This window comes from Luteimicrobium album, from assembly GCF_030161555.1.
Classification (GTDB): Bacteria; Actinomycetota; Actinomycetes; order Actinomycetales; family Cellulomonadaceae; genus Luteimicrobium; species Luteimicrobium album.
In genome coordinates this window covers 2,838,329-2,895,999 of record NZ_BSUK01000001.1, presented here as the reverse complement: position 1 = coordinate 2,895,999, position 57,671 = coordinate 2,838,329, and the positions used below count along the sequence as shown (strand labels likewise).

The following is a 57,671-nucleotide window of genomic DNA, read 5'->3' as shown; positions in this document are numbered from 1 at the left end:
GGCACGCCCGCCAGCGTCGCCGGGGCCGGCGCACCGGTCAGGGCCACGACGTGGTCGGAGGTGAGACGGACCCGGAGCCCACCCAGCGTCACCTCGATCCCCGCGGCACCCGGAGGGTTGCCGAGCAGCAGGTTCGCGCGCACGAGGGCTCCTCGGTCGGCGGCGCCGGACCGTCCGACGCCGAGGCCTGCGCACCCGGGACGGCCGAGGTCCTCGACGAACGCCGCCGGACCGGGTGCGAGGACCTCGATCATCCGGCGCGCTCCGGGACGAACCGCACGCGGGCACCCGGCACGAGGAGGCCCGGTGGGGTGCGGGCCACGTCGAACATGCGGGCCCGTGTGCGACCGAGGAGCCGCCAGCCCCCGGGGCTCGGCGAGGGATAGACCGCCGTGAACTCACCCGCCACGGCCACCCCACCGGCGTCGACACGCGGGCGCGGGGTCGCGAGCCGCGGTACCCGGAGCGACGGGTCGAGCCCCACGAGGTAGGCGAAGCCCGGCGCGAAGCCCACGAACGCGGCTGTGTAGAGCGCGGACGCGTGGCGCTCGACCACCTCCGCCGTCGTGAGCCCTGCGAGCTCCGCGACGTCGTCCAGGTCCGGCCCGTCGTAGACCACCGGGATCTCGACCACGGCCCCGGCCTCGTCGGGCGGTGCGACCCCGGCCAGGTGCGGCGCCAGGGAACGCACCGCCTCGACGAGGCGCGCCTGCGCGCCCGGGTGCGCTGCGCCGTCGGGCGTCTCGCGGAGGACGACGAGGACGGAGCGAGCCGCCGGGACCAGGTCCGCGACGTCGGGGTCGGCGAGGGCGCGCAGGGCGCGCGTGAGCGCGACCACGAGCGGGAGCGGGTCGTCGGCACCCACGTCGACCATGACCGCGGCCGACCCGTAGGGGCGGGCGAGGATGCGGCACACGTCGGCCGGCATCTCAGACCGCCGGGACGACCGCGACGCCCGCGGCGTCGAGGGCCGAACGGACCGCGGCGACGACCTCGGGCGCGCCCGGCGTGTCGGAGTGCACGCACACGCTCCGGGCCGGCGACGCCACGACCGTGCCGTCCACGGCGAGGACCGTGCCCTCGCGCGCGAGGCGGACCACGCGCGCCGCGACCTCGTCCGGATCGGTCACGAGGGCGCCGGGCTCACGCCGCGGGACGAGCGTGCCGTCCGCGCGGTAGCCGCGGTCGGCGAAGGCCTCCGGAATCGTCGGGACGCCCGCCTCGGCCGCGAGCGCCAGCACCACCGAGCCCGGGAGCCCGACGAGCGCCAGCCCCGCCTCGGCGACGGCGTCGACGACGGCGCGGGCCTGCTCCTCGTGGTGGACGATCGCGTTGTAGAGCGCGCCGTGCGGCTTGACGTAGGAGACCTGGGTGCCGGCGGCCCGCGCGAAGGCGTCGAGCGCGCCGACCTGGTAGAGCACGTCGTCGCGGAGCTCGGCGTACGTCGCGTCGACGAACCGGCGCCCGAAGCCCGCCAGGTCGCGGTAGGCGACGTGGGCCCCGACACGGACTCCGCGCCCCGCCGCAGCCTCGCAGGTGCGCCGCATGATCGAGGGGTCGCCCGCATGGAACCCGCACGCCACGTTGGCGCTGCTCACGAGGTCGAGGAGGGCGGCGTCGTCGGTGAGGCTCCACCGACCGAAGCCCTCACCGAGGTCGACGTTGAGGTCGATCGTCGTCGCGCTGTCCGTCACTCGTCCATCATCGCCGACCCGGTAGTTTCGGGGGATGCCCGACGACCTCACCGTGAGACTCGCCCGCCCCGACGACGTCCGGGCGCTCGTCGCGCTCGCCGCCGAGACCTTCCCCGACGCGTGCCCGCCCGGGCTGTCGGCCGAGGCGATCGCGGAGCACGTGGCGCGCGAGCTCGACGACGCGCACTTCGCGTCGTGGGTCGCCGGGCGCTACGGCGAGCCGGCGGCCCCCGCGGTCGTCCTCGTCGCGGAGGCCGGCGACCGGCTCGTCGGGTACGCGCTCCTGGTCCGCGCGCGGCCCGCCGATCCGGCGCAGCTCGACGGGCTCCTCGGGTCGGGGTACCCGCACGCCGCGTCCGTCGAGCTGTCGAAGATCTACGCGCTCGCCTCGGCGCGCGGCACGGGTGCGACGGCGACGCTCATGACGGCGGCGCTCGAGGCGGCCGCGGAGCTGCTCGACGGGCAGGCCGTCTGGCTCGGGACCAACGGCCAGAACGTGCGCGCGCAGACCTTCTACCGCAAGCACGGGTTCGCCGAGGTCGGGCGGCGACGGTACGTCGTCGGCGGGGAGCCGCAGGACGACGTCGTGATGGCCCGGGCGGTCGGGGCCCGGCAGGCGTAGCCCGCCGAGCCCGGTGCCGAGGGTTCAGGAGCGCGTCGAGAACGCGGCGTCGAACGCGGCGTCGGGGGCGTCGAACGCGAGCGACCGCACGAACGCCAGCGCCTCCGGCGCGCCGAGCAGCCGATCCATCCCCGCATCCTCCCACTCGACCGAGATCGGACCGTCGTAGCCGATCTGGTTGAGCATCCGGAACGCCGACTCCCAGGGCACGTCCCCGTGGCCCGTCGAGATGAAGTCCCAGCCGCGGCGGCCGTCGGCCCACGGCAGGTGGGACGACAGCCGCCCGTTGCGCCCGTTCGTCATGCGCAGCTTGGTGTCCTTGCAGTCCACGTGGAAGATCCGGTCCCGGAAGTCCCACAGGAAGGCCGCCGGGTCGAGGCCCTGCCAGACCATGTGGCTCGGGTCCCAGTTGAGCCCGAAGGCGTCGCGGTGGCCGATCGCCTCGAGCGTGCGCACCGTCGTCCAGTAGTCGTAGGCGATCTCGCTCGGGTGCACCTCGTGCGCGAACCGGACGCCGACCTCGTCGAAGACGTCGAGGATCGGGTCCCAGCGGGCGGCGAAGTCGTCGTAGCCCGCCTCGACCATCGCCTCGGACGCCGGCGGGAACATGGCGACGTACTTCCAGATCGACGAGCCCGTGAACCCGATCACGGTCTTCACGCCCAGCCGCGCGGCGAGCCGCGCCGTGTTCTTCATCTCCTCGGCGGCGCGCTGCCGCACCCTCGGGGTCGCCGTCGCCCCACACGACGTCCGGCAGGATGTCGCGGTGCCGCTGGTCGATCGGGTCGTCGCAGACGGCCTGACCCTTGAGGTGGTTCGAGATCGCGAAGACCTGGAGGTCGTACTTCGCGAGCAGGTCGAGGCGGCCCTGGACATAGGCGTCGTCGTCCCAGCGCCAGGGGTCGAGGTGGTCGCCCCAGCACGCGAGCTCGAGGCCGTCGTAGCCCCAGCCCGACGCGAGGCGCGCGACCTCCTCGAGCGGCAGGTCGGCCCACTGGCCGGTGAACAGGGTGATCGGTCGGGTCATGGTCGCCTCCTGGGCGTCTCGTCGATGGTCAGGACTGCGTGGCCGCGGTCGCCGGCCCGGGGACGGACGTCCAGACGCTGGCCGCCGCCGCGCTCCGCTCGACCGCGTCGAGCACCCGCTGAACGCCCAGGCCGTCGGCGAACGACGGCGTCGGCTGCTCGCCCGCCGTGAGCGCCTCGACGAGGTCCACGACCTGGTGCGTGAACGCGTGCTCGTACCCCAGCCCGTGGCCGGCGGGCCACCAGTGGCCGCCGTACGGGTGCTCGGGCTCGGTGACGACGATCCGCCGGAACCCCGCCGTGCGCGGGTCGTCGGTCGCGTCGTAGAAGTGGAGGAGGTTCATGTCCTCGAAGTCGAAGGCCAGCGAGCCCCTCGAGCCGTTGACCTCGAGCCGGATCGCGTTCTTGCGGCCCCAGGCGAAGCGCGTCGCCTCGAAGACCCCCATCCCGCCGCCGGACAGCCGCGCGAGGAAGGCCGCGGCGTCGTCGACGGTGACCGGGCCGCGCTCGTCGCCGCCCCGACCCCCGAGGGCCGAGGACGCCACGGCCACCGGCCGCTCGTGCACGAACGTCTCGAGGAGCCCCGAGACGCCGGTGATCCGCTCGCCCGTGACGAACTGGGCCATGTCGATCACGTGGGCGGCGATGTCGCCGAGGGCGCCCGAGCCGGCTCGCTCGCGGTCGAGCCGCCAGCTCAGGGGCGCCTCGGGGTCGGCGATCCAGTCCTGCAGGTACTGGGCGCGGACGTGCCGGATCTCCCCAGCCGGCCCTCGGCGACGAGCTCGCGAGCCAGCCGGATCGCCGGGACGCGGCGGTAGGTGAAGCCGACGGTCGCCGTCGCGCCGGACGACGCCGCGCGCCGGGCCGCCTCGACCATCCGCTCGGCCTCCGCGACCGAGTTCGCGAGCGGCTTCTCGCACAGGACGTGCTTGCCCGCCTCGAGGGCCGCGATCGCGATCTCGGCGTGGGTGTCGCCCGGGGTGCACACGTCGACCAGGTCGACGTCGTCGCGGCCGACGAGGGCCCGCCAGTCCGTCTCGGTGTGCTCCCAGCCCAGCCGCTCCCCCGCCGCGCGCACGGCGGCGGGGTCGCGGCCCGCGAGCGCCACCATCCGGGGACGCAGGGGCAGGTCGAAGAAGCGGGGTGCGGTACGCCACGCCTGGGAGTGCGCGGCCCCCATGAACGCGTACCCCACCATGCCCACGCCCAGCGCGGGTCGGTCGTCGGCCATCGGGTCTCCTCGAGGTCTCGGCCGGCCCGCTGCCGGGCCGGGGTCGGCAGGTCGCCGGTTCCGGTCAGGACTCGAACGCGGTCGACATGTATTGGTCGACGTTGTCCTTGGTCACCACGGGTGCGTAGAGCTGCACCTTGCGGGGCACCTCCACCTCGACCAGGTCGCTCAGCGCCTTGCCCTGGACGAGCATGCGGGCCAGCGCGACGCCGTCGGCGGCCTGCGTCGACGGGTAGACGACCGTCGCCTTGAGGACGGTGTCGTCCTTCTTGATGTCGCGCATGACGTTCGCCGAGCCCGCGCCGCCGACCATGAAGAACTCGTCGCGGCCCGCGTCCTTGATCGCGGCCATGACGCCGACGCCCTGGTCGTCGTCGTGGTTCCAGATCGCGTCGATGTGCGGCGCCGCCTGCAGCAGGTTCGCGGCCGCCTGCTCGCCGCCCTGCACCGTGAAGTCGGCGGCGACGCGGTTGCTCACCTCGAGCCCGCACTTCGCGAGCGCGTCGGAGAAGCCCTTGCTGCGGTCCTGGGTGAGCGGGAGGGAGTCGATGCCCGCGATCTCCGCGACGACGGCGTCCTTCTTGCCGTCGAGCTTGCCGCAGATGTACGCACCCGCGCTGACGCCCATGCCGTAGTTGTCGCCGAGGACGGTGACGCGGGCGGCGTTCGGGTCGGAGAACTCGCGGTCCACGTTGATCACCGGGATGCCGGCGTCCATCGCCTTGCGCGCGACGCCGGTGAGGGCGGCGCCGTCGAACGGCAGGACGACGATCGCGTCGACCTTGTCGTTGATGAAGCCCTCGATCTGGCTGATCTGCAGGTTGACGTCGTTCGTGCCCTCGGCCTGCACGAGCTTCACGTCGGGATGCTTCTTGGCCTCGGCGACGGCCGCCTTGGTGATCGCGCCCATCCAGCCGTGGTCGGCCGCGGGCGCGGAGAACCCGATGGTGACGGTCTTGCCGGTGGCGTCGTTGTCGGACGTCGCGGCGGGGCCGGCTGCGGGCGAGTCGTCGTCGGACGGGGTGTTGGACGTGCACGCGGACAGGGCGAGCGTCGCGGCGGCGGCGACTCCCAGCAGGGCGACCCTGCGGCGTCGGAGCGGTGCGGACATGGCGATCCTCCTTGATCGTGGTGCTGCTGTGGTGCCCGGGGCTGGGACGCGGCGCTACGCGCTGCCGGTGCTGCGCGACCGGTCGGCGAAACGCTGCTGGAGGAGCACGGCGAGGACGATGATGACGCCCTTGGCGACGGCCTGCGCCGAGCTCGAGAGGTTGTTCTGGGTGAAGACGTTGCTCAGGGTCGAGAAGATGAGGACCCCGAGGACGGTGCCGACGATCGTGCCGCGGCCGCCGACGAGCAGCGTGCCGCCCACGACGACCGCCGCGATGGCGTCGAGCTCGTAGTACTGGCCGTTGGTGGACGAGCCCGCCGTCGTGCGGGCCAGCATCATGAGGCCGCCGATCCCCGCGGCGAGGCCCGACAGCGCGTAGAGGTACAGGGTGTGGCGGCGGACCTTGATGCCCGCGAGGCGCGCGGCCTCCGGGTTGCCGCCGACGGCGACCGTCCGCCGGCCGAAGGTGGTCCGGTTGAGCAGGAACCAGCCCGCGACGGCGACGACCGCGAAGATCCAGACGAGCAGCGAGATGCCGAGGGGCTCGGACTGGAAGACGTCGAGGAAGCTCTGGACGCGCACGATCTGGGTCTGCCGGTTGGCGATGATCTCCGCGAGCCCGCGTGCGGACACCATCATGGCGAGCGTCGCGATGAACGCGACGACCCGCCCGTAGGCGACGAGGACGCCGTTGAGCACGCCCGCGCCGAGACCGACGGCGAGCGCGCAGCCGACCATGACGAGCCAGCTTGTGTCCTCGGCGAGGGTCTGCGTTGCGAGCGTCGTCGCCCACACGGACGAGAGTCCGATCACGGAGCCGACCGACAGGTCGATGCCGCCAGCCGTGACGACGAACGTCATGCCGATGCTGATGACTCCGAGCACCGCGGCGAGCCGCAGGATCGTCATCGCGTTGTCGACGCTCGCGAACCGGTCGCCCGCGGTCGCCACCCCGACCACGCAGAGCGCGACGAGCGCGATCACGAGCCCGAGGTTGCGGCCCGCGGAGCCGCGCAGGAACGAACGGGGTCTGCGCTCCGCGACGGTACGGGCAGCGTCGTCGGGCGCGGGGGCCGGGGCCTGGGTGCCGCCGGCCGGGGCGGTGGTGACGTCGTGGTCGCTCATGCGGCACTTCCTTCCATGACGAGGTCGAGCACCTGGTGCTCGTCGATCCGGTCGGCGGGCGCCTCGTGGACGACCCGCCCCTCCGACACCACGAGGACGCGGTCGGCGAGGCCGATCACCTCGCCGATCTCGCTCGACACGACGACGACGGCCGTCCCCTGCGCGGCCAGGCGCCCCACGAGGGCGTAGATCTCGGACCGGGCGCCGACGTCCACGCCGCGGGTCGGCTCGTCGAGGAGCAGGACCCGGCAGCCGTGGACGAGCCAGCGCGCGAGGACGAGCTTCTGCTGGTTGCCGCCCGAGAGCGTGCGGGCCGGGCGGTCGGGGTCGGACGGGCGCAGGTCCAGCGCCTCGATCTGCCCGCGCGCGACCTCGCGCTCGGCGTGCTCGTCGAGCAGGCCCCCACGCGCCGTCCGGCTGAACGTCGAGAGCGTGATGTTGCGGTACACCGGCTGATCGAGGATCAGGCCCTGGCTCTTGCGCTCCTCGGGGCACAGCCCGACGCCCGCGGCGACCGCACCGGCCACCGAGCCGGGGCGCAGCGCGCGGCCGCCCACGCGAACCGTCCCGGCCGTCGGGCGCCGGGCGCCGAACACGGACTCGAGGATCTCCGAGCGTCCGGAGCCGACCAGGCCCGCGAGGCCCACGACCTCCCCGCCCGCACCGTGAAGGAAACGTCGCGGAACGAGCCCGCGAGCTCGAGCCCCTCGACGTCGAGCACGACGGGAGCGGCGGCGGCGGGCGCCGGGCGGCGCGGGATCGCGTACTCGACGGCGCGGCCCGTCATCAGCCGGATGAGCTCGGCGCGCTCGGTCGACGCGACCGGCAGCCCGGTGGCGACGGTGCGGCCGTCCTTGAGGACCGTGAGCCGGTCGCCGACACGCCGGATCTCCTCGAGGCGGTGCGAGATGTACACGACGGCGATGCCGGCGGCCGTGAGCTCCGCGACCACGCGGAACAGGTTCTCGACCTCCTCGGAGTCGAGCACCGCGGTCGGCTCGTCCATGACGATCACCCGGGCGTCGTGGGACAGCGCGCGCGCCATCGAGACGATCTGCTTGCCCGCGGCCGACAGCGCGCCGACCTCGGTGCGCGGCCTGATCTCGGGGTGGCCCAGCCGCGCCATGAGCTCGCGCGTGCGTCGGGCCGCGACCCGCCGCTGCGTGAAGCCCGCGGTCGCGAGCTCGTGCCCGAGGTAGACGTTCTCGGCGACCGTCAGGCCGTCGACGACGTCGAGCTCCTGGTACATCGTCGCGATGCCGTGCCGGAGCGCGTCCGTGGGTCGCGCCAGCACGACGGGCTCGCCGTCGACGAGGACGGTCCCCTCGTCCGGCTGGTGCGCGCCCGCGAGCACCTTGATGAGGGTCGACTTGCCGGCGCCGTTCTGCCCGAGCAGGCAGTGCACCTCGCCGCAGCGGACCTCGAGGTCGACGCCGTCGAGGGCTCGGGCGCCGGGGAACGTCTTCACGATGCCGCGCACCTCGAGGACCGGAGCGGGGCCCGGGCCGTCGGTGGGGATGCCGGCGGGATGACCGCCGGGGGGACGCCGTCGTTGGCGTGAGGGTCGTCACTGACCATGCGACGAAAGTAGCCAGACTTCTATCGACTGTCAATCAAAAGTTGAGAACCTCGTGTACCGTTACCGTCTTGTGACAGATGGAAGCCCGGACCACGCGTCGGGTGACCCGTGGTTCACTGTCCGCATGGAGGAGCTGCTCAAGTTCGCACCCCGGCCGACGGGCGCCGGCGAGATGTTCCAGCTCCTCCGCGACGGACGTCCGCGGACGCGCGCCGAGCTCGCGACCGTGACCGGCCAGGCGCGCTCGACGATCGCCGCCCGCATCGACTCCCTGCTCGCCCTCGGGCTGGTCACGCCGTCGGGCGAGGCCAGCTCCACGGGCGGACGGCCGCCGTCGACGTTCGCCTTCAACCCCGCCGCTCGCGTCGTCCTCGCGGTCGACCTCGGCGCCACGCACGCCCGGCTCGCCGTGACCGACCTCGCGTCGCGCGTCCTCGTCGAGCACGAGGAGCCGCTCGCGATCGCCGCCGGACCCACGCAGGTCCTCGCGCGCGTCGCCGCGCTCGGCACCGAGCTCGTCGACAAGGCCGGCGCCTCGCACCGTGACCTCGCGGGCGTCGGGGTCGGGCTCCCGGACCCGTCGACCACGCCACGGGACGGCCGATGAACCCACCGATCATGCCCGGCTGGGACGGCGCCGACGTGCCCGGCACCCTGCGGCGCGCGCTCGGCACGACCGTCCTCGTCGACAACGACGTCAACGTCATGGCGCTCGGCGAGCACCGCACCGCGTGGCGCGAGGCCACCGACCTCGTCTTCGTCAAGGTCGCGACGGGCATCGGCGCCGGGATCATCATGGACGGCAACCTGCGCCGCGGAGCTCAGGGCGCCGCGGGCGACCTCGGCCACATCCGGGTCCCCGGCGCGGGCGACGTCCCCTGCCGGTGCGGGAACGTCGGCTGCCTCGAGGCCGTCGCCAGCGGTCAGGCCGTCGCGAACGCGCTGCGCGCCGCCGGCGCTCCCGTGACCTCGAGCGCCGACGTCGTCGCGCTCGTCCGGGCCGGCGACCTCGACGCGAGCCACGCCGTCCGCCAGGCCGGGCGCGACATCGGGGCCGTCCTCGCCGCGACCGTCAGCCTGCTCAACCCGTCCGTCGTCGTCGTCGGCGGCATCCTGGCCGACGCCGGCGAGAACCTCCTCGCCGGGATCCGCGAGGTCGTGTACCAGCGCTCCCTGCCCCTCGCGACCCAGCACCTGCGCATCGCCACCGCGCACACCCGCGCCGAGGCGGGCGTCCTCGGCGCGAGCGCGATGGCCGTCGACGCCGTGCTGTCCGCCCCTGCCGTGGAGGCCCTCGTCTCATGACCACCCCACGCGTCGAGGAGGACGTATGACTGCCAAGGACCGCCGAGCGCTCGTCGTGCGCGGCGGCTGGCCCGGGCACGCGCCGGTCGAGGCCAGCGACCTCTTCCTGCCCTTCCTCGAGGACCACGGCTTCACCGTGGACGTCGACGACAGCCTCGAGGTCTACGCCGAGGTCGACTACATGGCCACCGTGGACCTCGTCGTCCAGTGCTGGACCATGGGCGAGATCCTGCCCGACGAGATGCGCGGGCTGCGCCGGGCCGTCGCGTCGGGGACCGGCTTCGCCGGGTGGCACGGCGGCGTCATCGACTCGTTCCGGATGGCGACCGACTACCTGCAGATGGTCGGCGGCCAGTTCGCCGCGCACCCGCGCGACATCGTGCGACACACCGTCCGCGTCGTACCCGAGCGGGCGGACCACCCCGTGGTCGCCGGGATCGACGAGTTCTCTCTCACCTCCGAGCAGTACTGGATGCTCACCGACGCGCTCAGCGACGTGCTCGCCACCACGACCATCGCCCCCGGCCCGGACGTCGAGTGGCGCGAGCCCGTCGTCTCCCCCGCCGTCTGGACCCGACAGTGGGGCGACGGCCGCGTCTTCGTGTCGACACCCGGGCACCACCTCGCCGACCTCGAGCACCCGTCGCTGCGCGCGATCATCGAGCGCGGGCTGCTCTGGGCGGCCCGCGCGTGACGACCCGCGCGCCCCGCCGGGCCGTGCCCGGCGACCCCTTCACCGGGCTCCTCGCCTATCCGATCACCCCGCTCGACGACGACGGCACGCCTGCGCTCGCCGTGCTGGGCGAGCTCGTCGGGGCGGCGGTCGGCGCCGGCGTCGACGGCGTCGTCGTGCTCGCGTCGAGCGGAGACGGGCGGGCCTTCGACGCCTCCGAGCGGGACCGCGTCGTGCGCGCCGCACGGGAGGCCGCCGGCTCGGTGCCCCTGCACGTCGCGGTCAGCGCCCCCGCGACGTCGCAGGTGGTCGAGCACGCGCGGGCTGCCGAGCGCGCGGGCGCCGACGGGCTGCTCCTCGCCCCCTTCTCCTACGCCCCGCTCGTGGACGCGGAGGTCGCCGCGCTCGTGCGGGCCGTCGGCGCGGCGAGCGCGCTGCCGCTGTGCTTCTACAACAAGCCCGTGCAGACCGGATACGACCTCACGCCCGGGCTGCTCGCCGAGCTCGCCGCCACGACCACGCTCCGGGGCGTCAAGGACCCGGCGACACTCCCGACGCGGAGCGGCACGCGCGTCGAGGCGCTGCAGGACGTGCTCGGCTCCGACCGTGCCGGAGTCGCCACGAGCGTCGCGGTCGGGCTCAGCGGCGACGTCGCCCTCACCTCCGACGCTTCGGTCTCCGACGCGTGGCACACCGGGCTCGCCGCGCTCGCGCCCGCGGAGTACGTCACGCTCCGGCGTTCACGGGTGGACGGCGACGTCGGCCCGACGCCGCAGGGCACCTGGCTGCACGACCTCGCGGTGGCGCTCGGGACCGTGCGGCCCGTAGCCGGGCTGCACGCGCTCGCAACCCTGCTCGGAGTGCCGACCGGCCCTCCGCGCGGACCCTGGCTGCCCGTCCCGCCCGACGGCGTCTCGCGGCTCAGGGACGTCGTCGCGCGGCGACCCTAGCGCGCGCAGGGCGGCGTCACTCCTCGTCGGCCTCGAGCTCGAGGCCGGGCGCGGCATCGTCGCGCAGAGCGTCGTCGGGAGCTGCGTCGTCGCGAGCTGCGTCGTCGTCCGGGGTGGCCACTGTGACCGCGTCGGGGCCGCCCTCGAGCAGGGCGACGAAGCCCGCCTCGTCGAGGATCGGGCGACCGAGCTCGCGGGCCCTGGTCTCCTTGCTCCCGGCGTTCGGACCGACGACCACGAAGTCGGTCTTCTTGGAAACCGACCCCGACGCCTTGCCGCCCCGCGCGAGGATCGCCTCCTTGGCGCCGTCGCGCGTGAAGCCCTCGAGCGACCCCGTCACGACGACCGTGAGGCCTTCGAGCGTCCGTGCGACGGACTCGTCGCGCTCGTCCGCGGTGCGCACGCCGGCCGCACGCCAGCGGTCGACGATCTCGCGGCGCCAGTTGTCGGGGTCGTCCGCATCGCCGAACCAGTCGCGGACCGCGACCGCGATGGTGGGGCCGACACCCTCGACCGCCGCGAGCTCGGCCGGCGGCTTCGCTGCGTCCTCCTGGGCGTCCGCGGGCTCGCGCGTCGCGGCCTCCTCGATCGCGTCGAGCGAGCCGAAGTGCTGCGCGAGGGCGCGGGCCGCCGTCGGGCCGACGTGGCGGATCGAGAGGGCGACGAGGACCCGCCACAGCGGCTGCGTCTTCGCCTTGTCGAGCTCGGCGAACAGGCGGGTCGTGTTGGCGTGCGGCGCGGACGGCTTGGTGGCCGTGGCCTTGGTCCAGAAGTAGAGCCGGTCCTCCCACAGCCCGGTGCCGACGCCCTTCTTCTTGATCTCGCGCCAGACGCGGACCTCGCGCAGGTCCTCGGGCGTGAGGTCGAACAGCCCGGCCTCGGTCGCGAGGACAGGGCGCTGGACGGGTGGGAGCTCGCCGGACGCGCACAGGGCCGGGTCGGTCGGACGGTCGAGCTCCGGGTCCGTCAGCGCGATCGCGGCCTCCCAGCCGAGCGCCTCGATGTCGAACGCGCCGCGGCCCGCGGCGTGGAAGAGACGTTCGCGCAGCTGGGACGGACACGAGCGCTGGTTGGGGCAGCGGATGTCGACGTCGCCCTCCTTGGCGGGCGCGAGCGGCGTCCCGCACGAGGGGCAGGCGGTGGGCATCTCGAACGCCCGCTCGGTGCCGTCGCGCAGCGCGACGACCGGACCCACGATCTCCGGGATCACGTCACCCGCCTTGCGCAGCACGACCGTGTCGCCGATGAGCACGCCCTTGCGCTCGACCTCGCTCGCGTTGTGGAGCGTCGCCATCTCGACCGTCGAGCCCGCGACCTTGACCGGCTCCATCACGCCGTAGGGCGTGACGCGGCCCGTCCGGCCCACGTTGACGCGGATGTCGAGGAGCTTGGTGTTGACCTCCTCGGGCGGGTACTTGTACGCGATCGCCCAGCGAGGCGCGCGGCTCGTCGCGCCGAGCCGGCGCTGCAGCGCGAGCTCGTCGACCTTGGCCACGAGCCCGTCGAGCTCGTGCTCGATGTCGTGCCGGTGCTCGCCGTAGTAGTCGATCATCTCGAGGACGGCCGGGATCCCCGTCACCACCCTGTTGTGGCTCGAGACCGGCACGCCCCACGACTCGAAGAGCTCGTAGGCCTGCGACTGACGCTCGAGCTGCGCGTGCTCCCCTCCTCCCACTGCAGCGCGCCCACGCCGTGCGCGTACATGCGCAGCGGGCGCGACGCCGTCACGCGCGGGTCCTTCTGGCGCAGCGAACCGGCCGCCGCGTTGCGGGGGTTCGCGAACGGCGCCTTGCCGGCCTCGACCTGCGCGGCGTTGAGGGTCTCGAAGTCCGCGACCGGGAAGAACACCTCGCCGCGGATCTCGATCCGGTGAGGGTGCGTGGCGGGATCGCCGCCGAGCGTCTGCGGGATGGTCGTGATGGTGCGGACGTTCAGGGTGACGTCCTCGCCCGTCCGTCCGTCGCCGCGCGTCGCGGCCCGCACGAGACGCCCGCCCTCGTACAGGAGCGCGATCGCGAGGCCGTCGATCTTGACCTCGCACAGGTAGTGCACGTCCCGTGCCGCATCCTCGCCGAGCTCCTTGGCGACGCGGTCGGCCCATGCCCGCATGTCCTCCGCGTTGAACGCGTTGTCGAGGCTGAGCATCCGCTCGACGTGCTCGACGGCCGCGAACTCGGTCGAGAACGTGCCGCCCACGCGCTGCGTCGGGGAGTCGGGGCTCCGCAGCTCCGGGAACGCGTCCTCGAGGGCCTGCAGCTCGCGCAGGCGTGCGTCGTAGTCCGCGTCCGAGCTGATCGGCGCGTCCTTGATGTAGTAGGCGAACTGGTCGGCCTCGATGCTCTCCGCGAGCTCCGCCCAACGGCGGTGCGCGTCGGCGAGGTCGGGGCTCGCCTCGGTGGCGGCGGTCGGCGCGGACGCGCTCGACGACGGCGGGGGCGTCCAGAGGCTCGTGGGTCAGCTCGTCGCTCACGCGCCCATCATGCCGTGCGGGTCCGACACCGGCCGGTCCACGACGCCCGCGGGCGCGACGCCCGACGACGACACGCTCGTCAGCCCGTGCCCGGCGACCGCGCGTCCGACCCAGGACCCGACCAGGACGAGCGCGAGCACGAGCGCGACGAGAGCGAGCACCGCCATCGCGGCCGCGACCACGCCGTCGAGCAGGTCGCGGGCCCCGGTGCCGCGGCGTCGGGAGCGTCCGGCCCCGCCACGAGCGGGCGACCGGTGGAACGGGTGCAGATGCGTTGCTGCCATGCCTCGAGCCTCCGCCGAGGCGGTCCCTCGCCGCGTCGGGCCCCGGTCGCGACCTCGCCCGACGTCCGTACGCCCGTGGGTGGTCCCGCCGTCGGCCCGGGTCCCCCACGAGGTTGACCCGTGGCCGGGCCGGGACGCCCGCGCCGCTCTAGGGTTCTTGCCATGACGTCGCTCTCCGACCCCGCCTCCGCGCCGGACGACCCGTACCTGTGGCTCGAGGACGTGGAGGGCGAGCGCGCGCTCGACTGGGTCCGTGCCCGCAACGCCGACGCCGAGGAGCGGCTCCGTGCCGCGCCCACGACGACGGGCGGCGCCCCGGTGCCCGCTCTCGCCGACCTCGAGGCGGAGATCCTCGAGGTGCTCGACAGCCACGACAAGATCCCCGACGTGTCGCAGCTCGGCGACCGGCTCTACAACTTCTGGCGCGACGACGTCCACGTGCGCGGCGTGTGGCGGCGCACCACGCTCGACTCCTACCGCACGGACAGCCCGGAGTGGGAGACCGTGCTCGACCTCGACGCGCTCGCCGAGGCCGAGGGCGAGTCCTGGGTCTGGCACGGCGCGAGCGTCCTGCGGCCGACCGACCCCGACGAGCCTTGGCGTCGCGCGATCGTGGACCTGTCGCGCGGCGGCTCCGACGCCGACGTGAGCCGCGAGGTGGACCTCGTGGCGAAGCGGATCGTGCCGCCGGCCGAGGGCGGGTTCCACCGCGACGAGGCCAAGGGCGGCCTCGCGTGGGTCGACGACGACACCGTGTTCGTCTTCACCGACTTCGGCCCCGGGCCCGACGGCGCGCCGACCACGACGACGTCCGGCTACCCGCGCGTCGTCAAGCGGTGGCGCCGCGGGACGCCCCTCGAGTCGGCGGAGACCGTCTACGCGGGCGAGCGCGACGACCTGTACATCTCGGCGCACCGTGCACGCGACGCCGGGTACGAGCGCGACCTCGTGAGCCGAGCGATCGCGTTCTACGAGGCCGAGCTGTACTGGCTCGACCCCGCGGGCCGGCTCCGGCTCGTCGACGTGCCGCGCTCGGCGGAGGCGGCCCCACGGCGCGAGTGGCTCCTCGTGGAGCTGCGCGACCCGTGGACGGTCGAGGGCGCCACGGGCGCCGTGACCTACCCGGCCGGCGCGCTGCTCGCGGTGCGGTTCGGCGACTTCATGGCCGGCTCGCGCGAGCTCACCGTGCTGTTCGAGCCCACGCCGACGACGTCGCTCGCCGGCGCCACCTGGACCGAGCACCACCTCGTCGTCAACGTGCTCGACGACGTCAAGAACCGGCTCCACGTCCTGACCCCGCCGGGCTCCGGCGCCGCTCCCGGCACGCCCTGGGCGCGCAGCCCGCTGCCGGGCGCGCCGGCGTTCGGCACCACCGGGGTCCGGGCCGTCGACTCGCACACGAACGACGACGTCTGGCTCGTGACCACCGACTACCTGACGCCGACGACGCTCTCGCTCGCGCGCGTCGTGGGGCCGGGCGACGAGGCGGACGGCGAGCGGCTGATCCCTGAGCCCCTCAAATCGATGCCCGCGTTCTTCGACGCGGCAGGGCTGGCCGTCTCGCAGCACTTCGCGACGTCCGACGACGGCACGCGCGTCCCGTACTTCCAGATCGGCCCCGCGGAGCCGTCCGCGGGCGCCCGACCCACGCTCCTGTACGGCTACGGCGGGTTCGAGATCTCCCTCACGCCGTCGTACTCGGGCGGCCTGGGGAGGGCCTGGCTCACGCGTGGCGGGACCTACGTCGTCGCGAACATCCGCGGCGGCGGCGAGTACGGGCCGGCCTGGCACCAGACGGCCCTCAAGGAGCACCGCCACCGCGCGTACGAGGACTTCGCGGCCGTCGCCCGCGACCTCGTCGCCCGCGGCGTCACGACGCCCGGGCACCTCGGTGCCCAGGGCGGGAGCAACGGCGGCCTGCTGATGGGCAACATGCTCACGCAGTACCCGGAGCTGTTCGGGGCGATCGTGTGCCAGGTGCCGCTGCTCGACATGCGCCGGTACACGAAGCTGCTCGCCGGAGCGTCGTGGGCGGCCGAGTACGGCGACCCCGACGACCCCGCGCAGTGGGAGTTCGTCCGCACCTTCTCGCCGTACCACCTCGTGGACCCGGAGCGGGCGTACCCGCCCGTCCTGTTCACGACGTCGACCCGCGACGACCGTGTGCACCCCGGGCACGCGCGCAAGATGGCGGCGCTCCTGCTCGACGGCGGCCGCGACGTCACGTACTGGGAGAACGTCGAGGGCGGGCACGGCGGCGCCGCCGACAACAAGCAGGCCGCGCACATGGCGGCGATCGCGTACCGGTTCCTGTGGGGGCGGCTGGGATGAGCAGCGACGACGAGCAGGCGGGCGACGGCGAGCAGGACGAGCCGACGAGCGCGAACACGGACGCCGCGACCCCGGACGGGCCGGCGGCCGAGCGGCGCTCCAGGGCCCCGTGGCTCGTCGCGGGCGCCTTCGTGGCGGCCGCCGCCCTCGGGTTCGCGGGCGGCGTGTGGGGCGGGCACGTGGCCTCGTCGACGGGCGGCGCGTGCGACGCCGTCCACGTCGCGTCCGGGACCCTGCCCACGATCGTGACGATCGCCGCGCACGGCTCCAGCGGCAGCGGCACGGGCAGCGGTGAGATCGTCCGGTCCGACGGCGTCGTCGTGACCAACGACCACGTCATCACGCCCGCCGTGAAGGGCGGGAAGATCGAGGTGCTGCTGTCCGACGGCCGCTCCTACGACGCCGAGCTGGTGGGCCGCGACCCGCAGACCGACCTCGCGGTGCTCCGCATCGACGCGGGCGACAGCCTGCCCACGATCCCGTTCTCGCACTCCGACGCCGTCGACGTCGGCGAGCCCGTGGTGGCGCTCGGCGCGCCGCTCGGGCTGTCGGGGAGCGTCACGGCCGGGATCGTGAGCGCGCTCGGCCGCGAGGTCACCGTGCCGACCGGCACGGGCGGGACGACGGTCCTGACCGGCGTCGTGCAGACGGACGCGTCGATCAACCCGGGCAACTCCGGTGGGGCGCTCGTGGACTGCGACGGGCGGCTCGTCGGCGTGAACACCGCGATCGCGACGGTCCCGAACGCGAACGGCGAGGCCGGAGGCGGCTCCGTCGGGATCGGGTTCGCGGTGCCCGTCGACACGGTGCGCGCGATCACCGACGAGCTCCTCGAGCGCGGCAAGGTCTCCCACCCGAGCTTCGGGCTCGCCGCGTCCACCGTGACGCAGGAGACCGCGGCGGCGTTCGACGTCGAGCCGGGGCTCTTCGTCGAGTCCGTCGTGAGCGGCGGCGCGGCCGACAAGGCCGGCCTGCGGCCGGGCGACCTCGTCACGCGGCTCGGCGACGTGACCGCGCCGACGACCGCCACCCTGGCGCGACTGACCGTGACCTCGCAGAACGGGGACAAGGTCGACGCCGTGTACGTGCGCGAAGGCAAGGAGCACCAGACGACGATCACGCTCGCGCCGCTGCCCACCTCCGCCAGGTGACCTCGTCCGGGGACGTCGGAGGGGCTCAGCGCCAGGGGTTCAGCGGCCTCGGGGGCGGCGCGAGCACGCGCAGCGGGACCGCGAGCCATGCCGCGAGCACGAAGCACAGGGGCAGGTCGAGCGTCACCACCGAGAGCAGCAGCGCCACGAAGCCGTACGTGAACGGCGAGCCGACCCCGTGCACGAACCCGTCGCCGAACGCCATGAGCAGCACGACCGCCGCGACGAGGACCGTGACCGCGAGCGCCAGCGCCCACCGGTTGCGCTGCGGCACGACGACGACCCAGCCGGCGATCAGCGTGGCCGCGACGAACGGCAGCACGTAGGACGACGCGATGAACCAGTCGTTCGCGAACTCGAGCCAGCGGTCCGCGTCGACGCCGGCGAACGAGCCGCCGCCGAGCGGGAAGCCCTTCTGGGCGCGCGCGATCACCGCCCACAGCCCGCCGAGGGCCCACGGGACGAACGAGCACAGCACGGCGTACAGGACCACCCGCCACAGCCGCGGACCGCGCGCGGCGGGCGCCCCCGAGCGAGCCGGCGCGCTCGTGCCCATGCGAACAGGGTGACCCGGGCGAGCGTCCGGCGCGCGTCGAGGCGGCCGGGCGAGGCTCACGCGTCGGACCGCTCGGCGACGACCTCGGCCACCCGGACGAGCGTGCCGAGCAGGTCGCGGCCCTCCTGGTCGGAGCCCGGGAGCGGTGCGGCCGGGGTCGTCACGACGACGTCGCGCAGACCGGCGAGCGGCAGGCCCACGCGCTTCCACGGCACGGTGAGGGCGTCGGCGACGGTCCCGAGCTCGGGGCCGGCGCACTGGGACACCTTGGCCCGTGGCAGGCCCGCCCAGAAGGTGACGCCCCGCTCGACGGCGCGCGCCACGGTCTCCCAGGTCCTCTCGTCCCACGACCCGACGTCGAGCCCGACGCCCTGTGCGCCGGCGAGCACCACGGGGGCGACGCCGACCCAGGCCGGGCCGACGTGCACGACGCTCGACGACCCGGCCGCATGGACGGCGTCGAGCACGGGCTGGAGGCCCTCGACGAGCTCGGGGCCTGCGACGGCGGGGATGCGCGAGTAGCCCGAGAACGTGGGCAGGACACCCGCGGCGACCTGGGCGAGCAGCGGCTCGTCGAGCTGCACGACGACGTCGCCCAGCCCGGGCACCTGGGCGCGGACGTCGGCGAGGTGCTGCACCAGGCCGGACGCGAGCGACGCGGCCACGTCCCGCACCGCTCCCGCGTCGGTGAGCACGCGGTCGCCGCGCGCCAGGTAGAGCTGCGCCGCCAGCGACCAGGGCCCGAGGACGCTCAGCGTGAGGCGACCGGTGTAGCCGTGCGCCGCGACCGCGAGCGCCGTCAGGTCGTTGCGCAGCGCCGAGGCGGCGTGGCGCTGGTCCGTGCCGGGACGGTCGGCGAGCTTCCAGCCGTGCGGGCCGAGCTCGGTCGCGAGCTCGTCGAGCAGGGTGGCGGTGCGGCCCACGGGGTCGCTGCCGGGGCCGCGCTGCGGGAGCTGGACGAGGAACGGCAGGCCGTCGGCGCCGTACGGCACGTCGACGAGGTGGTCGAGGACGGCCTGCTGGGCGTCGAGCGGCTCCACGCCCGGGAACGGCCCGGGGCCCGAGACGACGGTCATGCGAGGGCCGTCGCGGCGTGCGACGCGCCGGACCGCGAGGCGGCGGACACGGTCGCCTGGCCGAGGACACGCGTCCCGTCGTAGACGACGAGCGACTGGCCGGGCGCGACGCCGCGCAGGCGGTCGCCGGTCAGGCGGGCCTCGACGCCTCCCTCCACCGCTCGGACCCTCGCGGGCACCGGCTCGCCGTGCGCGCGGACCTGGACCTCGGCGTCGAACCAGGCGCCCGAGGTGTCGGTGCCGTCGAACCAGACGGGAGCACCGCCCGTGATCGTGTCGACCGTCAGGAGCTCCGCCGGCCCGACGACGACCCGGTTCTGCGCCGGCTGCACGTCGAGCACGTAGCGGGGGCGGCCGTCGTCGGCGGGGCGGTCGATCCGCAGGCCCTTGCGCTGGCCGACGGTGAACGCGTACGCGCCGTCGTGCTCGCCGAGCACCGTGCCCTCGGCGTCGACGATCTCGCCGGGGCGCGAGCCGAGCCGGTCGCGCAGGAACCCGCGGGTGTCGCCGTCGGCGACGAAGCAGATGTCGTAGGAGTCGGGCTTGGCGCTCACCGACAGGCCGCGGCGCTCGGCCTCGGCCCGGACCTCGCCCTTCGAGGCGTAGTCGCCGAGCGGGAAGATGGCCCGCTCGAGCCGCTCGGGCCCCATCACCGCGAGGACGTACGACTGGTCCTTCTCCGTGTTCGGGGAGCGGTGCAGCTCACGGCGGCCGTCGTGGTCGACGACGCGGGCGTAGTGGCCGGTCGCGACCGCGTCGAAGCCGAGCGCCGTGGCCCGGTCGAGCAGCGCCTCGAACTTGATGTGCTCGTTGCAGCGCACGCACGGGTTGGGCGTGCGGCCGGCCTCGTACTCGGCGAGGAAGTCCGCGACGACCGTCTCCTCGAAGCGCTCCGACAGGTCCCACACGTAGTACGGGATGCCGATGACGTCGGCCGCGCGGCGGGCGTCGCCGGCGTCCTCGATCGAGCAGCAGCCGCGCGAGCCCGTGCGGAACTGGTCTCGGGTGCGCGACAGCGCCATGTGCACTCCGACCACGTCGTGGCCGGCCTCGACCGCGAGCGCCGCCGCCACCGCGGAGTCCACGCCGCCCGACATCGCCGCCAGCACCCTCATCGCGCACCCCCGCGCCGAGCGACACGAGCCCCGCGGCCCGCGCGCGGTCCACCACGCCTGGCAGGACCTCGAGCACGAGGTCGACGTCGGCGTCGGTGCTCGTCGCGCCCAGCGAGAAGCGCAGCGCCCCACGGGCCTCGACCTCGGGGACGCCCATGGCGAGCAGGACGTGCGACGGGCGCGGGACGCCGGCCTGGCACGCCGACCCCGTCGAGACCTCGACGCCCGCCGAGTCCAGAAGGTACAGCAGCGAGTCGCCCTCGCAGCCCGGGAACGTCAGGTGCGCGTTGGCGGGCAGGCGCGCGGCCCGCCCGTCGGGCGGCAGGGACAGGTCCGCGGGGCCGCGCAGGACGGCGTCGGGCACACGCTCGACGACGCCCGCGACGAGCCGGTCGCGCAGCGCGGCGAGGCGCGCAGCCCGCTCGGGCAGCGCACCCACGGCCTCGGTCGCGGCCACGGCGAACGAGCGGATCCCGGCGACGTCGAGCGTGCCCGACCGGACGCCGCGCTCCTGGCCGCCGCCGTGGAGGACGGGCGTCATCGGGAGGTCCTTGCGCGCGACGAGCGCGCCCGTGCCCACCGGGCCGCCGAGCTTGTGCGCGGTGACCGTCATGGCGTCGAGGCCGCTCGCGGCGAAGCTCACCGGGACCTGCCCGAGCGCCTGGACCGCGTCGCTGTGCACCGGGACGCCGTGCTGGTGGGCGAGCTGGACGATCTCGCGGACGGGCTGCACGGTGCCGACCTCGTTGTTCGCCCACATGACCGAGACGAGCGCCGTCTGCGCGGCGTTCGCGGCGAGCTCCTCGCGCAGCGCAGCGAGGTCGACCCGGCCCTCGGCGTCGACCGGGAGCAGAACGATCTCGGCACCCGAGTGCTCGGCCATCCAGAACGCCGGGTCGAGGACCGCGTGGTGCTCGACGGCCGAGACGAGGATGCGGCGGCGCTCCGGGTGCCCGGTGCGACGGCCCCAGAAGATCCCCTTGACCGCGAGGTTGTCGGCCTCCGTGCCGCCACCCGTGAAGAGCACCTCGCTGGGACGCGCACCGACCGCGGCCGCGAGCGCCTCGCGCGACTCCTCGACCGTCCGGCGAGCCGCCCGGCCCGCCGTGTGCAGCGACGAGGGGTTGCCCGTCCGGGCGAGCTCCGCCGTCATCGCCTCGAGCGCCGTCGACGACATGGGGGTCGTCGCGGCGTGGTCGAGGTAGGCGCGGGTCACCGGTCAAGTCTACGGAGGCGACGGTCGTGGACGCGCCGGAGACCGTACGCCGTGGGTGCCCGGTGGCGAGAATGGGGCATGACCACTCTCGGCGCCGTGTTCCCGCCCAGCCTCCCGCCCGAGGCCCTCGTCCCCGCCGCCCGCGTCGCCGACGAAGCCGGCATCGACGAGCTCTGGCTCTGGGAGGACTGCTTCCGCGAGAGCGGCATCGCCACGGCGGCCATCGCGCTGACGGCCACGTCGCGGATCCGCGTCGGGATCGGCGTCATGCCCACGCCCCTGCGCAACGTCGCGCTCACGGCCATGGAGGTCGCCACCCTCGAGCGCGCGTTCCCGGGTCGGTTCCTGCCCGGGATCGGGCACGGCGTCCAGGAGTGGATGGAGCAGGTCGGCAACCGCGCGTCGTCGCCCCTCACGCTGCTGCGCGAGTACGCGACCGCGCTGCGCGCCCTGCTCGCCGGGGAGCGCGTCACCACCCAGGGCCGCTACGTGCAGCTCCGGGACGTCGCGCTCGACTGGCCCCCGCTCACCGCTCCCCCGGTGCTGTCCGCCGCGACGGGCCCCCGCACCGTCCGGCTGACCGGCGAGGTCGCCGACGGCACGATCCTCACCGCCGAGAGCGCGGCCGACGACGTCCGGGCCGCGCGCGCGGTCGTCGACGAGGCGCGCGTCACGTCCGGGCGTGCCGACGGTCACCTGGTCGTCGTGAACCTCGCCACCACCGACGACCCGCAGCGCGACGCCGACGCCGTCCACGCGATGGCCGAGGCCGGCGCCGACACGGTCGTCCTGCAGCCGGGGGCGTACGACGCGCCCGTCGACGGCGCCGCGTTCATGACGTACGTCGGGACGCAGGTGCGGCCGCTGCTCTGAGCGTGTCTCCCGCAGCACCGGAAAGGGCTTGTCCCGGCGACGGGTCCTCGCGTAGCGTGCGGCGATGACCTCGGAGCCGCACGTGGTGCCCCATCCGTCGGGAGGCCGGCGCCTGCGCTGGCCCGACCTTCCGGCGGCCGGCCGCGCCGCCGTCGAGCAGCGGCTGGGCGGACGCGTGGTGGACGAGCGCAGCGCGGAGACGGGCTTCAGCCCGGGGCTCGCGTCGGTGCTCACCACCGCATCCGGGGCGCGGGCGTTCGTCAAGGCCGCTCGCGAGGCCGACGAGCCGGACAGTGCCCGGCTGCACCGTGCCGAGGCGCGGGTGACCGCGACGCTTCCCGCGGCCGTCCCCCGTCCCCGACTGCTCTGGGTCCACGACGACGGCGACTGGGTGGTCGCGGCCTACGAGGTCGTCGACGGACGGACGCCCGCCATCCCGTGGGATCCCGACGAGCTGGACGCCGTCCTCGACGCCGTCGCCCGGGTCGGCGCCACGAGCGCCGTTGGGCTCGACCTGCCCGACGCCGCGACCGACGCCGCCGGGCTCTTCACCGGCTGGGAGCGCCTGCGCGACGACCCCGACCCGGCCCTCGCGGACATCGCGCCCTGGGCGCCGGTCCGCCTCGACGAGCTCGTCGACCTCGCCGGGCAGGGGGCCGCGGCGTGCGCCGGCGACGCGCTCGTGCACGGCGACCTGCGCGCCGACAACCTGCTCGTCTCGGGCGGTCGCGTGGTCGTCGTGGACTGGCCGTGGGCCATGCGCGGGGCGGCGTTCTTCGACCTCGTCGGGTTCCTGCCGAGCGTCGGGATGCAGGGGATCCGGGGCCGCACCGACCCGCTGGCCGGACCGGCCGACGTCGAGCACCGGCGCGCGGTGGGGACGGAGCTCGACGCGCTCTTCCGGTCCGGTCCGTCCGCCGCGGGCATCGACGACGCCCAGGTCTTGGCCGTCGTCGCGGGGATCACCGCGTACTTCCTCGACTCCGGACGGCGCCCGCCGGTCCCGTCGATCCCCCGGCTGCGCGCGTTCCAGCGTGCGCAGGGCTGCCGCCGCGGCGTGGCTGGAGGTGCTGCTCGACGGCGCACGGTGAGCGCGCGCCGTCGAGCAGCCGGGATCAGGCGAGCGCCGGCTCGGGCTCGGCCGCCCGACGCTCGGGGACCGCGAGCCCCAGGTTGTCGCGCAGCGTCGTGCCCGTGTACTCGGTGCGCAGCGACCCGCGCTCCTGCAGCAGCGGGACCACGCGGTCGACGAACTCGTCGAGCCCGGTCGGCACGAGGTGCGAGCCGACGATGAACCCGTCGGAGCCGTCCTGCTGGACGAAGTCGTCGATCCGGTCCGCGACCTGCTGCGGCGTCCCGACGAACTCAGCGCGCGACAACTGGTCGATCACGGTCTCGCGGAGCGTGAAGCCGTGCTCCTCGGCGCGCGCCCGCAGCCGGTTCGCCCAGCCGACGCGGTCGGCGTCGAGCAGGGCTCGGCCCTGGATGAACGGCGGCGCGGCGACGTCGGGCTCGACGTCGGGCAGCGGGCCGTCGGGGTCGTAGGACGACGGGTCCCGGTTCCAGATCTGCTCGAGGAGGATGAGCGCCGTCTTGCCCGTGACCTGCTGGTCCCGGACCCAGCGTGCCTTCTCCTCCGCCTCGGCCTGCGTGTCGCCGAGGACGAACGAGCCGCTCGGCAGGATCTTCACCGAGCCCGGCGCCCGGCCGAGCCGGGCCGCCCGCTCCTGAATGTCGCGGTAGTAGGCCTGCGCCTCGTCGAGCCGGGTGAACGGCGAGAAGATCGCGTCCGAGCTCGCGGCCGCGAAGTCCCGGCCCTGCGGCGAGACGCCCGCCTGGAGCACGACAGGGTGGCCCTGCGGCGAGCGCGGCACCGTGAACCGGCCGCGCACGTCGAACTGGTTCCCGTGGTGCTCGAACTGCCCCGGCAACCGGCCGGCGTCGTCGGGACCGCGGAGGAACCGGCCGCTCGCCTGGTCGGCCACGATCGCGTCGTCGGCCCACGAGTCCCACAGGGCACGGACCAGCGCGACCGCCTCGCCCGCCCGCTCGTAGCGCTGCGAGCGGTCGAGGAAGCCGCCGCGCCGGAAGTTCTGGCCCGTGAACGCGTCGAAGCTCGTGACGACGTTCCAGGCCGCCCGACCGCCCGAGAGGTGGTCGAGGGTCGCGAGCTGACGCGCCAGCTCGTACGGCTCGTTGAACGTCGCGTTGATCGTCGCCGCCAGCCCGAGGTGCTCGGTGACCGCCGCGAGGGACGCGAGCACCGTGAACGTGTCGGGTCGGCCGATGACGTCCTGGTCGAAGACCTGGCCGTCGCGCTCGCGCAGCGCGAGGCCCTCGGCCAGGAAGAAGAAGTCGAAGCGGCCGCGCTCGGCGGTGCGGGCCGTGTGCTCGAACGACGAGAAGTCGATCTGGCTGCCGGCCTCGGGCAGCTGCCACAGGGTGTGGTGGTTCACGCCCCCGAGGTAGGCGCCGAGGATGATCTGCTTGCGGGGCTTGCCGGTCTCGCTCATGGCGTTCCTCCGGTCTGGGTCGGGTGGTCGGTGGGTGCGGTCCGGCGCGTGCGGGTCCGGCGCGTCACGCGGCCGCGTAGCGGCTCGGCACGTCCGTCGGCAGGCCGAGCAGCCCGCGCAGCGTCGCACGGTCGTAGGCGCCGCGGGCGAGCCCCCGCCGCCGGAGCTCGGGCGCCAGGTCGCGCGCGATCGCGGTCAGGTCGCCGGGGAGCGTCGCGGGGCGCAGGCGCACGCCCGCGTAGCCGAGGTCGCGCCACGACTCGACGCGGTCCGCGATCGCGGCCGCCGAGCCCGCGTCGATGCCGGTGTCCGTGGTCCAGACCGTGCCCGCGGTCTCGTCGAGGCGCGCCCGCCGGGCCTGCCCGGTCTCGCCGTCCGCGTCGAGCACGACGACGACGTCCGCCCACACCTGCAGCGGCTCGCCCTCCCGCCCGACCCGGGTCTCGGCGTCGTGGACCTCTCCGAGGATCCGGCGCGCGTCGTCGTCGTCGAACGGCGTGACGAAGATCAGGTCGGCCGAGCGCGCCGCCAGCTCGTACGGCACCCGGCTGTGCGCGAGCGACGTGACGACCGGCTGTCCCTGCGGCGAGCGCGGCGTGATCGACGGGCCACGCACCGAGAAGAAGCGCGACTCGAAGTCGACCCGGTGCACCTTGTTCCGGTCGATGAAGCGCTGGGTCGCGACGTCGCGGATCTCCGCGTCGTCCTCCCACGAGTCCCACAGCCGTCGGACCACCTCGACGACGTCCGCGGCCTCCTCGAACGTGTCGGAGACGTGGGCCGCGACGGCCGGGTCCTCGATGTCGAACGGGGCGACGAACTCGAGGAAGTCACGTCGGCCGAAGAGCTCCGCCTGAGAGGACCCGGCGCTGACCCGGACCTGCCAGCCCGCCCGCCCGCGGCTCGTCCAGTCGAGCGTCGCGAGCGCCTTCGCGACGTGGAACGGCTCCGTGTGCGTCACCGTCACGGTCGGGACGAGGCCGATGCCCTCGGTCACCGGGGCCAGCCGGGCGGCGATCAGCTCCGCGTCGAGGCGTCCGCGGACCTGGTCGAGGCGGTCGTCGGGCGCGAAGTGGTCGGTCGACTGGATCGCGAACGAGTCCTCGAACGTCACGAGGTCGGCGATCGCCTCCTGCGCGACGCGGACCTGGTCGAGCCAGTAGCCCGCGCTCAGCAGATCGCGGGGTCGAGCGTCCGGCTCGCGCCAGGCCGCAGGGTGCCAGCCCGCGCCGTCGAGCGCGATACCGAGGTGGAACGTGGACATGACGGTGGCCGCCTCTCCCGGGCCGAGGCCCGCTCCGTGGTGGCCGGACCGTAGCAACGGGGACCGGTGACCGGCGCTGCTCGACGGCTGCCTCTCGCGACCCGGGACGACGTGACGTCACGTGACGGCGGTGGGAGACGAGACGCCAGGACGACGGGCGTCCGAACGATCGGACGACGGGAGCGTCAGAACGGCGGACCCTCGTCGAGCAGTTCCCGCCGGATCGGGACTGCCGGGACATCCCGCCGCCCTGCCGCAGCCGGGCGCGAGGTCTCGACCTCGCCGTCCCCCAGCGCGGCGCACGCGTGAGCGCGGTCGACCACGTGCGCACCGACGACATGGTCGTGCCCCGACGGGGCGCCCCAGGTCACGCGACCGCTCGCCGGGTCACGCACCGTCGACCAGGCGCCGTGGGTCTTGAGATTGTGATGACGGCGGCACACGGGATGCAGGTTGTCGGCCCGTGTCTGTCCCGGCGGACGCGGCTCGGCGCCGGCGCTCGCGTGGTCGAACGGCTCGACATGACCCAGGTCGCACCGCCACGCGGGTACCCGGCAGCCCGGGAACGTGCAGGTCTCGTCGCGGGCGCGCACGAGGTCCCCGAGCACGACGCCCGGCCGGTAGGTCCGGCGCGAGACGTCCGTCGCGACTCCTGTCGCCGGGTCCGTGAGGATCCGTTGCCACGTCACGTTCGGGCCGGAGGCCAGGCCGCGCGCGAGAGAAGCCGGGATCGGCCCGAATCCCCGCAGCTCACCCGGCTCGTCGTCCAGACCCAGCAGGGTCGAGGCGGCAACCGTGACGTGGACGACCGTCCGCACGGTGGGAGCCGTCCATGCGACGCCGTCGACCACTGCGTCGCCCATCGCGACGTCGTCGAGGGCTACTCCGCCGGTCGCCACACCCTCCGTCGCCGCACCCTCGGTCGCCGCTGGGCTCGCTTCGGGGGCGGCTTCACACGGGTCTGGCCTGCGGTGCTCGACGGGACGCGCACCGGTCAACAGCGCCACGAGGGTGTCCGCCCGGAGTTGGTCCAGGGTCCGCACCTCGCCCGGCGCACGCTGGGCAGGTACCGCGAGCGCGTCGAGATGGGCTCGCACTCCCGCAGCGTCCCCGGCGGGCAGCAGCGCGCTCAGGTACGCCATCGCGTCACCGGCAGGCTCGAACCGCACGCACCGTTCCGCCCTCGCCCGCTCCCGACGACGGTCCGCCCCAGCGGGGTCGTAAGCCGCGACCGCCCTGCGGACGCGCTCACGCACCCGCGGTGCCGTGAGACGGCACGCCGGTCCCGGCTCCGACCGCGTCCCCACCAGGGGCGCGACCAGCCTCCGTCGGTCCTCACGCGGCACGTCCACGGAGCCGTCCACCAGGGTCCGCGCGCGACGCTCGTCGATCCGGCCGTCGCCCAACGCGTCCGCGACCTCGGGCAGGTCGCCCAGACCAGCCGCCATACCGACCAGCAGGTCCGCCGATCGACCTGTCAGGCACAGCCGAGCAGCAGCCGAGGCCGACACCCCGTCGAGGGTGACGCCCGAGCCACCGGCACGCAGCGTCAGCTCCGTGATCGTCCTCGCCTGCAGAGCGAACGCCCACGAGCGCAGTCGTTCTGCCGCGGCGGCGACCTCGAGCAGCGCCTCGTCGGAGAGGTCGGCCGGCTCGAGCCCCTCGAGCGCCAGGGCGAGCGCCGCGCCCGGAACCACATCCTCCAGTCCGTCGAGGTCGCGCCGCTCGACCAGCGGTCCGTCCGGCGCAGGTTCGAAGCCCGCGGCCTCGTCCAGGAACGCCGCGAGCGGGTCAGCGGGGAGTCCCGGAAGCCTCGGCGGATCGGCGACACCCGCGGCGTCGACGGCACAGCCCGACGCCAGCTCCGTCGCTGGCACCGCCTGAGGCATCGGTTCGAACATGTGTTCGATTGTGCCAGAGACCACCGACACTCGCCACCCCTTGCTGCGAAGCTCCGAAGCGCGGTGCGCCAGCCAAAGGACGCCGTCAGAGCGAAGGAGGGGCCCGCCCTACCGATGGCCGCCGACCTGCGTCCCGACAGGAGACTCCGCCGACCGGGCCGGAGCTCGACGGTCCGAGCTCAGACCGGAGCTCGACGGTCCGAGCTCGGCGAACCGGCCGTGGGAGTGCAGCGCGCGACTGCAGGCGCGCGGGGCACAGGGAGCGGACACGGGGTGTGGGCGCGCTACGAAAGCGCTACGGAAGACAGGGAGCCCGGAGCCCGGAGCCCGGAGCCCGGAGCCCGGAGCCCGGAGCCCGGAGCCCGGAGCCCGGAGCCCGGAGCCCGGAGCCCGGAGCCCGGAGCCCGGAGCCCGGAGCCCGGAGCCCGGAGCCCGGAGCCCGGAGCCCGGAGCCCGGAGCCCGGAGCCCGGAGCCCGGAGCCCGGACGATCGTGCCGTGCACGGGCCGGGAGCGGGCGGCGACTCGGCCCACGGTCAGCCGAGCGAGCCGACCCACTCCTTCGAGCCATCGGTGAAACCCTGCTCCTTCCAGATCGGCACGTGCGCCTTGAGCTCGTCGACGAGCTCGGCGACGGCCGCGAACGCCTCGGCCCGGTGCGCGGATGCGACCGCCGCGACGACCGCGACGTCCCCGACGTGCAGGTCGCCGAGCCGGTGCACGACGGCGAGGCGCACGCCGTGCCGCTCCGCGACCCCGGCCGCGACCCGCGCGAGCACGGCCGCGGCCTCGGGGTGGCCCTCGTAGTGCAGGTGCACGACGCCGCGGCCTTCGTCGTGGTCACGGACGTAGCCCGTGAACGTCGCCACCGCGCCCGCGGTGTCGTCTCGCACGAGCGCGCTGAGGGAGCCGAGGAGCGCCGCTGCGTCGTCGTCGGAGAGCTCACGGACCTCGGCGCGCAGCACCGCCCCGGCCGCTGGGGCTCCGTCGGAGGACGACGGCGCGGCCGCGCGATCGACAGCGTCCGCCGGGCGCGGGTGGTCGCCGCCCGCGAGCTGGTCGACCGCGTGCGACAGCACGTCGGCGAGCGCCGCGAGCCCGTCGCGCACGCCGCCCGGCGAGCCGGGGAGGTTCACGACGAGCGTCCCGCCCGCGACGCCGGCGGTCCCCCGGCTGAGCGCTGCCGTGGGGACCCGGTCCTGGCCCGCGGCCCGCACCCGGTCGGCGACGCCGGGCAGCTCGCGGTCGAGCACCGCGCGGGTCTGCTCGGGCGTGACGTCGGTGGGCGAGATCCCCGTGCCGCCCGTCGTCAGGACCACGGCCGCGCCCTCGCCCACCCACGCGCGCAGCGCCGCGCCGACGGCGTCGCCGTCGGGCATGACGTCGACGCGCGGGACGGTGAAGCCGCGCTCGACGAGCCACGCCCGGATGAGCGGGCCCGTGGTGTCGGTCGCGGTGCCGAGCGCGGCACGCGTCGAGGCGACGACGACGCCCGCGATCACGCGCCCGCCCCCGGAGCGTCCCCGTCCCGGACCCAGACCCCCGAGGCGCCGCCCGACTTCGCGACCACCTGGACGTCCGTGAGGACGGCGGCCCGGTCGACGGCCTTGATCATGTCGTAGACGGTCAGCCCGGCGACCGTCACGGCGGTCAGCGCCTCCATCTCGACACCTGTGCGCGAGGTGGTGCGCACGGTCGCGCGCAGCTCGACGCGGTCCCCCGCGGGCACGACGTCCACGTCGACGCCGCTGAGGGGCAGCGGGTGGCACAGCGGGACGAGCTCGTGCGTGCGCTTGGCCGCGAGGATCCCCGCGACCCGCGCGACGGCGACCGCCTCGCCCTTGGGCAGGTCGCCCGACGCGATCCGCTCGACGACGTCCGGCCGGGTCAGCAGCACGCCCGTCGCGGTCGCCTCGCGTGCGGTGACGTCCTTGCCGGACACGTCGACCATGACGGCGGCGCCGTCCTCGCGGTAGTGCGTCAGCCCGTGCTTCCCGCCCGCCGCTGCGTCCGTCATCCGATCTCCTCGTACTCGACCTCGTCCCCCGCGTCGAGGTGCGCGACGCCGAGCGGGACGTGTACGAGAACCGTAGCCTCCGCGTACCGGGCGAGCAGGTGCGAGCCGGGTCCTCCCACGAGGACGACGCGCCCGACGTCGTCGAGCATGCCGCGGCGGACCTGGTGGAGGGCCGGCGGGGAGTCGACGGCGTCCGCGAGGGGTGCACGGCCGCGGCCCCGGCGCACCGGCCTGAGCCCGGTGGCCTGCGCGAGCACGGGCCGCAGGAACAGCTCGAACGACGCGAGCGCGCTCACCGGGTTGCCGGGGAACGCGACGAGGGGCACGCGTCCGCCGTCCGGCCCGACGGCGACCGTCGCCAGCCCCTGCGGGCCGCCCGGCTGCATGGCGACGTGGCCGAACCAGACGTCGGCGAGCCCGTCGTCGGCGAGGGCCCCGAGCCCGAGCCGCACTACCTCGTACGCGCCCGCGGACACCCCGCCCGTGGTCACGACGAGGTCGGGCGCCCAGCCGGCGTGGTCGGGCGCGGCGAGCACGGACCGGAAGGCGGCGACGTCGTCGGCGACGGTGCGGACCCGGACGTCGGCGCCCACGACCCGCAGCGAGGCGGCGAGCGACGCCCCGTTGGCGTCGTGCACCTGGCCGGGGCCGAGCGTCTCGCCCGCACCCCGCACCTCGCTGCCCGTGCTCACGAGCAGGACGCGCGGCGCGTCCGCCACGCGCACCCGGTCGATCCCGGACGCCACGAGCGCGCCGAGCTGGGCGGCTCCCAGCGGAGAGCCCGCGGGCAGGAGGACATCGCCGGACGACACGTCGCTGCCCGCCCGCCGCACGAAGGTCCCGACGTCGACCGGCGCGGTGAACGACACCCGGTCGCCCACCGCCTGCCCGAACCGCGGCGGGAGGACGTCCTCGATCCGCACGACGGCGTCCGCGCCGCCGGGCACGGGCGCACCCGTCATGATCGGGGCCGCGGTCCCGGGCAGGAGGCGGTCCCCCACGTGGCCGGCGGGGATCGGCTCCGCCACAGCGAGCGCGGCGGGGACCGTCGCCGACGCGCCCGCGAGGTCCGCCGCGCGGACCGCGTACCCGTCCATCTGGGCGTTGTCGAAGCCGGGTGTCGCGACGGTCGCGACGGCGGCGGCGGCGAGCGCCCGGGGACGCGGGTCGGCCACGGCGTCCGCGACCGCGAGCTCGACGGCGCGCGCCGGGCCGGCGAGGGCTGCGAGCGCGGGGCGGACGGCCGCGGCGACCCGCCACGCGTGCTCCTCCACGGTGCGTCGCGCGTGCTCCGCACCCTCGGCCTCGCGCTCGCCGGTGTGCGTGGTCGGGTCGACGTGCTCGGTGCGGTCGGGCCCGGGGTGCTCACAGAGCCGAGTATCCCGGCTCGGCCTGTCGCCCCGGGGAGCTGGCGCAGGAACGCGCTCCGCGGGGCGTCCAGCACCTCGGCGGCCGGGCCGTGCTCGACGACGCGCCCCCGGTCGACGACCACGACGTCGTCGGCGAGCGCCAGGGCGTCGGCGACGTCGTGCGTGACGACGAGTGCGGTGACATCCATGAGCGCCCGGCGCAGCACCTCACGCAGGTGCGGGACGGACGGGGCGTCCACGGCGGCGAGCGGCTCGTCGAGCAGCACGACCTGGGGCTCGGCCGCGAACGCGCGGGCGATCGCCACGCGCTGCGCCTGCCCGCCCGACAGCGCGCGGGCGCGCCTCCGCGTGAGCCCCTGCGCGCCGACCGCGTCGAGCCAGCGGGTCGCGACCTCGCGCGCGTCGGCGCGACGCAGCCCGGCCGAGCGCGGCCCGAACGCGACGTTCGCGCGCACGCTCAGGTGCTCGAAGAGCTCGGGCCGCTGGCCCAGCAGGACGACCCCGCGACGCGCGGGCGGCACCAGGGTGCCTGCGTCCGTGTCGGTGAGGACGCGGTCCGGGGCGCCCACGCCGCCCGTGAGGACGACGCGCCCCGACGTCGGCACGTACAGGCCGGCCACGACGCTCAGCAGGGTCGACTTCCCCGCGCCGTTCGGGCCGACCACCGCCAGGGTCCGCCCGGGCGCGACGGCGACCTCGACACGGACGTCGCGCGCGTCGTCGTCGACGGTGACGTGCAGCCCGCTCATGCCGCGACGCTGTCCGTCAACCCGCGGCGGAAGCTGCGCGTCCCGCCGGCGGAGTGGACGAGCGCGACCACGATCACCGCGACGATCACGAGCAGCATGGACAGCGCGACCGCGGCGTCGGGGTCGGTCTCGCGCTGGAGGTAGATCTCGAGCGGGAGCGTCCGCGTGACGCCCTGCAGCGAGCCCGCGAACGTGAGCGTCGCGCCGAACTCGCCGAGCGAGCGCGCGAACGCGAGCAGCGCGCCGCCCGCGAGCGCCGGCGCGACCGACGGGAGGGTGACGAGCCAGAACGTCCGGCTCGGCCCCGCGCCGAGCGACGCCGCGGCGAGCTCCGGGCCGGTGCCGCGCACCTTGAGGGCGCCCTCGAGCGTGAGGACGAGGAACGGCAGCGCGACGAAGACGTGCGAGATGACGACGGCCGTCGTCGTGAAGGCGATCGAGATGCCGGCGTTCTCGAGCGCGTGCCCGAACGGCCCGCGCCGCCCGAACGCGTACAGGAGCGCGAGCCCGCACACGACGGGCGGCAGGACGAGCGGAAGCAGGACGAGCGCCCTCACCACGGACAGGCCGGGGAACCGCGTGCGCGCGAGCACCATCGCGACGGGCACGCCCACGACCACGCAGATCGCCGTGCTCACGACCGACGTGAACAGGCTCAGGCGCAGCGCGTCGAGGGACGCGTCGGACGTGACGAGAGACCAGAACTGACCCCAGTCGCCGCGCGTCGCCATGACGACGACGGGCGCGACCACGAACGCGATCCCGACCACCGCGACGGCGACGAGCCACCACGGCAGGCGGGGCGAGACCACCCGGCCCCCGCGGACCCGGCGACGCCCCGACGCACGGCCGACCGAGGCCGCCGCGGGGGTCGCGGCGGCCTCGGTCAGGACGGACTCACGGGGCACCGAAGCCCGCATCCTGCAGGACCTTCTGCCCGGCCTCGCCGGTGACGGCCGCGACGAACTCGCTCGCGAGGTCGGCGTTCTTGCTGTCCTTGACGGCCACGATCGGGTATGTGTTCACGGCCTTCGCCGACTCGGGGAAGTCGATCTGCTTGAGCGAGCCCGCGTCCTTCGCGAGCGCGCCCTTCGCATCCGTGACGTACACGAGCCCGGCGTCCGCCTCGCCCGACGTGACCTTGGCGAGCACGTCGGTGACCTTCGACTCCTCGCTCACGGGCTTGATCGTGACGCCCGTGGCCGCCTCGACCTCCTTGGCCGCGTTCCCGCAGGGCACCTGCGGGGCGCACACGTCGACCTTCACGCCGCTCTTGCCCAGGTCCTGGAACGACGTGATTCCGGCCGGGTTGTCGGGCGGCGTGACGATCGTCAGCACGTTGGTCGCGAACGGCACCGGGTCGCCTGCGGCGAGGCCCGCGTCGGTGAGCTTCTTCATGTTCGGCTCGTCCGCGGACGCGAAGACGTCGGCCGGCGCGCCCTCCTGGAGCTGCGCCACGAGGTCCGACGACCCCGCGAAGCTCAGCTTCACGGTCACGCCCGCGTGATCGGCCTCGAACTGGTGCGCGATCGTCGTGAACGTGTCGGTGAGCGACGCCGCGGCGAACACGACGAGCGTCTTGTCCCCGCCGCTCGTGCTGCTGCCCGTGCTCGTCCCGCCGTCGTCGGACGAGCACCCGGCGAGCGCGAGCGCCCCGACGATGGTGCACATCGCGCCGACCGCTCCGAGCGCGGACCTCAGTTGCCTCATCGAATCCCCTTCGGTGTGTCGATCATCACGGACGTCGCCTTGACGACCGCGGTGGCCACGTCCCCGACCTTGAGGTCGAGCTCGTGCACGGCTTCCGCGCTGATCAGCGAGACGACGCGGTGCGGTCCGGCCTGGACCTCGACCTGCGCCATCACGTCGTCGACCAACAGCGCGGTGACGAGGCCGACGAACCGGTTGCGCGCCGAGCCCGCGGCGCCGTCGTCGGGGGCGTGCGCGTGCTCGCGGACGAACCGGGCGAGGTCGGCGCCGTCGACGACGCGGTGCCCGGCGCCGTCGGTCCCGGCCTCGAGGAGCCCGCCCGCGATGTGGCGGCGCACCGTGTCGGTGCTCACGCCCAGCAGGCGTGCCGCGTCACCGACTCGCAGCTGCGTCATGCGACCGACCCTAGTGCCGCATCTGCGGCCCTGCCGTTCCGTCCGGGTTGCGGTTGCGTCACGCGGTTCTCGCACCGGCCACGCGACCCCGGTGAGAAGGTGAATCGGCGCGGCGGACGGGGCAGAATCGAGCGATGGCCGTCGTCTCGCTCGGACTCCCCACGCTCGCGCCGCAGGCGCACGCCGGGAGCGGCGCGGACGGCGCGCACGGGCTCCTGCTGCCCGCCGACCGCCCCGCCGACGCGGGGCTCGTGGACCGGTTCGGGCGGACCGCGACCGACCTGCGGGTGTCCCTGACCGACCGTTGCAACCTCCGCTGCACGTACTGCATGCCGGCCGAGGGGCTGCCCACGCTCCCCCGCGACGCCGTCATGACGCGCGAGGAGATCGTGCGGCTCGTCGGGATCGCGACCCGCGACCTCGGGGTGCGCCAGGTCCGCTTCACGGGCGGCGAGCCGCTGCTGCGCGGCGACCTCGTCGACATCGTCCGGGACTGCGCCGCGCTCCCCGACCGCCCCGAGCTCTCGCTCACCACCAACGCCGTCGGGCTCGACCACCGCGCCCACGCCCTGCGCGACGCGGGCCTCGACCGGGTCAACGTCTCGCTCGACACCCTCGACCCCGACACGTTCGCGCGCCTCGCCCGCCGCCCGTTCCTCGAGCGCACGCTCGCCGGGCTCGCCGCGGCCGCCGAGGTGTTCGACGTGGTCAAGGTCAACGCCGTCCTGGTCCACGGGGTGAACGCCGAGCACGCCTCCGAGCTGCTGGCCTGGTGCCTCGAGCGCGGCTTCGAGCTGCGGTTCATCGAGCAGATGCCGCTCGACGCCGACCACCGCTGGTCCCGCGACGGCATGGTCACCGCGGCGCACGTCCGCGGGATCCTCGCCGAGCGCTTCACGCTCGTGCCCGACGACGCCCCGCGCGACGGCGCACCGGCCGAGCGTTTCGCGGTGCTCGCCCCGGGACCCGGTGGCGGGTCGTCGCCTACGGCGACACCACGGTTCGGCACCGTGGGCATCATCGCGTCCGTGACGGAGCCGTTCTGCGCCGACTGCCGCCGCACCCGCCTCACCGCGGAGGGCGCCGTGCGGAGCTGCCTGTTCGCGCACACCGAGACCGACCTCCTCGGCCCGCTGCGCGCCGGCGCGACCGACGGCGAGCTCGCCGACACGTGGCGGACGGCGATGTGGGGCAAGGCCGCCGGGCACGGGATGAGCGCACCGGGCTTCACGCAGCCCGAACGGACCATGAGCGCCATCGGCGGCTAGAGCCGAGAGACGTGGCGAGGCCGAGACAGGGAGCACGAGTGACGACGACCGACGAACGGATCAGCACACCGACCGGTGCGGGCGGCGCGACGACGACCGTGCGCGTCCGGGCGTTCGCGGCCGCGCGCGCCGCGCTCGGGTGGTCGGAACGCGACGTCCCGACCGGTTCGGCCGCGACCGTGGGCGACCTGCTCGCCGATGTGCTCGCCGACGCGCCGGACGCTGCCGACGTGGTCGCACGGTGCTCGGTCCTCGTCGACGGGGTGCGCGCCGACCGCGGTGCGCCCGTGCCGGGCAGCGCCGTCGTCGACCTGCTGCCCCCTTCGCGGGCGGCTGAGCGCCGAAGCTCACCGGCGGTGGCGCTGCGTCAGCGACCGCCGCGGCGAGCACGGACTGATGCACCGTTCCGCTCCAGAACGGGTGCATCCCCGCGTGCTCGGCGAGGTGAGCGGTGGGCGATCCCGTGCTCGGCAGTGCGCGAGCTCGTTCAGGACCGGAGCGTGGACGCGACGAGCACGTCGTAGCGGTCCAGGACCCGGCGCGCCCAGAACGACATGCCGCCCGCGAACCCCGGCCACTCGTCCTCCTCGAGCGCCCGCAGGAGCCGTTGCGAGGTCACGACCTGGTACGCCGCGCACAGGACGTCGGCGCGCAGCAGGGCGGCTTCGCCGTCGGCGACCTCAGGCCACTCGGCGAGGTACGCGGCCCGGAGCGCCGGCCGATCGTCCTCGGTGACGTGGCTGAGCCACACGTCGACGTCGACGAACGGGTGCCCGACGGCCGCGTCGGACCAGTCGAGCAGGCACACGCTGCCGTCGTCGCGGACGCCGGTGTTGCCGGGGTGGCAGTCGCCGTGCAGGAGCGTGAGGGGCAGGCCGTCGTCCTCCGCGTCGCGGCACAGCCCCGCGAACGCGGGGAGGAGCGCACGCAGCCGTGCGCGTTCCGCCGCGTCGAGCCCGCGGGTCGGTGCGAGCTCGCTCGCGAGCTCGAGGTCCTCGAGCGAGGCGGCGAGGTCGTCCGCGAGCGTGGCCGGACCGCGGTCCGGGCAGCCGACGGCGCGCAGCTCGTCGGTCCGGCCGATCCACGCGCGCTGCAGCCGGGCCAGCGCGCGGAGCCCCTCGGCGGCGTCGGCGCCCCCGATCGGGCGGATCCGGGCGTCGTCGAGCAGCACCCAGGCGCGCTCGGTGTCGACGGCGAGGACACCGGGCACGGTGCCCGGGCGGTCGGCCGCGAGGAGGCGCGTGATCGCGGGCTCGGACGCGAAGACTGCGCCCACGGCCTTGCCGAACAGGGGCCCGCGGTCGGTGCGCTGCCGCACGACGAGCGAGATCCCCCACTGCTGCAGCACCTCGGGCTCACCCTCGGGGGTCGCGCCGGTCGCCCGCACCGCGGCGGCGAGCCACGCGAGGAAGGGCCGGATGCCGCCCGGGTTCGCCCAGGCGGGCCGCTGCGGCGGTGGGGGCGCGCCGTGCAGCTCGTCGAGCCAGCGGGCGAACGAGCCACGGAGCGCGTCGGGCAGCGGCGGGAGCAGGGTCGCGACGTCGTCGACGGGGCACCAGGCCCACCGGGCCGGGCCCGGGAGGTGCTCGAGCGAGACGGTCAAGGCGTCGTGCACGAGGAGGTCGGTCCGGGCCGTCGCGCCCCCTTCGCCGAGCGGGACCTCCGCACGGCCCGCGATACGCAGGAACACCAGGTCAGGACCCGCGAGCCGGGCGACGTCGGCCAGGATCTCGTCGAGCTCACGCGCCCGCCCGCCCCGGACGGTCGGCCAGCGGCGCTCCCCCGCCTCGTCGACCCGGATCAGCACGGCGTCGCGGGCCGACGAGGGCACGAGCAGGACGTGGTCGTCGAAGGACGCGGGGCCGCTCACCGGTCCGCCACCGCGGCGGCCTCGTCCGCGGGGACCGCGAGCAGGGACTCGACCCGCGCCACCTCGGCGTCGAGCTCGGCCCGCTGGGATCCGCTCACCCGGTCGAACAGCTCGACCTCGACCCCGCCCTGCGCGGTCGTCGACCAGAGGCCCGCCATCACGCCGTCCACCAGCACCACGCTCCCGACCCCGCCGTTCGACCCCATCCAGCGGCGACGCGCGTCGGGCGGGGTGACCCGGTCGCGGCCCGCGTGGGAGAGCCACACGTTGTCATAGCGTCCCAGCAGGCGGGCCGGCGCGGGTACGTCCGGGTCGGCGAGGGACACACCGGCGAGGTCCCAGACGGTCCGGCCGTCGTCGGTGCGGAGCGGGACCAGCTCGTCGCCCAGCGCGTCGAACACGGCACGGATCCCGGTGATCCCGGACCACGTCGTGACGTCGGCGGGCGTGCCCGGCCCGAACGCCGCGAGGTACCGCCGCACGACGCCCGCGAGCGCCGCGGACCGGGGCGCGCCGTCGGGCAGGGTGTCGGAGCGCAGGTCGAGCAGGCCATCGGGCTCGCCGAGCCACGACTCGAGCGGCACGTAGGCCACGCCACCGGGCCGGCCCCAGAGCCCGCGGGGCGGCGTCTGGACCAGGGGCACGCCCTCGCGCAGACGGTTGACCAGTGCCGACGGCGGCGCGTCGAACCGTTCGGCCAGCGCCGTACCCAGCGCCTTCACCGGGACCGGACCGCCGCCCATCAGGGCGCGGCCTGCCGCCACGAGGTCGTCGAGCGGGACGTGCGCGGCCGGGCGGCTCGCCGCGCTGTTCCGCGAGACCTTGTCGAGGAACGGCTGGACGAGGACCCGCAGGAGCCGCGCGTCGTCGGGCGCGACCGTGTGGATGGTGCCGCGCATCAGCAGGACGCGCAGGACGCGGCGGCCGTCGAGGGCGCGGGACAGGTCGCGCGGGTCGAACGCGTCGACGCGCGCCGCCAGCGACAGGTACGGCGGCAGCGGCTCCTGCGCCTGGAGCCCGAGCAGATGCGTCGTGAGCGCGACGGGGTCCGCGCGCGGGTCGTCCCGGGGCAGCCGTTCGAGCAGGTGCTGGCGGGCGAGCAGCGTCCGGTTGAGGACCCGGGGTGTGACGTCGTCGGCCATGCCCCGACCCTACGGACGGCGTGTGACAGCGCTCAGCCCTGCGCCCGGTGCTCTCGGATCCGCTCGGCCGCCTGGGGCAGCACCTCGTGCAGGTCGCCGACGACCGCGAGGTCGCTGATCTCGAAGAGCGGGCAGTCGGGGTCGTTGTTGACCGCGACGATGACCTGGGACGCCTGCATGCCGCCGCGGTGGTGCGGCGCGCCGGAGATCCCGGCGCCGATGTAGACCCGCGGCGCGACGGTCACGCCCGTCTGGCCGATCTGGGCGTCGTGGCCGATCCACCCTCGTCGACGCAGTCGCGCGTCGCGCCCACGGCCGCGCCCAGCGCGTCGGCGAGGTCCTCGACGGGCGTGAAGTCGCCGAACGTCCCCCGGCCGCCCGCGACGACGAATGCGGCCTCGGCGAGCGCGGGCCGGGCGGGGCCGTCGCCGTGCTCGGCGGCGTGCACCTCGCGCGACGTCGGGACGCCGGCCTTCGCGAGCGCCGACGGGACGACGGCGAAGCCCTCGACCGTGGTCTCGACGGCCGCCTCGGCGGGCTCCGGGACGACGGCGTTGGCGCGCACGGTGAGGACCGCGAGGTCCGTCACGATCTCGCACGACGTGTCCCAGGACCCGGCGAGGACGCGCTTGGACCCGACGACGTGGCCGTCGTCGGACACCCCGACCGCGGCGGCGTCGATCACGAGCCCGGCGCCCGTGAGGAACGCGAGGCGGGCCGCGGACTCCTTGTTGGGGAACGTCGAGGCGAGCAGGACGACGGCCGCGCCGGACGCGTCGGCGGCGCGTGCGAGCGCCTCGGCGACGAGCGCGGTCGAGTGGGCGGCGTCGGGCCCGAGGTCGTCGTTCACCTCGGCCTGGCGGACGAGCTCGACGCCGTACGCGCCGAGCTGGGCGAGCGTCGTCAGGCTGGGCGACGCGAGGGCGACGGCCTCGACACGGCCCAGCGAGCGGGCCAGCGTGAGGAGCTCGAGCGCGGAGCTGCTCAGCTCGGTCGCGGGCGTGTCGAGGTGGACGAGGACGGTGCGGCGGGAGCTGGTCATGTCCGGGCCTCTCAGACGAGCTCGTGGCGGATGAGGAACTCGGCGAGCGCGATGCCGCCCTCGCCCTTGTCGGTGACGACCTCGGTCTCCGGGCGCGGCGGGCGCGGCTCGGCACTCGTCGTGCGGGCGCGGGCACCCTCTCCCCGACGCCGGGCAACGGCAGCCCGGCGTCCTCGGACAGACGCTCGAGCGGCTCCTCGAGGTCGGCGAGCGACCACGTGTCCACGGGCTTGCTGCGCGCCGCCATGATGAGCTTGAAGTTGGGGAACCGCGGGTCGTTCGCGTGGTCGGTGACCGACACGACCGCGGGCCGCGGGACCGTGACGGTCTCGGTGACGCCGTCGAGCTCGCGGGTCGCGGCGACGGTGCCCTCGTCCAGCTCGAACGCGGTGACCAGTCCGACCGACGGCCAGCCCAGCCACGACGCCGCGAGGGTGGGCACGACCGAGCCGAGGCCGTCGAGCGCGGCCATGCCCGTGAGCACCAGGTCGACGGGGCGCTCGTCGTGCAGGCGCCGGATCGCCGCCGCCAGCGCCACCGCGGTCCCGTGGTAGTCGGAGCCGGCCAGCGCGTCGTCGACGACGTGGACGGCACGGTCCGCGCCGAGCTGGTACGCCTTGCGCAGCGCCGCCTCGGCATCGGCGGGGCCGACCGTCACGACGACGACCTCGCTGGCCTCGCGCGCGTCCTCCGGGAGCGCCTCGACGAGGCGGAGCGCCGCCTCGACGGCGTTCTCGTCGAGCTCGTTGAGGGTGCCGTCGTCGCTGGTCCGCACGAGGCGACAGTCCTCGAACGCGCGGGCGGACTGGATGTCCGGGACGTACTTGACGGCGACGACGACGCGCAGCGCGGCAGCCATGCGACAGCTCCTACTCCGAAGAGGCGGGTTAGGGGCGGTCGCACGGCAACTCCCGTCCGACCTCTCCCCGACCCTACCGGCGCGACTGGGCACGATGCCGGGCCGTCCGGCAAGGCGCGCACCGCGCCCCGCACGTGGCCCACACTGGGCTCGTGGCGCTCACTGACAACCGCGATCGTGTCTCCCCGGATGCGGACCTCGGCGGACCCGGCCGGGTGCACCGCCTGGGAAAGTCCCGTCTCGGTGAGCTCGAGCTCGTCTACGAGCACCTCCGCGCGCCCGTGGCCCCCACGGCCGCACCACCCGTGTACGTCCTCGTGCACGGGATCGGCATGGGGCGGCGGACCCTGCTGCCCCTGGCGGAAGACCTCGCGACCGACGGCGACGCCTGGGTCGTCGACCTGCCAGGCTTCGGCGACGCTCCCGAGCCCGCCCGCGCCCCCACCATGGCCGACCTGGGCGCGCTCGTAGCAGCCTTCGTCCGCGACGTCGTCCGGCCCCGCACAGCACCCGGAAGGCCCCTCGTCCTCATCGGCCACTCCATGGGGACGCAGGTCGCCACCGAGACCGCGGCCCAGGCCCCCGAGCTCGTCGACGGGCTCGTCCTGATAGCACCCACGATCAACCCGGCGGAGCGGCACGCGACGGTCCAGGCACTGCGTCTCGTCCAGGACCTCGCTGTGGAGAGCGTCGGCGTCCTGGTCACCGGCCTGACGGAGTACCTCAGGTCGGACCCCCGCTGGTTCTTCACCGTCCTCGCCAAGATGCTCACGCACCGCGCCGAGGAACGGCTCCCCGCCGTGCAAGCCCCGACCCTCGTTCTGCGAGGCTCTCTCGACCACGTCTCGCCCAGGGACTGGGCCCAACAGGTCGCCCGGCTCGTCCCCGACGCCCGCGCCGCCGACGTCCCCGGTCAGAGCCACGGGACGCTGCTGCGTGACCCGCACCCGATCGCCGCGCTCGTACGCAGGTTCGCCCTGCGCCGGTTTGGTGCGGAACCATCCGCCTCGCCAGACTGAGACGCGTGCCCCAGTCACCACATCACGTCGCGACGCCACCCCTGGGCGTCCACGTGACCCCCGACGGCGTCAGCGTCGCGGTCCTCGCAGCCCACGCCACCGCCGTCGACCTGTGCCTGCTGGACCCGGCGCCCGACGGCAGCCTCACCGAGCGGCGGGTCCCGCTCGACGGCCCGAGCTTCGGCGTGTGGCACGCGCACGTGCCCGGGGTCCGCCCCGGGCAGCGGTACGGCTTCCGCACCCACGGCGTCTGGGACCCCGCCGCCGGGTTGCGACACAACCCCGCCAAGCTGCTCGTCGACCCCTACGCGCGTGGCCTCGTCGGGCGGGTCGACCTCGACGGAGCCGTGTCGGGCGGGGCCCCAGACGAGCCGTTCGGCCACGCCGACCCCCTCGACTCGGCGCCCCACGTCCCGCACTCCGTGGTGGTCGACGTCGACGGGCTCCGTGCCCGCACACCCGACCCGCGCGCCAACCGCCCGTACGTGCCCTGGCGCGACACCGTCGTCTACGAGGCCCACGTGCGCGGGCTCACGATGCTCCACCCGCACGTGCCCGAGGACCTGCGCGGGACCTACGCGGCCCTCGCCCACCCGGCCGTCGTCGGGCACCTGACCTCGCTCGGCGTCACCGCGATCGAGCTGCTCCCCGTCCACGCGAAGTCCGACGAGCCGCACCTCGTCACCAAGGGCCTCACGAACTACTGGGGCTACAACACGCTCGGCTTCTTCGCGCCCGAGCCCTCGTACGCGACCCGCGCCGCCCAGGACGCCGGGCCGGGCGCCGTCCTCGACGAGGTCCGGTCCGCCGTGCACGCGCTGCACGAGGCCGGCATCGAGGTGCTGCTCGACGTCGTCTACAACCACACGTGCGAGGGCGGCGTCGACGGCCCGCACCTGTCCTGGCGCGGGCTCGACAGCACCGGCTACTACCGCCACGACGGCAACGTCCCCGCCCAGCTCGTCGACACCACCGGCACCGGCAACACGCTCGACTTCCGCCGACCGCGCGTCGTCCAATTCGCGCTGGACTCCCTGCGGTACTGGGCGGACGTCGTCGGGGTGGACGGGTTCCGGTTCGACCTCGCGGTCACGCTCGGGCGCGGCTCGGACGGCTTCGACGCCGACCACCCGTTCCTCGTCGGCCTCCAGGCCGACCCGGCGCTCGCGAACCTCAAGCTCGTCGCCGAGCCGTGGGACGTCGGGCCGGGCGGCTGGCGGACCGGCCAGTTCCCGGCGCCCCTGGCCGAGTGGAACGACCGGTTCCGGGACGCCGCGCGCCAGTTCTGGCTCGCCGACGTCGCGCGGCTGCAGCGCGGCGGACCCGACCCCGGGCACGACGGCGTCCGCGACCTCGCGACCCGGCTGGCGGGCAGCGCGGACCTGTTCGGGCACGGCGACCCACCGCTCGCCCGGGGACCGGTCGCGTCGGTGAACTTCGTGACCGCGCACGACGGCTTCACGCTGCGCGACCTCGTCACCTACGACCACAAGCACAACGAGGCGAACGGCGAGGAGGGCCGCGACGGGTCGGGCGACAACCGGTCCTGGAACCACGGGATCGAAGGCCCCGGGAACGCCGGCGACACGGCGACGGCCCGCGTCGCGGCGCTGCGGGCGCGCAGCGTGCGCAACCTGCTCGCGACGCTCCTGCTGTCCGCGGGGACGCCCATGCTGACGGCCGGCGACGAGCTCGGCCGCACCCAGGGCGGCAACAACAACGCCTACTGCCAGGACGACGCGACGTCGTGGGTCGACTGGGACCTGGCGCCGTGGCAGCGCGAGCTGCTCGACTCGACGCGCGCGCTCCTCGCCCTGCGGCGCGAGCACCCCGCGCTCACGGTCGACGCGTTCTACCGCGGCACCCCGCTGCCCGGGGACGCGCCGTCGCAGCCGGACCTCGCCTGGTACGACGCTGCGGGCGAGCCGTTCACGCACGACGACTGGCACGACCCGGAGGCCCGCACCCTGCAGATGATGCGGCGCACCCCGGTCGCGGGGTCGTCGCACGTGCTCGTCGTCCTCAACGGGGCGCTGTCCCCGATGGAGGTCGCGCTCGCGGGACGCGGCAACACCGACCGCCGCTGGCGCCGCGTGTGGGGCTCGACGTCGGGCACGCGCGCCATGGTCGAGCACCCGGACCGCGAGCCGGGCGAACGGGTGCTGCTCGACGCCCTGGCGGTCGTCGTCTACCTGGCCGCGCCCCGCGGCTGAGGGCCGGGAAGACGCCGACTCGCGGTGACGCAGAGACGACGAGCCGAGCGGGCCCTGGAAGGCGGCGGAGGCGAGCCGAACGGCGAGCGGGTTGGGTGCGGGGAAGTGGTGAAGGGCGTCAAGGAGTGCGCACGGCCCCCAGGGCCGAAGCACGACAGCCCGAACCAGCTCGCCGCGCCCGCCCGCGGCCCCGACCACGCGACGCCGACGAACCCGAGGATCACTCCTCCCGGATCCCGAGGGTCCTGAGCCACGCGACGATCGCCTCGGCCATGTCGATGCGGTCGGGCTCGAGGAGCCACTGCACCTGGATGCCGTCGACGAGCGCGATCGCCTGCCGTGCCACGAGCTCGACGTCGAACGGCGGCACCTCGGGGTGCCGGGCGAGGTAGGCCCGGAAGCCCTCGGCCGCCGAGGCGCGGACCTGGTGGTAGCGCTCGATGAAGTAGTCGTGCGCGGGGTGGTCGGGCGAGGTGGCCTCGCTCGCCATCTTGACGTAGAGGGAGACGAGCTCGGGTTGCGCGACCTCGCGCCCGAGCAGGCGCCGGACGAACCCGACGACGTCGCCGGCCGAGGCGCGCTCGGTCGCCTGGAGCTCGGCCTCGCGTTCGTCGCGGCGTCGGAGCACCTGGATGAGGAGCTCGTCCTTGCCGCCGTCGAAGTGCTGCAGGACGGCGACGTGCGACAGCCCGACGTGTGCGGCGATGTCGCGGACGGACACGGCGTGGAACCCGCTGCTCGCGAAGAGCTCGAGCGCGCCGTCGACGATGCGCTGCTTGGTGCGGGCCCCCTTGGTGTACCGCGGACGGCGGGCCTCGGTGGGGCGCTCGTCGGCCGCGGGCGGGGCGCTCGAGGTGCTGGTCACGCGAACTCCTTCGGTCGGCCCGAGCCTACTGCGTGGGCGGTCGGCGGCGTCGTCGTCGGCCCGGGTCTGGACCCCGAATCTACCACCTGGTAATTTTTGCGCTACGCTCGGCGCCGAGCCCCGACGCACGGGCCCTCACCAGACACGACGGAGTGCAGAGATGAAGACAACCCGGATCCTCGCCGCCCTCGCCGCGGCCGGGGTGGCGGCGAGCCTCGCCGCTTGCTCGGGCGCCGGCGGCGGCACCGCCGGCCAGGCCGCGCAGCACAGCGACACGCTGGCCGTCGGCACCATGACGGTCGCGCAGAGCCTCGACCCCACGCAGGCCAGCGGCAGCGCGCTGCCCTACTACCAGGCCGTCTACGACACGCTGATCCTGCGCAAGGCGGACGGGACGTTCGCGCCCATGCTCGCCACGGCGTGGACGTACGACGCCACGAGCACGAAGCTCAGCCTCACGCTCCGCTCGGGCGTGACGTTCTCCGACGGGACCGCGTTCGACGCCACCGCCGTGAAGAAGAACCTCGAGGCGTTCGCGAAGGGCGGCGGCGGCTCGGCCACCCAGCTCGCCTCGCTCAAGACCGTGAAGGTCACCGACCCCACGCACGTCGTCGTCGAGCTCAAGCAGCCCGACCCGGCGCTCCTGTTCTCGCTGTCCGACGCCGCGGGCCTCATGGCGAGCCCCGCGAAGATCGGCAGCAAGGACCTCGCCACCAACCCCGACGGCACCGGCCCCTACACGCTCGACACGGGCAAGACGGCCATCGGCTCCAAGTACGTCTACGCGCGCAAGGCCGACTACTGGGGCGACAAGGCCCCGTACACGACGCTCAGCATCAGCTCGTTCGACAACGAGAACGCGATCGTCAACGGCCTCAAGACCGGCCAGCTCAACACGGCCGTCCTGCAGACCGTCGACCAGCAGATCGCCGCCGAGGCCGACACCAAGCTCACCCAGCAGAAGTTCGAGTTCGACTTCCAGGGCATCCTGCTGTTCGACCGGGTCGGGGCCGTGAACAAGGCCCTCGCCGACCCGCGCGTGCGCCAGGCGATCAACGACGGGATCGACCGCGACGCGCTCCTCCAGGGCCTGCGCCAGGGCCGCGGCACCGCCACGAGCCAGATCTGGGGCACCGACACCCCCGGCTACGACAAGGCGCTCGACGACGCCTACCCGTACGACCCCGACAAGGCGAAGCAGCTCCTCGCCGACGCCGGCTACGCAGACGGCTTCACGCTCACGCTGCCCGCCATGGCCGGCATCACCACCGACGCGATGACGAGCGCGCTCACCACCCAGCTCGCGAAGGTCGGCATCACGCTGAAGTGGGACCAGCTCGACGGTGCGACCGCGCTGCAGAAGATCTTCCGCGACCGCGCGTACGCCGGCATGGTGATGAACCTCGGCCAGTCGAGCAACGCGTGGAACCTCGTCCAGACGGCGATCCTCCCGGGCACGTTCAACCCCTTCGGCTACACCGACGACACCGTGAAGTCGCTGAGCGCCAAGCTGCTCACCGACGACGAGTCGGCCACGGCCACCGACGCCGGGGCGCTGAACAAGCACGTCGTCGAGGACGCCTGGTTCGCGCCGTTCTACCGGATGACCTACACGCTCGTCACCGACCCGACCGTCACGGCGACGACGCAGTCCGGCATGGCCGTCCCGTCGATCTACGACTACCAGCCCGCGAGCTGAGCCCCCACCCGACCACGGACGCACCCGGACACGCCATGCTGACCTTCCTCGCCCGACGGCTCGGCGCAGGGATCCTCCTGCTCCTCGTCATCTCGCTCCTCACGTTCGTCCTGCTGTCGATCCCGCACGCCGACGTCGGGCGGGCCCTCCTGGGCCAGTCCGCGCCGCAGGCGGCCGTCGACGCGAAGAACGCCTCGTTGGGCCTCGACCGGTCCGTCCTCGCGCAGTACGGGGACTGGCTGTCGCACGCGGTGCGCGGCGACCTCGGCCGGTCGTGGTTCACGGGCGAGGACGTGTGGAGCGCGCTCGGCACCCGCCTGCCCGTGACGCTCAGCCTCGTGGTCGGCGTGACCCTCGTGACCGCGGTCCTCTCGCTCCTCCTGGGCGTGTGGGCCGCGGTCCGGGGCGGGCTCGTCGACCGGTGCGTCCAGGTGCTGTCCGTGGTCGGGTACGCGCTGCCCGGCTTCCTCGTCACGCTCGTCGTCGTGCTCGTCTTCGCGGTCCGGCTCGGCTGGTTCCCCGCGATCGGGTACATCCCGTTCACGCAGTCCGTGAGCGGGTGGCTCTCCACGATCACGCTGCCCGTCGCCGCGCTGTCCGTCGGGGCCGTCGCGGGCGTCGCGCAGCAGGTCCGCGGGTCCGTCCTCGACGTGCTGCAGCGCGACTTCGTGCGGACCCTGCGGGCCCGGGGCCTCCCGCCCGGCCGGGTGCTGTTCCGGCACGTCGTACGCAACGCGTCGGCACCCGCGCTCACCGTGCTCGGCCTGCAGTTCGTGGGGCTCCTCGGCGGCGCGGTGCTCGTCGAGCAGATCTTCGGCCTGCCCGGCATCGGCTCGATGACCGTCCAGTACACGACCCGCGGCGACGTCCCCGTGATCATGGGCCTCGTCATGGTCTCCGTGGCCGGGGTGGTCGTCGTCAACCTCCTCGTCGACGTGCTCGTCGGCGTCCTCAACCCGAAGGCGAGGGTCGCATGAGCGCCCAGCTCCCCGAGCTGTCGGAGCCCGGCACCGGCCCGACGGCGCCCGCCACCGACATCGCTCCCCGCCGTGGCACGTGGCGCGCGTTCTGCCGCCGCCCGCTCGGCGTCGTCGCCGGCGCGCTGCTGCTGCTCGTCGTGGCCGCCGTCCTCCTCGCCCCCGTGCTCGCATCCCAGGACCCGAGCACCGCGGACCTCGCCTCCGCGTTCGGCGGGCCGACCGCGGGACACCCGCTCGGCTTCGACTCCGCCGGCCGCGACGTGCTGTCCCGCCTCCTCTACGGCGGCCGGACGACGCTCGGCGGCGCCGTCCTCGCGGTGGCCGTGGCGCTCGTCCTCGGGGTGCCCACGGGCCTGGTCGCCGGGTACCGCGGACGGCGCTTCGACGCCGCCGCGAGCTGGCTCACCAACCTCGTGATGTCGCTCCCGGCGATGGTCGTGCTGCTCGCGTCGCGGGCGATCCTCGGCCCGACCGTCTGGGTGCTCATGGTCGTCATGGGCGTCCTCGTGGCGCCGAGCTTCTACCGGCTCACGCGCGGCGTCGTCGCGGACGTGCGCGGCGAGCTCTACGTCGACGCCGCGCGCGTCGCGGGCCTGTCCGACACCCGCATCGTCGGACGGCACGTGCTCGTCGTCGTCCGGGCGCCCATCGTCATCCAGGCGGCGCTCGTCGCGGGCGTCGCGATCGGGCTCCAGGCCGGCCTGGAGTTCCTCGGCATCGGCAGCGGCGACTCCCCCACCTGGGGCGCGATGCTCAACGAGGCCTTCCAGAACATCCAGCGCGACCCGCGGCTCATGCTCTGGCCCGGGCTCGCGCTGGGCGTGACGAGCGCCTGCCTCGTCCTCGTCGCGAGCGCCCTGCGCGACGCGCTCGAGGGGCGGGCGCACGCGCCGCGCGGCCCGCGCGCCGTCGGGCGGCCGGGTCCGCGCCGTGGGCGGACCCGGCCCTGGGCTCCGCCCGCCCGCGCGGCGACCTCCTGTCCGTGCGCGACCTCACCGTGCTCTACGGGCCCGACGACGACCCCACCGAGGTCGTCCACGGCGTCGACCTGGACGTCGGTCCGGGCGAGGTCGTGGGGCTGGTCGGCGAGTCGGGCTCGGGCAAGACCCAGACCGCGTTCTCCGTGCTCGGCATCCTGCCCGACGGCGGCCGCGTCGGCCGCGGGTCCGTGACCGTCGAGGGCCGCGAGGTCCTGGGGCTGCCCGAGAAGCAGCGCCGGCGGCTGCGCGGCCGCGTCGTCGCGTACGTGCCGCAGGAGCCCATGAGCAACCTCGACCCGACGTTCACGATCGGGAGCCAGCTCGTCGAACCGCTGCGCTGCGTGCTCGGGCTGTCCCGGCGCGAGGCCCGCGCCCGCGCCGTCGAGCTGCTCCGGCAGGTCGAGATCAAGGACCCCGAGCGGGTCATGGGCCTGTACCCGCACGAGATCTCCGGCGGCATGGCGCAGCGCGTGCTCATCGCGGGGGCGCTGTCGTGCGACCCGCTCCTGCTCGTCGCCGACGAGCCCACCACCGCCCTCGACGTCACCGTCCAGGCCGAGGTGCTCGACGTCCTGCGCCGCGTCCAGGCCCAACGCGGCCTCGGCGTCCTGCTCGTGACCCACAACCTGGGCGTCGTCGCCGACCTGTGCGACCGCGTGGCCGTCATGCAGGACGGTCGCATCGTCGAGACCGGGACCACCGAGCAGATCCTCACCCGCCCCCAGCACCCCGACACGCGCACGCTGCTCGCCGCGGTGCTCGACGACGCCCCCGCGCGCGGGGAGTGGACGCCGCCGACCGTGGTGTCGGGCGCGGGGACCAGCACCGACCGCACGGAGGTCACGGCATGACCACGACGACACCGCTGCTCGCGGTCCACGACCTGCACGTCGCCTACCCCGGCAAGGGTCTGCGCGCACCGCGCACGGAGGTGCTGCACGGGGTGGACCTCGACGTCCGGCCCGGCGAGACCCTCGGGCTCGTCGGCGAGTCGGGCTCGGGCAAGACGACGATCGGCCGCGCCGTCCTGGGCCTCGCCCCCGTGACCGGCGGCTCGATCACGTTCGACGGCGTCGACATCACGAACGCGTCCCGGCGCCACCGGCGCGAGCTCTCGCGGTCGATGCAGGTCGTCTTCCAGGACCCGTACACGTCGCTCAACCCGTCGCTGCTCGTCGGCGACACGCTCGCCGAACCCCTCGTCGCGCACGGCCGTTCCGCGCACGACGCACGCGCCGAGGTCGCCGGGCTGCTGGACCGGGTCGGGCTGCCGCGCGACGCGGCCCGGCGACTCCCGCGCGAGTTCTCGGGCGGACAGCGGCAGCGCGTCGCGATCGCCCGGGCCCTCGCCGTCCGACCCCGGCTCATCGTGTGCGACGAGCCCGTCTCCGCGCTCGACCTCACGACGCAGGCGAAGGTCCTCGAGCTGTTCCTCGAGCTGCAGCGCGACCTCGGCGTCGCGTACCTCTTCGTGTCCCACGACCTCGCCGTCGTGCGGTACCTGAGCCACCGCGTCGCGGTCATCCACGACGGGCGGATCGTCGAGACCGGGCCCACCCGCGACGTCACCGAGCACCCCACCGACCCGTACACGCAGCGGCTCCTGCTGTCCGCGCCCGTCGCCGACCCCGCCGCCCAGCGGGCCCGGCGCGAGCGGCTCGCGGCCGTGCGGGCGTCGTCGGGGTCCCCGTCGTCGGAGGCGGCCGCGTGAGCCGCCCGCCCCTGGTCCCCTGGCCGCTGCGCGTCGCGCTCGACGGCCGCGCACCGCTCGCCGGCCCGCTCGCCCTCGTGCCCGACGACGCACGCGGCGTCCCCGCGAGCACCGCCGCCTGGTTCGCGGCCGAGCTCGCGCACGCGGCGCGCGACGCGGTGGCGCCGCCCGGGCCCGGCTCGACCCTCGTCGACGTCGCCCTCGACCCGGACGCCGTCGCGCACCTGCCCGCCGCGGACGGCGTCGAGCCCGGGCCCGAGCCCGTGGACGAGCGCTACGTGCTGGTCGTCGAGCCGGACGCCGTGCGGCTCCGCGCCGCGTCGCGCACGGGCGTCCTGCGCGGGCTGGCGACGCTCGTCCAGCTCGCGGCCGAGCAGCCCGGCACCCTGCCGCTCGGGCACATCGAGGACGGCCCCCGCTTCCGGTGGCGCGGCCTGTCCCTCGACGTCGTCCGGCACCCGTTCACGGCCGCCGAGGTGCGGGCCGTCGTCGACCTGCTCGCGCGGTACAAGCTCTCCGTGCTGCACCTGCACCTCACGGACTCGCAGGCCTGGCGCCTGCCCGTTCCCGGGCGCCCCCGCCTCGGCGCGGGCGTCGCGTTCACCGACGACGAGCTCACCGGTCTCGTCGAGTACGCGGCCGAGCGCGGCGTCGTCGTGCTGCCCGAGGCCGACCTCCCCGGGCACGCCGCGGCCGCGCTCGCCGCCCACCCCGAGCTCGGCCCCGTGCCGCCGCACCCGATGCTCGGCCACCTCGGCGCGGACCACGACGCCGTGCCCGGGTTCGTCCGCGACGTCGTCGCGGCGCTCGCCGACCTGTCACCCGGGCCGTTCGTGCACGTCGGCGGCGACGAGCCCTTCGGGATGCCCGAGGCCGACTACGCGGAGGTCGTCCGTGGCCAGCTCGCCGCGGTGCACGCGGCCGGGCGCCGCGCCGTCGTGTGGCAGGAGGCCGTGCGCGGCGGCACGCTCACGCCCGCCGACGTCCTGCAGTACTGGATCGGGCCCGAGAACCGGCCCGACGCGGACGCCCTCAAGGCGCAGGCGCCCGCCGAGCTCCACCCGCTCGTCGACCAGGCCGTGGCGATGTTCGCGCGCGCCCCGGGCGACGTCCCGGCCGCGGTCCGCGCGGGCGTGCCCGTGCTCGTGTCCACGAGCGACGTCCTCTACCTCGACCGGCCGTACGCCGAGCCCGCCGACGACGACGCCGGCGAGGCCCGGCGCGCCCGCGTCGGCATGCCGGGCTACCCCGCGAAGACGCTGCGCGCGACGTTCGACTGGGCGCCGGACACCCTGCCGGAGCTCGACGGCGCGACGCTCGCGGGCGTCGAGGCCGCCGTCTGGTGCGAGACCGTCGCGTCGTTCGACGACCTCGCGTTCCTGCTGCTTCCCCGGCTCGCGGGCGTCGCCGAGCGCGCCTGGACCACCCCGACCACCCCCTGGGACGACCACCGGGCGCGCGTCGTGCCCCACCGGGCGCTGTGGCGGCGCACCGGCTGGGGCGCCGCGTACTGGCCCGCCGACTCGAAGACCGACGAAGGAGCCCTCGCATGACGCTGCCCGACGCCCGCCCCACCTACCCCGACGGCTTCCTCTGGGGCGCCTCCACCTCCGCGCACCAGGTCGAGGGGAACAACGTCGCGAGCGACGTCTGGGCGCTCGAGAACCGGCCCGGGTCGCTGCTCACCGACCGCAGCGGCGACGCGTGCGACAGCTACCACCGCTGGCGCGAGGACCTCGACCTGCTCGCCGCGGCCGGCCTCGACGCGTACCGGTTCTCGGTCGAGTGGGCGCGCGTCGAGCCCGTGCCCGGCCGGGTGTCGAAGGCCGAGCTCGCCCACTACCGCCGGATGGTCGAGGGCTGCCTCGAGCGCGGGATCACCCCCATCGTGACGCTCCACCACTTCACCAGCCCCTCTGGTTCCGCCAGGTCGGCGGGTGGACCGGGCCCGACGCCGTCGACCTGTTCCGGTCGTACGTCCGCGCGGTCCTGCCGATCCTCGACGGCGTCGAGTGGGTGTGCACGATCAACGAGCCCAACATGCTCGCCCTGCTCACGACCCTCGTGACGAACCCCGCGCTCGTCGGGCGGGAACGGTCCGAGCTGCGCGCCGACGAGCTGCCCCCGCCCGACGAGGCCACCGGGGACGCGCTCGTCGCCGCGCACCGGGCCGCGCGCGAGGAGCTCGCGGCCGTGCCCGGCCTGCGTTCCGGCTGGACCGTCGCCAACCAGGTGTTCCAGCCGCTCGCGTCCGACGACGCCGCCACGGCCGAGCGCGCCGCCGCCACGACGCGGGAGTGGGCCTGGTCGCGCGAGGACCGCTACCTCGACGCCGCCAAGGGCGACGACTTCGTCGGCGTCCAGTCGTACACGCGCACCGTCGTCGGGCCGGACGGACCGCTCCCCGCCCCCGAGGACGTCGTCCACACCGAGACCGGCTGGGAGTACTACCCCGAGTCCATCGGGCACGCGCTGCGGCACACGGCGTCGATCGTCGGGGACACCCCGCTCCTCGTGACCGAGAACGGCATCGCGACCAGTGACGACGCGCAGCGGGTCGCGTACCTCGACGGGGCCCTGGCGGCCGTCGAGGGGGCGCTCGCGGACGGGATCGACGTGCGCGGGTACCTGCACTGGTCCCTGCTCGACAACTTCGAGTGGGGCACGTGGGACGCGCACTTCGGGCTCGTCGCCGTCGACCGAGACACGTTCGTGCGCACCCCCAAGCCCAGCCTCGCGCACCTCGGCGCGCACGCCCGGGCGGGGCGGGCCGCCGTCGTCGGGGGCGCATGACGGACCGCACCCTCGCAGCGGGTACGCTCCGCGGCATGAACGACACCGAGGTCGACGTCATCGTCGTCGGGGCAGGACTGTCCGGGCTCGTCACCGCCGGCGAGCTCACCGCCGCGGGCAAGCGGGTGATCCTGCTCGACCAGGAGCCCCGCGCGAGCCTCGGCGGGCAGGCGTTCTGGTCGTTCGGCGGGCTGTTCCTCGTCGACTCCCCGAGCAGCGGCGCCTCGGCGTGCACGACAGCGCGGACCTCGCGTTCTCCGACTGGCTCGGGTCCGCGCAGTTCGAGCCGGGCGCCGAGCGCGGCGAGGGCCCCGACCAGCACGGGTACGCCTGGGCACGCGGGTTCGTGGACTTTGCCGCCGGCGGCATGCGGTCCTGGCTGCACGGCAAGGGCGTGCGCTGGTTCCCGCTCGTCCAGTGGGCCGAGCGCGGCGGCTACCTCGCCGACGGGCACGGCAACTCGGTGCCGCGCTTCCACGTCACGTGGGGCACCGGGCCCGGGATCGTCGAGCCGTTCGTCGCCGCCGCGCTCGACGCCGCCCGCGGCGGGCTCCTCGACGTGCGGTTCCGGCACCGCGTCACCGACCTCGTCGTGGCCGACGGGCGCGTCACCGGGGTGCGCGCCGAGGTCCTCGCGCCCGACGACGCCGAGCGGGGCGCGCCCTCGTCGCGCGACGTCGTCGGGGAGGTCGAGCTCGCGGCCGGGGCCGTGGTCATCGCGTCGGGCGGGATCGGCGCGAACCACAAGCTGGTCCGCGCGCGCTGGCCCCACGACGCCGGGACGCTGCCGCCGCGCATGCTCCAGGGCGTGCCGGACTCGACCGACGGGCTGCTCCTCGAGGTCGCGCGCGAGTCCGGTGCCGCGATGGTCCACGAGGACCGCATGTGGCACTACCCCGAGGGCATCGCCAACCACTCGCCCGTGTGGACGCGCCACGGCATCCGGATCCTGCCCGGGCCGTCGTCGCTGTGGCTCGACGCCGACGGACGCCGCTTCCCCCAGCCCCTCTACCCCGGCTTCGACGCGCTCGGGTCCCTCCAGCACGTCACCCGGCAGGGCGACACGCACTCGTGGTTCGTCCTCAACCGCCGGATCATGGAGACCGAGTTCGCCCTGTCCGGCAGCGAGCAGAACCCCGACCTCACGGGCAAGGACGTCCGGCTGCTCACCAAGCGCGTCCTGCCGGGCGCCGTCGGGCCGGTCGCCGCGTTCGCGGAGAAGTCCCCCGAGTTCGTGTTCGCGGCCACGCCCGCCGATCTCGCCGCCGGCATGAACGCGCTCGTCGGCGAGCGCCGCATCGACGCGGGCGAGCTCGCCCGGACCATCGCCCTGCGCGACGCCCAGGTCACCAGCGGGCTCGGCAAGGACCACCAGGTCGTCGCGACCGCGATGGCGCGCCGCTTCACCGTCGACCGGCTCATCCGCGTCGCGCCGCCGCGACCCCTCACGGACCCCAAGGACGGGCCCCTGCTGGCCGTGCGGTTGTCCGTCCTGACCCGCAAGACCCTCGGCGGGCTGCACACCGACGCCGTCGGGCGGGTCCTGCGGCCGGACGGCGAGGTCCTCGACGGGCTGTGGGCCGTCGGCGAGGCGTCCGGGTTCGGGGGCGGCGGCGTCCACGGGCACCGCGCGCTCGAGGGCACGTTCCTCGGCGGCTGCCTGTTCACCGGCCGGACCGTGGGCCGCGCACTCGCCCGCTGACGCGCCTCCGCCCCGCCCCCTCCGCCGAGCAAGCACCTCGTCCGCCGAGCAAGCGGCATCCGCCCGCTTGCTCGACGCGAGACCTGCTTGCTCGGCGCCCACTTCATCGGAACGTCCGACGACGCGCGGCTGCGAGCGCCGCCCGGACCCTCGCCACAAGACGCTCCGGATGGGCGAGGTCGGCCCAGGTGACGCGGATGAGGATCCACCCGGCCTCGACGAGGGCGTCGTGCCGCCGCTTCTCCTCGAACAGTCGGCGGCCCGGATCGCCGTACCCGCCGCCGCTGTACTTGATCGCACCGTCGAACTCGATGCCGACCTTCAGCTCCGGCCAGCCGAGGTCGACCCAGCGCCAGCCGAGAAAGGTCTCGACGGGAATCGCGAGCACAGGCCGCGGCAGGCCACCCACCGCCAGCTGCCATCGCGTCCTCGACTCGCCGGCCGACTCCGCCTCGATGTCCGCGAGCGCCAGCACCTTGCGCGCGACCCGGATCCCCCGGCGCCCCGTCCATGCGTCGGCGCGCTCTCGCAGGCTGTCGAGGTCGGCCCCCGCTCGGAGGGCCGAGTCGGCGATCACCAGCCCTCGCTCCGCCGGGAGGCTGCACAGGCAGTCGAGGACGGTGCGCTCGAGCGATGTCACGGGCACCCCGTCGACGTCTGTGCGATCTGCGGACGTGAGCGCGTGCCCGTGCCGCCGGAGCGGGAAGCGAAGATCGGGTGGCATGGAGGGCACGGTGAGCTGCGTCAGATGGACCGCCGGGCCAAGACACCACGACCAGCAGCCCCAGAGCAGGGCGGCGGTCTCGTGGCTGAACGAGAAGTCCGTCCACAAGCGCACCAGGACCGCGCGCACCCGCAGCAGGTGCTCCGCCTCGAGACGGCGCCACGCGGGTTGATCAGGCTGCATCGTTCCGAGCAGACCGGGTGCCACCCGGACGAGGGTCCCGTCGGACAGACGCTCGCGGAGCTCAGGCGTGTCGATCTCGTCGCGCCGCACCAGCCCCGGCACGTCGGGCCTCGGCGGCGGTGTGATGACGCGGACGGGCGGCCGGTGCGCGTGCTCGGCGAAGATCTGTCGGGGCGGGAGCGTCGTCGTCATGGGCCCAGCCTGGCGAAGACCTCTCCGACCGGGGCGGCGCCAACCGGCGCCTGTGCACGACGGCCCCCGACGCTGCCGCTGTGGTCGACTCTCGTGCCGCGCCGAGCAAGCGAGTTTCCCGCCGAGCAAGCGGGCAGTCAGCGCTTGCTCGGCGCGAAACTCGCTTGCTCGGCGGGAGGGGGCCAAGGCGATGACAGGCGGGAGGCGAGCGCGCGGCGCGGCTCGGGGGAGCGCTTCGGCCCGCGGCGGTAGGTTCGAACCGTGACCACGCCCCGCCGCGCCACGCCCCGGCCGTCAGCCGCCGCGACCCGCGACACCGACGCCGCCGCGAGCGCCACCACCCCCACGAACCCCACCGACTCGACGGCGAGCCATGGGTCCGCCGCCACCCCCGCACCTGCCGGCGCGACGCGTCGCCCGCGCTCGACGTCGACCGCAGGGGGCCGGTCCACCCGCACGGCCGCGGCGCGCACGACGGCGCCCGCGCCCGCCGCGAGCGTCACCGCGCCCGCCGCACCTGTCGGCTTCCCCCAGGGCACGGCCGTCACGGGTGCCCCCGGCATCGGCCGCATCCCGGTCGTCGAGGTCTCACCCACCATCGCGGAGGGCCGCTGGCCCGCGAAGGCCGCGGTCGGCGAGCTCGTCCCCGTCGAGGCGACGGTGTTCCTGGAGGGCCACGACGCGGTGGCCGCGACGGCGGTCCTCGTCGGCCCGGACGGGAAGGACCGCTCCACGTCGCCGATGGTGGACGTCGCGCCGGGGCTGGACCGGTTTCGCGGGTTCGTGTCGCCGGACGAGACCGGCACGTGGGGGTTGCGCGTCGAGGGCTGGTCGGACCCGTACGCGACCTGGCGCCACGACGCGGGCATCAAGATCCCGGCCGGCATCGACGTCCAGCTCATGCTCGCCGAGGGCGCGTTGCTGTTCGAACGGATCCTCGCGGTCCCGGGCCGGCCTGATGCCGAGCAGGAGGTCCTGCGCGCGGCGGCGTCCGCGCTCGCCGACGCCGGCCTGCCCCCGGGCGTACGGTTCTCGGCCGCCACGAGCGACCAGGTGCTGGACGCCCTCGCGCACCACCCGCTGCGCGACCTGGTGTCGCCGTCACAGACCTACCCCTGGTCGTGGACCGGCCGCTCGCGCTCGCGGGCTCGTGGTACGAGCTGTTCCCGCGCTCGGAGGGCGCGAAGCAGGCCGCGGACGGCACGTGGCGCTCGGGCACGTTCGCGACGGCGTCGAAGCGGCTCCCGGCGGTCGCGGCGATGGGCTTCGACGTCGTCTACCTCACGCCGGTGCACCCGATCGGGACGACGTTCCGCAAGGGCCGCAACAACTCGCTCACCCCGCACCAGCGCGACCCGGGCTCGCCGTACGCGATCGGCTCCCCCGACGGCGGCCACGACGCGATCCACCCGGACCTGGGCACGTTCGACGACTTCCGCAAGCTGGTCCGCACGGCGCGCGACCTGGGCCTCGAGGTCGCGCTGGACGTGGCGCTGCAGTGCTCGCCGGACCACCCGTGGGTCACCGAGCACCCGGAGTGGTTCACGCGCCGCGTCGACGGGAGCATCGCGTACGCGGAGAACCCGCCCAAGAAGTACCAGGACATCTACCCCTGAACTTCGACAACGACCCGGAGGGCATCTACCAGGAGATCCTCCGGGTGCTGCGCGTGTGGGTCGACGCCGGGGTCACGGCGTTCCGCGTCGACAACCCGCACACCAAGCCGCTGCCGTTCTGGGAGCGGCTGCTCGGCGAGTTCCGCCGGACCAACCCGGAGGTGCTGTTCCTGTCCGAGGCGTTCACCAAGCCCGCGATGATGCGGACGCTCGCGGCGGTCGGCTTCCATCAGTCGTACACGTACTTCACGTGGCGCAACACGCGCGACGAGCTCGCCGAGTACCTCGAGGAGGTGTCGGGGCCGCTGGGCTCGGTGATGCGGCCGTCGTTCTGGCCGACGACGCACGACATCCTCCCCCGTACCTGCAGCAGGGCGGGGTGGCCGGGTTCGCGGTGCGGGCCGTCCTCGCGGCGACGGGCTCGCCGACGTGGGGCGTGTACTCGGGCTACGAGCTCGTCGAGAACGTGCCGAGGCCGGGCGTCGAGGAGCAGATCGACAACGAGAAG

General features: G+C 74.9%; 40 protein-coding genes and 12 pseudogenes (2 of these 52 running past the window's edge). 22 read left to right on the top strand and 30 right to left on the bottom strand.

The window, feature by feature from the left end; all coding sequences use genetic code 11:
- The 3 genes in view from QQK45_RS14775 to QQK45_RS14765 are tightly spaced (at most 1 nt apart) and all read right to left on the bottom strand, a layout consistent with a single transcriptional unit that may run on beyond the window.
- On the bottom strand, nt 1-254 hold the 5' portion of the coding sequence (locus QQK45_RS14775; protein WP_348525246.1) for a 5-oxoprolinase subunit C family protein. Its footprint begins 544 nt before the window's first position; the window shows 254 of its 798 coding nt (coding positions 1-254); it begins with the start codon at nt 252-254; its stop codon lies off the left edge, out of view.
- Nucleotides 251-928 carry a 5-oxoprolinase subunit B family protein gene (locus tag QQK45_RS14770; protein ID WP_284293956.1) on the bottom strand — a complete coding sequence of 226 codons (678 nt, stop codon included), beginning with the start codon at nt 926-928 and terminating at the stop codon, nt 251-253. Before QQK45_RS14770 ends, QQK45_RS14775 begins: the two co-directional genes overlap by 4 nt.
- 1 nt (nt 929) lies before the next feature.
- Entirely contained in the window at nt 930-1,694 is a 765-nt protein-coding gene (locus tag QQK45_RS14765) for a 5-oxoprolinase subunit PxpA (RefSeq protein ID WP_284293955.1), read from the bottom strand.
- 52 nt (nt 1,695-1,746) lie between these two features.
- On the opposite strand from QQK45_RS14765, the gene QQK45_RS14760 reads away from it, so the two are divergent.
- Nucleotides 1,747-2,316 (top strand): GNAT family N-acetyltransferase, encoded by a 570-nt coding sequence (locus QQK45_RS14760; RefSeq protein WP_284293954.1) that lies wholly within the window; start codon nt 1,747-1,749, stop codon nt 2,314-2,316.
- A 24-nt stretch (nt 2,317-2,340) separates the two neighbouring features.
- On the opposite strand, the pseudogene QQK45_RS14755 reads toward QQK45_RS14760, so the two are convergent.
- The 5 genes and pseudogenes from QQK45_RS14755 to QQK45_RS14735 form a co-directional block, all read right to left on the bottom strand.
- A pseudogene (locus QQK45_RS14755) lies at nt 2,341-3,343 on the bottom strand (sugar phosphate isomerase/epimerase family protein).
- A gap of 28 nt (nt 3,344-3,371) precedes the next feature.
- Nucleotides 3,372-4,573 (bottom strand): annotated as a pseudogene (locus QQK45_RS14750) (Gfo/Idh/MocA family protein).
- A 64-nt stretch (nt 4,574-4,637) separates the two neighbouring features.
- On the bottom strand, nt 4,638-5,684 hold the full coding sequence (locus QQK45_RS14745) for a substrate-binding domain-containing protein (protein ID WP_284293953.1): 1,047 nt from the start codon (nt 5,682-5,684) through the stop codon (nt 4,638-4,640).
- A gap of 54 nt (nt 5,685-5,738) precedes the next feature.
- The gene (locus tag QQK45_RS14740; protein ID WP_284293952.1) at nt 5,739-6,809 is read right to left on the bottom strand and encodes an ABC transporter permease; all 1,071 of its coding nucleotides are present in this window, start codon (nt 6,807-6,809) and stop codon (nt 5,739-5,741) included.
- Nucleotides 6,806-8,280 (bottom strand): annotated as a pseudogene (locus tag QQK45_RS14735) (sugar ABC transporter ATP-binding protein). The gene QQK45_RS14740 and the pseudogene QQK45_RS14735 overlap by 4 nt, the downstream one beginning before the upstream one ends.
- Nucleotides 8,281-8,512: 232 nt before the next feature.
- Here QQK45_RS14735 and QQK45_RS14730 point away from each other — a divergent pair.
- The 3 genes and pseudogenes from QQK45_RS14730 to QQK45_RS14720 all read left to right on the top strand — a co-directional run bounded on the left by QQK45_RS14730 (nt 8,513) and on the right by QQK45_RS14720 (nt 11,316).
- Nucleotides 8,513-9,693 (top strand): annotated as a pseudogene (locus tag QQK45_RS14730) (ROK family transcriptional regulator).
- Nucleotides 9,694-9,718: 25 nt separating this feature from the next.
- The gene (locus tag QQK45_RS14725) at nt 9,719-10,387 is read left to right on the top strand and encodes a ThuA domain-containing protein (protein ID WP_284293951.1); all 669 of its coding nucleotides are present in this window, start codon (nt 9,719-9,721) and stop codon (nt 10,385-10,387) included.
- Nucleotides 10,384-11,316 carry a dihydrodipicolinate synthase family protein gene (locus QQK45_RS14720; RefSeq protein WP_284293950.1) on the top strand — a complete coding sequence of 311 codons (933 nt, stop codon included), beginning with the start codon at nt 10,384-10,386 and terminating at the stop codon, nt 11,314-11,316. Before QQK45_RS14725 ends, QQK45_RS14720 begins: the two co-directional genes overlap by 4 nt.
- Nucleotides 11,317-11,332: 16 nt before the next feature.
- Here the strand turns inward: QQK45_RS14720 and ligA are convergent.
- Both ligA and QQK45_RS14710 read right to left on the bottom strand, forming a co-directional pair.
- Nucleotides 11,333-13,653: pseudogene (ligA, locus tag QQK45_RS14715) on the bottom strand (NAD-dependent DNA ligase LigA).
- 129 nt (nt 13,654-13,782) lie between these two features.
- A complete protein-coding gene (locus tag QQK45_RS14710; protein WP_284293949.1) occupies nt 13,783-14,070 on the bottom strand; it encodes a hypothetical protein in 288 nt (95 codons plus the stop codon).
- A 162-nt stretch (nt 14,071-14,232) separates the two neighbouring features.
- Between QQK45_RS14710 and QQK45_RS14705 the strand changes: the two genes are divergently transcribed.
- On the top strand, nt 14,233-16,401 hold the full coding sequence (locus tag QQK45_RS14705; RefSeq protein WP_284293948.1) for a prolyl oligopeptidase family serine peptidase: 2,169 nt from the start codon (nt 14,233-14,235) through the stop codon (nt 16,399-16,401).
- Entirely contained in the window at nt 16,398-17,552 is a 1,155-nt protein-coding gene (locus tag QQK45_RS14700) for a S1C family serine protease (protein ID WP_284293946.1), read from the top strand. Before QQK45_RS14705 ends, QQK45_RS14700 begins: the two co-directional genes overlap by 4 nt.
- 25 nt (nt 17,553-17,577) lie before the next feature.
- Here the strand turns inward: QQK45_RS14700 and QQK45_RS14695 are convergent, their stop codons facing one another.
- The 4 genes and pseudogenes from QQK45_RS14695 to QQK45_RS14680 form a co-directional block, all read right to left on the bottom strand.
- Nucleotides 17,578-18,108, bottom strand: coding sequence for a hypothetical protein (locus QQK45_RS14695; RefSeq protein ID WP_284293945.1), 531 nt, complete (start codon nt 18,106-18,108; stop codon nt 17,578-17,580).
- A 56-nt stretch (nt 18,109-18,164) separates the two neighbouring features.
- A complete protein-coding gene (locus tag QQK45_RS14690) occupies nt 18,165-19,184 on the bottom strand; it encodes a uroporphyrinogen decarboxylase/cobalamine-independent methonine synthase family protein (protein ID WP_284293944.1) in 1,020 nt (339 codons plus the stop codon).
- On the bottom strand, nt 19,181-20,299 hold the full coding sequence (gene mnmA, locus QQK45_RS14685; protein ID WP_284293943.1) for a tRNA 2-thiouridine(34) synthase MnmA: 1,119 nt from the start codon (nt 20,297-20,299) through the stop codon (nt 19,181-19,183). The genes QQK45_RS14690 and mnmA overlap by 4 nt, the downstream gene beginning before the upstream one ends.
- Nucleotides 20,300-20,312: 13 nt before the next feature.
- Nucleotides 20,313-21,515, bottom strand: a pseudogene (locus tag QQK45_RS14680) (cysteine desulfurase family protein); the annotation flags it as partial.
- Between the two features lie 78 nt (nt 21,516-21,593).
- Here QQK45_RS14680 and QQK45_RS14675 point away from each other — a divergent pair.
- Nucleotides 21,594-22,388 carry an LLM class flavin-dependent oxidoreductase gene (locus tag QQK45_RS14675; protein WP_348525245.1) on the top strand — a complete coding sequence of 265 codons (795 nt, stop codon included), beginning with the start codon at nt 21,594-21,596 and terminating at the stop codon, nt 22,386-22,388.
- Nucleotides 22,389-22,452: 64 nt separating this feature from the next.
- Nucleotides 22,453-23,172 (top strand): annotated as a pseudogene (locus tag QQK45_RS14670) (phosphotransferase); the annotation flags it as partial.
- Between the two features lie 331 nt (nt 23,173-23,503).
- Here QQK45_RS14670 and QQK45_RS14665 read toward each other — a convergent pair.
- From QQK45_RS14665 to QQK45_RS14620, 10 genes and pseudogenes are all read right to left on the bottom strand, one after another.
- The gene (locus QQK45_RS14665; protein WP_284293941.1) at nt 23,504-24,901 is read right to left on the bottom strand and encodes an NtaA/DmoA family FMN-dependent monooxygenase; all 1,398 of its coding nucleotides are present in this window, start codon (nt 24,899-24,901) and stop codon (nt 23,504-23,506) included.
- A 64-nt stretch (nt 24,902-24,965) separates the two neighbouring features.
- Nucleotides 24,966-26,165: an LLM class flavin-dependent oxidoreductase gene (locus tag QQK45_RS14660; protein ID WP_284293940.1), complete on the bottom strand. Its 1,200-nt coding sequence runs from the start codon at nt 26,163-26,165 to the stop codon at nt 24,966-24,968.
- Nucleotides 26,166-26,350: 185 nt separating this feature from the next.
- Nucleotides 26,351-28,066 (bottom strand): DUF222 domain-containing protein, encoded by a 1,716-nt coding sequence (locus tag QQK45_RS14655; RefSeq protein WP_284293938.1) that lies wholly within the window; start codon nt 28,064-28,066, stop codon nt 26,351-26,353.
- 534 nt (nt 28,067-28,600) lie between these two features.
- Nucleotides 28,601-29,566: a molybdenum cofactor biosynthesis protein MoaE gene (locus QQK45_RS14650; RefSeq protein WP_284293937.1), complete on the bottom strand. Its 966-nt coding sequence runs from the start codon at nt 29,564-29,566 to the stop codon at nt 28,601-28,603.
- Nucleotides 29,563-30,081, bottom strand: coding sequence for a cyclic pyranopterin monophosphate synthase MoaC (gene moaC / locus QQK45_RS14645; protein WP_284293936.1), 519 nt, complete (start codon nt 30,079-30,081; stop codon nt 29,563-29,565). The genes QQK45_RS14650 and moaC overlap by 4 nt, the downstream gene beginning before the upstream one ends.
- Nucleotides 30,078-31,355: a molybdopterin molybdotransferase MoeA gene (locus QQK45_RS14640; protein WP_284293934.1), complete on the bottom strand. Its 1,278-nt coding sequence runs from the start codon at nt 31,353-31,355 to the stop codon at nt 30,078-30,080. Before QQK45_RS14640 ends, moaC begins: the two co-directional genes overlap by 4 nt.
- Nucleotides 31,356-31,753: 398 nt before the next feature.
- Nucleotides 31,754-32,200 (bottom strand): annotated as a pseudogene (locus tag QQK45_RS14635) (ATP-binding cassette domain-containing protein); the annotation flags it as partial.
- Nucleotides 32,197-33,108 (bottom strand): ABC transporter permease, encoded by a 912-nt coding sequence (locus tag QQK45_RS14630; protein ID WP_284293933.1) that lies wholly within the window; start codon nt 33,106-33,108, stop codon nt 32,197-32,199. The pseudogene QQK45_RS14635 and the gene QQK45_RS14630, both read right to left, overlap by 4 nt.
- Nucleotides 33,098-33,910 (bottom strand): molybdate ABC transporter substrate-binding protein, encoded by an 813-nt coding sequence (gene modA / locus QQK45_RS14625; RefSeq protein WP_284293931.1) that lies wholly within the window; start codon nt 33,908-33,910, stop codon nt 33,098-33,100. The genes QQK45_RS14630 and modA overlap by 11 nt, the downstream gene beginning before the upstream one ends.
- The gene (locus tag QQK45_RS14620; protein ID WP_284293930.1) at nt 33,907-34,305 is read right to left on the bottom strand and encodes a TOBE domain-containing protein; all 399 of its coding nucleotides are present in this window, start codon (nt 34,303-34,305) and stop codon (nt 33,907-33,909) included. Before QQK45_RS14620 ends, modA begins: the two co-directional genes overlap by 4 nt.
- A gap of 134 nt (nt 34,306-34,439) precedes the next feature.
- Between QQK45_RS14620 and moaA the strand changes: the two genes are divergently transcribed.
- Complete coding sequence (gene moaA, locus QQK45_RS14615) at nt 34,440-35,573, top strand: GTP 3',8-cyclase MoaA (RefSeq protein WP_284293929.1); 1,134 nt, start codon at nt 34,440-34,442, stop codon at nt 35,571-35,573.
- A gap of 38 nt (nt 35,574-35,611) precedes the next feature.
- Nucleotides 35,612-36,097, top strand: a complete 486-nt coding sequence (locus QQK45_RS14610) for a MoaD/ThiS family protein (protein WP_284293928.1) — start codon at nt 35,612-35,614, stop codon at nt 36,095-36,097.
- Here QQK45_RS14610 and QQK45_RS14605 read toward each other — a convergent pair.
- The 4 genes and pseudogenes from QQK45_RS14605 to QQK45_RS14590 form a co-directional block, all read right to left on the bottom strand.
- Complete coding sequence (locus QQK45_RS14605) at nt 36,061-37,443, bottom strand: aminoglycoside phosphotransferase family protein (RefSeq protein ID WP_284293927.1); 1,383 nt, start codon at nt 37,441-37,443, stop codon at nt 36,061-36,063. The two genes, QQK45_RS14610 and QQK45_RS14605, sit on opposite strands and share 37 nt — an antisense overlap.
- Complete coding sequence (locus QQK45_RS14600) at nt 37,440-38,585, bottom strand: winged helix DNA-binding domain-containing protein (protein ID WP_284293926.1); 1,146 nt, start codon at nt 38,583-38,585, stop codon at nt 37,440-37,442. The genes QQK45_RS14605 and QQK45_RS14600 overlap by 4 nt, the downstream gene beginning before the upstream one ends.
- 32 nt (nt 38,586-38,617) lie before the next feature.
- Nucleotides 38,618-39,627: pseudogene (locus tag QQK45_RS14595) on the bottom strand (electron transfer flavoprotein subunit alpha/FixB family protein).
- A gap of 262 nt (nt 39,628-39,889) precedes the next feature.
- Nucleotides 39,890-40,486: pseudogene (locus QQK45_RS14590) on the bottom strand (electron transfer flavoprotein subunit beta/FixA family protein); the annotation flags it as partial.
- 152 nt (nt 40,487-40,638) lie between these two features.
- Between QQK45_RS14590 and QQK45_RS14585 the strand changes: the two are divergent.
- Nucleotides 40,639-41,505, top strand: a complete 867-nt coding sequence (locus tag QQK45_RS14585; RefSeq protein ID WP_284293925.1) for an alpha/beta fold hydrolase — start codon at nt 40,639-40,641, stop codon at nt 41,503-41,505.
- On the top strand, nt 41,502-43,718 hold the full coding sequence (glgX, locus tag QQK45_RS14580) for a glycogen debranching protein GlgX (protein WP_431310345.1): 2,217 nt from the start codon (nt 41,502-41,504) through the stop codon (nt 43,716-43,718). The genes QQK45_RS14585 and glgX overlap by 4 nt, the downstream gene beginning before the upstream one ends.
- Nucleotides 43,719-43,938: 220 nt before the next feature.
- Here the strand turns inward: glgX and QQK45_RS14575 are convergent, their stop codons facing one another.
- Nucleotides 43,939-44,583 (bottom strand): TetR/AcrR family transcriptional regulator, encoded by a 645-nt coding sequence (locus QQK45_RS14575; protein ID WP_284293922.1) that lies wholly within the window; start codon nt 44,581-44,583, stop codon nt 43,939-43,941.
- Nucleotides 44,584-44,743: 160 nt separating this feature from the next.
- Between QQK45_RS14575 and QQK45_RS14570 the strand changes: the two genes are divergently transcribed.
- The 9 genes and pseudogenes from QQK45_RS14570 to QQK45_RS14535 all read left to right on the top strand — a co-directional run bounded on the left by QQK45_RS14570 (nt 44,744) and on the right by QQK45_RS14535 (nt 54,448).
- The gene (locus QQK45_RS14570) at nt 44,744-46,282 is read left to right on the top strand and encodes an ABC transporter substrate-binding protein (protein WP_284293921.1); all 1,539 of its coding nucleotides are present in this window, start codon (nt 44,744-44,746) and stop codon (nt 46,280-46,282) included.
- Between the two features lie 35 nt (nt 46,283-46,317).
- Complete coding sequence (locus tag QQK45_RS14565) at nt 46,318-47,259, top strand: ABC transporter permease (protein ID WP_284293920.1); 942 nt, start codon at nt 46,318-46,320, stop codon at nt 47,257-47,259.
- Nucleotides 47,256-48,434 (top strand): ABC transporter permease, encoded by a 1,179-nt coding sequence (locus tag QQK45_RS14560; RefSeq protein ID WP_284293919.1) that lies wholly within the window; start codon nt 47,256-47,258, stop codon nt 48,432-48,434. The genes QQK45_RS14565 and QQK45_RS14560 overlap by 4 nt, the downstream gene beginning before the upstream one ends.
- Nucleotides 48,335-49,093 (top strand): ABC transporter ATP-binding protein, encoded by a 759-nt coding sequence (locus tag QQK45_RS14555; RefSeq protein ID WP_284293918.1) that lies wholly within the window; start codon nt 48,335-48,337, stop codon nt 49,091-49,093. Before QQK45_RS14560 ends, QQK45_RS14555 begins: the two co-directional genes overlap by 100 nt.
- Nucleotides 49,090-49,953, top strand: coding sequence for an ATP-binding cassette domain-containing protein (locus tag QQK45_RS14550; RefSeq protein WP_284293917.1), 864 nt, complete (start codon nt 49,090-49,092; stop codon nt 49,951-49,953). Before QQK45_RS14555 ends, QQK45_RS14550 begins: the two co-directional genes overlap by 4 nt.
- Complete coding sequence (locus QQK45_RS14545; protein ID WP_284293916.1) at nt 49,950-51,506, top strand: family 20 glycosylhydrolase; 1,557 nt, start codon at nt 49,950-49,952, stop codon at nt 51,504-51,506. The genes QQK45_RS14550 and QQK45_RS14545 overlap by 4 nt, the downstream gene beginning before the upstream one ends.
- A complete protein-coding gene (locus QQK45_RS22425; protein ID WP_348525244.1) occupies nt 51,503-52,021 on the top strand; it encodes a family 1 glycosylhydrolase in 519 nt (172 codons plus the stop codon). Before QQK45_RS14545 ends, QQK45_RS22425 begins: the two co-directional genes overlap by 4 nt.
- Nucleotides 51,994-52,746 carry a family 1 glycosylhydrolase gene (locus QQK45_RS22420; RefSeq protein WP_348525243.1) on the top strand — a complete coding sequence of 251 codons (753 nt, stop codon included), beginning with the start codon at nt 51,994-51,996 and terminating at the stop codon, nt 52,744-52,746. The genes QQK45_RS22425 and QQK45_RS22420 overlap by 28 nt, the downstream gene beginning before the upstream one ends.
- Nucleotides 52,747-52,781: 35 nt before the next feature.
- A pseudogene (locus QQK45_RS14535) lies at nt 52,782-54,448 on the top strand (FAD-binding dehydrogenase).
- 103 nt (nt 54,449-54,551) lie between these two features.
- Here the strand turns inward: QQK45_RS14535 and QQK45_RS14530 are convergent.
- The gene (locus QQK45_RS14530) at nt 54,552-55,547 is read right to left on the bottom strand and encodes a hypothetical protein (protein ID WP_284293915.1); all 996 of its coding nucleotides are present in this window, start codon (nt 55,545-55,547) and stop codon (nt 54,552-54,554) included.
- A gap of 561 nt (nt 55,548-56,108) precedes the next feature.
- On the opposite strand from QQK45_RS14530, the pseudogene QQK45_RS14525 reads away from it, so the two are divergent.
- Nucleotides 56,109-57,671 (top strand): annotated as a pseudogene (locus QQK45_RS14525) (alpha-1,4-glucan--maltose-1-phosphate maltosyltransferase); it runs 459 nt beyond the window's last position.

Excerpts from the sequence above, each read along its gene's own strand:
- QQK45_RS14770 (WP_284293956.1), bottom strand. The coding sequence starts at position 928 with ATGCCGGCCGACGTGTGCCGCATCCTCGCCCGCCCCTACGGGTCGGCC.
- QQK45_RS14745 (WP_284293953.1), bottom strand. The coding sequence starts at position 5,684 with ATGTCCGCACCGCTCCGACGCCGCAGGGTCGCCCTGCTGGGAGTCGCC.
- QQK45_RS14740 (WP_284293952.1), bottom strand. The coding sequence starts at position 6,809 with ATGAGCGACCACGACGTCACCACCGCCCCGGCCGGCGGCACCCAGGCC.
- QQK45_RS14725 (WP_284293951.1), top strand. The coding sequence starts at position 9,719 with ATGACTGCCAAGGACCGCCGAGCGCTCGTCGTGCGCGGCGGCTGGCCC.
- QQK45_RS14710 (WP_284293949.1), bottom strand. The coding sequence starts at position 14,070 with ATGGCAGCAACGCATCTGCACCCGTTCCACCGGTCGCCCGCTCGTGGC.
- QQK45_RS14705 (WP_284293948.1), top strand. The coding sequence starts at position 14,233 with ATGACGTCGCTCTCCGACCCCGCCTCCGCGCCGGACGACCCGTACCTG.
- QQK45_RS14700 (WP_284293946.1), top strand. The coding sequence starts at position 16,398 with ATGAGCAGCGACGACGAGCAGGCGGGCGACGGCGAGCAGGACGAGCCG.
- QQK45_RS14695 (WP_284293945.1), bottom strand. The coding sequence starts at position 18,108 with ATGGGCACGAGCGCGCCGGCTCGCTCGGGGGCGCCCGCCGCGCGCGGT.
- QQK45_RS14690 (WP_284293944.1), bottom strand. The coding sequence starts at position 19,184 with ATGACCGTCGTCTCGGGCCCCGGGCCGTTCCCGGGCGTGGAGCCGCTC.
- mnmA (WP_284293943.1), bottom strand. The coding sequence starts at position 20,299 with ATGAGGGTGCTGGCGGCGATGTCGGGCGGCGTGGACTCCGCGGTGGCG.
- QQK45_RS14675 (WP_348525245.1), top strand. The coding sequence starts at position 21,594 with ATGACCACTCTCGGCGCCGTGTTCCCGCCCAGCCTCCCGCCCGAGGCC.
- QQK45_RS14665 (WP_284293941.1), bottom strand. The coding sequence starts at position 24,901 with ATGAGCGAGACCGGCAAGCCCCGCAAGCAGATCATCCTCGGCGCCTAC.
- QQK45_RS14660 (WP_284293940.1), bottom strand. The coding sequence starts at position 26,165 with ATGTCCACGTTCCACCTCGGTATCGCGCTCGACGGCGCGGGCTGGCAC.
- QQK45_RS14655 (WP_284293938.1), bottom strand. The coding sequence starts at position 28,066 with ATGTTCGAACCGATGCCTCAGGCGGTGCCAGCGACGGAGCTGGCGTCG.
- moaC (WP_284293936.1), bottom strand. The coding sequence starts at position 30,081 with ATGACGGACGCAGCGGCGGGCGGGAAGCACGGGCTGACGCACTACCGC.
- modA (WP_284293931.1), bottom strand. The coding sequence starts at position 33,910 with ATGAGGCAACTGAGGTCCGCGCTCGGAGCGGTCGGCGCGATGTGCACC.
- QQK45_RS14620 (WP_284293930.1), bottom strand. The coding sequence starts at position 34,305 with ATGACGCAGCTGCGAGTCGGTGACGCGGCACGCCTGCTGGGCGTGAGC.
- moaA (WP_284293929.1), top strand. The coding sequence starts at position 34,440 with ATGGCCGTCGTCTCGCTCGGACTCCCCACGCTCGCGCCGCAGGCGCAC.
- QQK45_RS14600 (WP_284293926.1), bottom strand. The coding sequence starts at position 38,585 with ATGGCCGACGACGTCACACCCCGGGTCCTCAACCGGACGCTGCTCGCC.
- QQK45_RS14570 (WP_284293921.1), top strand. The coding sequence starts at position 44,744 with ATGAAGACAACCCGGATCCTCGCCGCCCTCGCCGCGGCCGGGGTGGCG.
- QQK45_RS14565 (WP_284293920.1), top strand. The coding sequence starts at position 46,318 with ATGCTGACCTTCCTCGCCCGACGGCTCGGCGCAGGGATCCTCCTGCTC.
- QQK45_RS14560 (WP_284293919.1), top strand. The coding sequence starts at position 47,256 with ATGAGCGCCCAGCTCCCCGAGCTGTCGGAGCCCGGCACCGGCCCGACG.
- QQK45_RS14550 (WP_284293917.1), top strand. The coding sequence starts at position 49,090 with ATGACCACGACGACACCGCTGCTCGCGGTCCACGACCTGCACGTCGCC.
- QQK45_RS22425 (WP_348525244.1), top strand. The coding sequence starts at position 51,503 with ATGACGCTGCCCGACGCCCGCCCCACCTACCCCGACGGCTTCCTCTGG.
- QQK45_RS22420 (WP_348525243.1), top strand. The coding sequence starts at position 51,994 with ATGCTCGCCCTGCTCACGACCCTCGTGACGAACCCCGCGCTCGTCGGG.
- QQK45_RS14530 (WP_284293915.1), bottom strand. The coding sequence starts at position 55,547 with ATGACGACGACGCTCCCGCCCCGACAGATCTTCGCCGAGCACGCGCAC.